This window comes from Pontibacter sp. LHS2, assembly GCF_058932845.1.
Genome location: NZ_JBZYWG010000004.1, coordinates 115,344 through 173,014 on the forward strand (window position 1 = coordinate 115,344; position 57,671 = coordinate 173,014).

Consider the following 57,671-nt stretch of genomic DNA (forward strand, 5'->3'; position numbering starts at 1 on the left):
CCTGATCGGCCCTAAAGGCAAGAACCAGATCACGATGGCTGACCTGAAACCAGAGCAGGTGAAGGACTATGCCTGCGAAGACGCCGATATTACGCTCCGCCTGAAACGCTACTTCGAACCATTGCTGCAAGAGCAGGGACTCATGAAGTTGTTCAATGATGTGGAGAATCCGCTGGTGCAGGTGCTGGCAGGTATAGAGAAAGAAGGTATCTCCATCGATGCCAATGCACTGGCTGACATTTCACTCCTGCTCGAGCAGGAGATCAAAGGTATAGAGACCCGCATTTTTGAACTGGCTGACACAGATTTTAACATTGGGTCGCCTAAGCAACTTGGGGAAGTACTCTTTGATAAGATGGGGTTACATGGCAAAGCCAAAATCAAAAAGACGAAGACCGGTCAGTATGCTACCGGGGAGGAAATTCTCTCTAAACTCGCAGGTGAGCACGAGATCGTCCGCCTGATACTGGACCACCGGGAGCTCTCCAAGCTAAAGTCTACTTACGTGGATGCGCTGCCTCAGCTGGTTTGCGAACTAGACGGCCGCGTGCATACCTCCTTCAACCAGGCAGTAACAGCTACAGGTCGCTTGAGCTCTACCAACCCGAACCTGCAGAACATCCCGATCCGAACGGAGCGCGGACGGGAGATCCGTAAGGCTTTTGTACCGCGCGATAGCAAGCACCTGATCATCTCGGCTGACTACTCTCAGATCGAACTGCGCATCATGGCTGACTTCAGCGGCGACCCAACCATGAAAGAGGCTTTCCGAAACGGGCTCGACATTCATGCCTCTACAGCCAGCAAAGTGTTTCACGTGCCACTTGACCAGGTAGACAGCGAAATGCGCCGCAAAGCCAAAACGATCAACTTCGGCATCATCTACGGTATATCAGCCTTCGGCCTTTCGGAGCGCTTAGGTATACCGCGCCGCGAAGCCGTTGATATCATTGAAGCATACTTTGCAGAGTTTCCGGCTGTGAAAGAGTACATGGACAGCGCCATTGAGAAAGGTCGTGAGCAGGAGTATGTGGAAACCCTATTGGGCCGCCGCCGCTATCTCCGTGATATCAACTCCCGCAATGCCACAGTGCGCGGCTTTGCCGAGCGTAACGCTGTAAATGCTCCTATTCAGGGCACCGCGGCCGACATCATCAAGATCGCGATGATCAACATACACGATTACCTCCGTCACGAGAACCTGAACACCCGCATGATTCTACAGGTCCACGATGAACTCCTGTTCGACGCTCCAAAAGAGGAAGTGGACATTGTGACGCCAAAGATCGTGGAGCTCATGACCAATGCCCTGCCACTGAGCGTGCCAATGGAAGTAGGCTTAGGCGTAGGACAGAATTGGCTGGAGGCGCATTAAGGTATAGCGCTATACCTGCTGATATTTAGAATTACCTTATAAAACAAGAAAGGCGCCTTCCCTGATGGAAGGCGCCTTTCTTGTTTTATAAGGTGCTATACCTGTTACTTTGGAAACTGTACTGTGCGGTACTGTGTTTCGTCGGTCTTAGGTATACGCGCGTTGAACTTCTTGTTGATATCATCAATAATCTTGTTCGCTACAATAGCATAGCCGCGTGGAGTTAAGTGCACACCGTCAAGCGAGAACAGGTTGCCCGTGATGAAAGCAGGTGAGTAAGCCACTGCGTTGATGTTTAACTGAGGTCTGCCATCACGCATCTGAACAGAATTGAAGAAAGCGTTCATGTCTACAAGGCCGATGTTGGCATTTGCCTTGGAAGCGATCGCCTGGTTGAAACGTCGGGTTGCATCTTTCACCAGTGCCACTTCATCTTTATCAAGCACTTCGTTGTTACGTAGCGGATTAAACTGGCTGAAACCGTGAGGAATAGTCATAGCTCCCACCTGCTCTGGTGTACCTACTGTAGAGGTTAGTAACACGTAGTCCTCAACAGTTGCTACACGCACAGTACCGTTGCCTTGTGTAATGTAAAGGCTTGTATTTGCTGCAGTAGCCATTTGCATCAGCATTGGCGTAGCTTTAGTTGTAAAGAAAGGTATACCTGTAACATCAGGAATGTTGATGACCATACCTTTTACACCATCTTTAGCCAAAGCTGTCATCATGGCGTTCAGGTTCGTCTCAAATGTATTCTGAGCTGTAATAGTACCCAAACCACCTGACGTAGCAAAACCTAACACGTCGTTGTTACCTAACCACATAGTGAAGAAAGTAGGGTTTGATGCCGCTACAAAATCAACGTAAGGAGTAAGCGAGCCACTTCTTGGTGGTACAGGATCATTCGCCAACAGGCGCTCATAGAATGGGTTAAAGCCCAGTGGGTTGTTCCAGCCATAACCAGGAGTGGTTACATCAGACATTCTGATGCCTGGTATACCTAGGTTCTGAACTGGTTCTGTATACTTGGTTAGCAGATTAGTTGAGTTGTCCATACCTCTACCGCGTACAGCTACATCTGTAGTTACTTGCGATAATATAGGTGACCCTGACGCATCGAAGCCAGTCAAACGTAGGTAACCTGAGCCATTGCGTTGAGCTTCTGTAAAGAGTGGCTGTGTGAATGTGCCACCGCCCACTTGCTGAAACTGCTCCGCCATGATAGCAGGATAGGAGTTAAGTTGTCCCTCGCGGTACAAGCCACCGTCAGCAAATCCAGCTGTGAGCGAGTTACCTACAGCTACATACTTGGTTAGGTTTAACTCACCTGCACTTGGATTTCCTCCATCAATCTCCGGGTCGCAGCTTGTTAAGAACATACCAGCCATCAAGGCCAGTACACTCGATTTATAGAAAAACTTTTTCATATACTTAAGAAAAGGAAATTAGAATTTAAAGTTAAGACCGATGCCAGGGATGTAGGCTACTGCCTTGAATGTACCAGGTATACCACCAGACAGGTTAGCGGCGTCTGTTCTTTCTTTTCTATTGATATAAAGGAAAGATGCATCGATACTGATACTTTCAGAAACATTGTAACCAATACCTGCAGAAAGACCACGAGAGTCAGAGTCCGGGGTTTCTGGTGTCAGGTAACCGTCTTGCACTGGAGTCTTGTCCAGGTAAGCACCAGCACGTAAGGCCAGTGCATCGTTTACCATGTACTCACCACCTATACGGTAAATGAAGGTGTTCTCATAATTTCGGGCAGCTTCAGATGAAGGGCTTCCGGCTACGGGTTGGCTAAAGTCGAAGCGGAGTCTCTCGTAAGCACTCCAACCTACATGGCTCACGTCAGCAGCCAATGTCAGTCTCTCGTTTGGCTTAAAGCCTATACCTACTGATAGGGTGGAAGGCATCGGAAGTTCTGCGTTGAAAGTAGTACCATCCGGGAAGTTGCCACGAGCAGCGGCTGGAATGTTGCTGAACATCACATCACCACCTTCTACACTTATGTCCACTTTAGAGCGGTAGTTTACACCGATAGAAAACTTCTCAGTTGGCTGGAAGAAGATACCTGCGTTGAAGCCGAATGCCGACTCTGCGTTGCCATCCAGTTCGATGCCACCTTCTGTTCCGTCCTGGTTCTGCACAGGTACGCTACGCTGAAGGTTTACACTGCCTGCCACGTATGTAAGGCCAACCCCTATACCAAGTTTATCAGTGATAGCGTAGCTTACGGTAGGCTGCACGTAAATAGCCTGCAGTTTCAGCTGGTTCAAGCCAAATCGGCCGTTCCACTCATCACCCCAGTTCACCGTGCTACCGAAAGGCGTGTATACACCAAGACCGGCAGAAAATTTCTCGTTTATGTTGTAAACTCCATATACCTGAAAAGGAGTACCCAATGGGTTGTCAGTACGGGCTGTAACGCCGGCAGACTCAGGAGCTGAGTAGGCAATCTTGGAGACAAGCGCACTACCGCCTATCGTTACGCCACTGTAGCCTAAATGGCTCATGGCACCAGGGTTGAAGAAAATGCTGGACGTACCTGTTACCAGACCTGTGCCCGTATGGCCCATGCCGATCTGGCGCTGGCTTGCCAGGTTCACCTGGTATCCTCCGGCCATGGCTGTACCCGAAATAAGGGCGCTACCTAATAAGGCTAAGATTTTGCTTTTCATAAAATGCGACTTGTTTAAATGTAGGGTGTTAATAAGGTAAAACAAATATATAAAACATTCATGCTTCCAAAAGCACATACACTACCTTTTTTCAAATAAAATCAATTTTTAGTCGAAAAAATATTAGCCCCCTCAAAACTACATTGAACAAAGGATGGGGAAAGCAGTTTTTTTGCTGTGAAAGCTATCTCAAAAAGGGATTCTGCGTTTATAGAGTCTCAACTCAAAACCCCAATGAAAGAACAATACGACGTGATTATAATAGGCGGAGGCCCTGCCGGGCTGAACGCCGCCATGATATTAGGGCGCTCGCGCCGCAAAGTGCTTTTATTTGACAGCGGCAAGCCCCGAAATCGCTGGGCAACAAGCATGAATGGATTTTTGTCAAGCGACGGAGTGAACCCGCGCGACTTTATTAAGAAAGGGCGCGAAGAGCTTAAAAAGTATGATGTGCACATACTTGACCGTGCTGTAGTAACTGCCACTTACAGCAAAGGCCAATACATAGTAGACGATGAAGACGGGAAAGTATACCATTCCCGCAAAATGCTGTTGGCGACCGGCCTTAAGGACGCACTGCCTGAAGTGGAAGGTATAGAGGAACTTTACGGTAAAAGTGTGCACCACTGCCCCTATTGCGATGGCTGGGAAAGCCGTGATAAAGCCATTGCCGTTTATGGAAAAGACCGCAACGGTATAGGCCAGGCCCTCGCCATGAAAAACTGGAGCGACGATGTGACCCTTTATACAGACGGCACTCAGAAACTGAATAACAAAGATATGGAGCTGCTGAAGCTGAACGGCGTGAAGGTATGCACAGAGGCCATCTCCCGTGTAGAGGGAGAGGATGGCATGCTACAGCAGATCGTATTAAAAAACGGACAGTCAAAACCGCAGGAAGCGCTGTTCTTTTCCGGCGAAACCAGTCAGCAGTCAGATATAGGCCGGCAGCTTGGCTGTGAGTTCACCGGCAAGGGCGTGATTAAGACACGGCGCCTCCAGCAAGCCAACATCCCAGGCCTTTATGTAGCCGGGGACGCGGCCCGTGACATGCAACTCGTTATAGTAGCTGCGGCTGAGGGCGCGAAGGCCGGGGTGGCCATCAACATGGAGTTGCAGCAGGAAGACAGGGTGAAAGCCTAAACCATGCTGGCAGTAGCATCGCTAGCCTCTTCAGCAGGGCTAGGCAGATGCTGCTCCACTGGTTGGAAGAGATGCTCCTGTAAACAGTAGCGGTAACCTTCAACCAGCATGTGCATGATCAGGTGCTCCACAGCTATAGGCTCGTTTTCAGACACACGCCTTGTGTTCGTGAACCGGATCTTACTGGCATCTATAATCGTGACCACGCCTGTTCCGAACACTTCAATCTTATTCCCCTCTTTTATAATGATCCCGGTCTCTTCGCTCAACCCGACACCAACATACGCCGGGTCATGCGCCACAGCATGTGCCAGCCGCCCAAAACGGCCGCGCTCTACAAAGTGCGTGTCGATGTATACGTTGCTGATCAAACCAAACCCGATCGTAGTTTTCATCTCCCCTTTGATTAGGGAGTAGTGTCCGTAACCATCATAGATCATGCGGTCAGACATGACAGCTGCACCTGCACTGGTTCCTGCTATGATGATAGGCTCCTGGTGGTAGCGACGGCGCATGATCTCAAGCAGTTGCGTGCCGTTCAAGAACTCTGTTAAACGAACCTGGTCTCCGCCCGTAAAAAAGATAACGTCAGCCTGCTGGATGCGGCTGATATATGCTGGCTGGTCGGCAGCGTGGTTTTCATCTATGAGCATGAACTGCACACAGCCACAGCCTAACTCCTCAAAGGCTTCCTTGTATGCCTTCCCAGATTCCTCTGGGTCACTGGTAGCAGTTGCTATTACTTCTATACGAGACTGAATCGGGCATATCTCAGACCTGATCAACTTAATCAAATCATCATCATACCCTCCTCCGAGCGCTATTAAAGTGCCTTTATACATAAGTGCTCTAGTTTGTTTGATTATCCACGTTCACTTTACCATAAACGCTTACATACTTCCTATTTAAGTATTCGAGAAAGTCTAAAAGCAGCTGGGCTGCACAGTACCTTCTGTTACTTGTGTTCATTTCCGAACTAACAACTGTACGCTATTGGACGGTTTTAGTAAACGAACAAATAGTTTAAATTCACAACAAGCTGAAAAACAATAAGTTACAGGAGTGGCACATAAAATGTAATATGCTCATCATAAATAAAAAATATTTTAGAAACGCCAAGCAACCTTTTACCTAACTCTACTATCTATTAAGTACTTAGAAAATGAAACGAAAAACCTTATAAATCTTACAGTCATGAAAATTGTCATCTTATTATTCGCCATAGTACTCGGTTTCGGAGCCACCTGCAAAAAGACTGCAGACGACATAAAAGTAACAGCCGACAAGTACAAACTGCAGCAAGAGCAGAAAGAGCTGCGCAGCTATCCTAACCTGTTGCCAGAAGTGCTGATCGTAGCGCCAAAGGCCTAACATTCTGATTGATCATAACCCTGTCATACACCATCTTAATTTAAAGCACTATGAAAATCCTAATTCTTTTGTTTGGACTTACAGCCGCCCTGGGCACTGCAGGCAAGAAAACCGCCAGCGATATAGAAGAGATAAAGCATCGCCAGGAACTGAAGGAGCTAAAGCGTTACCCAAACCTACTTCCGGAGGTAGTGATTACTATTTCGCGTGACTCTCTTATAGAGTAGCATACCTGATTAAGCCGTTTTCTTAACCCCGCCATTAGTACCAAATAAAACCATGAAAATCATCATTCTTTTGCTTGCTTTGGTAGCCGCATTTGGCTTCGCCATGAAGAAAACTATTGACGAGCGTACATTGCTGGCTGATCGCCTGCAACAGGAACGCCTTACTTTGCTCTACAGCCCCGAAGCACCTGCTTCCCAGCCTGTGGCCCTACTGTAGCACTGCCCCCTTTACCGGGCCGACGCCTTGCTGCATAACAGGACTTATACCTTGGCCCAGCACAACTCCAGGTTCTTCTTTAAGCTGACCTAAAGCGCTCACCCAAACTGAGCGAACAAAAAGATATTGCCCTTAAAACAGTAATCGCCCGACTCGTATGGGGTCGGGCGACTGCTACTAATTTTCCTTCTTCTTGAATATCTTGTTCAGGTCGATGCGCTTCTCAGGCTCAGGTTCGGGAGCAGGTTCTTCTTTTTTCCCGAATGGCCATACTTTCTTTTTAGGTGGTTCGGGCTCTTTCTTTTTGCCAAACGGCCAGCCGGACTTCTCTTCTTCCTGCTGCTTACCAAAAGGCCAGATTTTCTTTTTCTCCTTCTTCTCCGGCACGATCACATAGCGGATCGAGATGCCTGTGGCCAGGTTTACCCAGTCCTCGTGGTTGAAGTGCAGTGCCGGTTTCACGTCAGCCGATAGCAAAATGGGCAGTCCGTTTATCTTGTACTCTACCCCCACGATGGCATCCACACCCGTAAATACGCCATAGTCTTTCAGGTTTCCAATGTGGCCGCCGCCGCCCAGGTAGTAATTGAAACGCTTGCCCAGCATAGGCCAGTGACGCTGGTAAAGCAGTGTACCGCTAAATTCACGCGAGCCGACCAAGGCTATACCTTCCAGAGTGGTTTTCTCTGCGATTCGCTGCTGCACGGTAGCTCCAAACTCGTTGCCACCAAGTCGTATACCAGCTGCTGTTCTGTACTTCTGCGCCTGGCTAGCCGTAGCTGCTCCCGCCACCAATAGTATTGTAATGAAAATCTTCTTCATGTGTTGTTTTGGAGTCTGACTCCTGCCGCTGCAAATATCTTACCTATTCTGCACAAAATGCGATGCGTACTTGTCAGCTTACCGATGTTTTTTTGAAAATGCCCTTGGTTACAGTAGCGTGGTACTAAAAGAGCGGGGCAATGGAAACGCCCACAGTGGCAAAACCGGTATATCTAAAAGAAAAATTGTAGCTGGCTATACCTTAAAAGTCACCCTTAAAACCTCCACGACTGGCTTTCTTGTCGGATTGGCGCCGCTTACCTTCGAGGCGTTTTCGCACGGATGCACGTGAGGGCTTGGTGGCTTTACGCTTTTTCTGACGGGTAAGCGCCTGCCGGAGCAATTCGTAGAAGCGCTCGATGCACTGCTCTTTGTTTTGCAGCTGACTACGCTCTGCCTGGCATACCAGCTGTAGCACCCCCTCGTTGTTGATGCGGCTTCCCAACTTTTCCTGCACCAGCGTCTTTTCTTCGTCCGTCAGCAACTCTGAGTTCCCTACATGGAAGCGCAGCTCCACTTTAGAGGCCACTTTGTTTACATTTTGCCCACCTGCGCCTCCACTCCGCGAAGCCTGAAAGCTCAGCTCCCGTTCAAAGTCACGTTCTCTTATATCTGCCATACCTATGCTATACCTCTCAAATCAATCTTGTAGCCAGTTCTTTGTACCTGTTCACCAATAATATGCAGCAAATATGCGTCTTTTCATCTTTTTGAGCGTCTTTTGTGAAATTTTTGATCACCTAATTCAGCTTTTATGATAAAGTTACGCTTTGTTTGCCTGCTACTCACACTCCTGGTGCTGCCACAACTCACGCAGGCAGTCAGCAAGTCATTTTACTTCACCACCTCTGACGGTGTGCAGCTATACGTGCGCATGGCAGGTGAAGGCAAGCCCTGCCTTTTCATACATGGCGGCCCCGGCTCCTGGACCAAGTACTTTTATGCCTTGGGCGGAGATGTGGTGGAGCAGGACATGACCATGATCTACGTAGATCAGCGCGGCTGCGGCCGCTCCTCCAGTTCCGAAACCAAAGACTATTCACTGGCCCGCGTGGTGCAGGACTTTGAAGAGCTGCGCGAGCACCTGGGCTATAAAAAATGGATGATCATGCCGCACTCTTTTGGTGGTACCATTGCGACAGAATATGCTTACCAACACCCGAAGCGTGTCAGTGCTGCCATTTTTGTAAATTCCACGCTATACCTGAACGATGCCCTGGAAAGTTACATCAAAAACGGCGCTCGCCTGTTGGGCAAGCCTGAGTCTGACTTCCGCAAAACGGACGGCTCAATCGGTGAAGCCCTGAATGGAGTAGCCTACCAACTGAACCAACAGGATGTGATGTACAAAATGATGTATCCTGAAAAGGAGATGTTTGACCAGATGAACGCCGTGATGGATACTACGCTCAATTGGGACTTTGGCAGTAAGGTATGGGACTTCCCGGAATACGCGCAGGACTTCACCATTAAGAGCGCATCGCTTAAAATGCCAGTGCTTGTAATTTCAGGCAACAATGACTTATCAGTAGGACCTGAACATTATAAGCTGTTCAAGTTTAGGAAAGCCACTTACCGGCCGATGGCAACGGGCCATTGCCCTTACCAGGAACAGACGGCACTATTCCACGAGCATGTGAAATCCTTCCTGGCGAAGGTAAAATAACCCGGACTATCTACCTAGGAAAAAGAGGGGCAGGCCATATCGGTTTGCTCCTTTTTTTGTGTCTTCAGCTTGCCACGAAACCAAAGCGCAAAGCATCGCCGTATGCCATAGAATAAATTCGTGGCTATACCTATGAACCAAAACAATCATACACTCCGAATCGGCTATCATGCCTCGCACGAACAGTTTAAGCCAAGCGAGCTACTCCGGTATGTGCAACAGGCCGAGCAGGCGGGCTTTAATGCTTCGATGTCATCTGACCACTATGCACCCTGGAGCCTCGACCAAGGGGAAAGCGGCTTTGCCTGGTCCTGGCTTGGAGCGGCTATGCAGGCCACACAATTGCCTTTTGGGATCGTCAATGCGCCAGGTCAGCGTTACCATCCGGCCATTATCGCGCAGGCAGCTGCCACCCTCGCTGAGATGTTTCCGGAGCGCTTTTGGGTAGCCATGGGCAGCGGACAGTACATCAATGAGCAGATTACAGGCGAGCACTGGCCCGTCAAACAAGACCGCAACAACCGACTGAAGGAGTGTGTCGACATTATTCGTGCGCTTTGGGACGGTGAGACTGTCACACATCACGGCTTGGTGAAAGTGGAACAGGCCAAACTCTATACCCGTGCGAAGATAGCCCCTAAGATCATCGGGGCGGCCATCACTGAAGAGACAGCAGAGTGGGTAGGCAGTTGGGCAGACGGCCTGATCACGGTATCAAAGCCGCCAAAGGAGCTTAAAAAAATGGTGGATGCTTTCCACAGAGGCGGAGGCGAAGGCAAGCCCATGTACCTGAAAGTGCAGCTCTCCTACGCTAAAGATGAGAAAGAGGCCTTACAGGGAGCGCATGATCAGTGGCGATCCAACATCTTCCCGAGTGCTGTACTCTCCGACATGCGCACAGCCAAGCAACTGGAGCAGGCGGCCATGTTTGTGCGTGAAGAAGACCTGCGTGAGCACGTGCGCATCTCCTCCGAACCAAACCAGCACATGGAATGGCTGCAACAGGATATCGATTTGGGCTTCAGTCAGCTGATTCTGCATAATGTGAACCTGGAGCAGGAGCGCTTTATTGATGTGTTCGGCGACAAGGTCGTGCCGCAGCTTTTGGGTAAGGTATAGCGTTGCAACTAAGCCAGTTCAGCGATTCAACTTATCGCTTATAAGCACGTTACAGGTATAACACGTCACGTATCGACACCCTATGAAATGGTCCCTTAACCTTGGCAGAATAGCAGGCATCAAGATTCTGGTGCACTGGACATTCCTGATCCTGATCGGTTGGATCGTGTTCTCGGAAATGCAGCGCGGTTCCGACCTGACTGCTACACTCCTATCGGTGGCTTTTGTGATGACCATTTTTGTGTGCGTGGTGCTGCACGAGCTTGGGCACGCCCTCACAGCTAGGCGCTATGGGGTCAGCACCAAAATGATTACGCTACTACCCATAGGCGGTGTGGCCAGCCTGGAGCGTATACCTGAAAACCCGAAACAGGAACTCATGATCGCCATTGCCGGTCCTGCCGTGAACGTGGTGATCGCCTTTGTGCTGTGGTTGATTCTTCCTTCTTTGAGCGAATTACCCGGCGAAGAGTTTTTTAGCCGCATCACACCGGCTAACTTCCTGTACCTGTTATTCTTTGTAAACCTGATGCTTGTCATCTTCAATGCTATACCTGCGTTTCCGATGGATGGCGGGCGTGTACTGCGGGCCTTGCTGGCTTTTAAGCTAGGCCGGGTGCGGGCAACCCAGATAGCGGCTAACCTTGGGCAGATGCTGGCCATCTTTTTTGTGTTTATCGGTTTCTTCTACAATCCTTTCCTGATCCTGATCGGCATATTCGTTTTCTTTGGTGCCTGGTCTGAGAACATGATCGTGCAGCATCTTGACTTTCTGCGCGGCCATCTAGTGCGCGAAGGTATGATGACCAATTTTGTGACCCTGGCGCCCACCGAAACCGTACGCGACGCTCTTGCCAAACTTCTCAAAGGCTCGGAGCATGACTTTGTGGTGGAACAGGACGGGCAGGTGGTTGGCACGCTCACTCGTATGCAGCTGATACAAGCTGTAAAGGAGGAGCAGGTGGAGAGTCCGGTTTCGGACATCATGACGCAGGAAGTAAAGGCCTTCAACGTGCAGGACAAATTAGCAGAGGCGTATACGGAACTCCAGAAGACCAAAGCGCCACTCTATCCGGTGCTTGAAAACGGACGTCTGGCTGGCGTGATCAACACTGATAACATCAATGAATTTATCCTGATAAAATCTGCTATGGCGCATTAGTACTTAAAGCCACTACTGCTACATTATAGCTATATACCTGATTTAACGCTTAGGATACACAATTTTATTTATATTTGGCAATGAACTGCGCATACCTCAGCACATTTTTTTGCGTAATAGAACGTTATGGCCGCTTAGGAACGCGACACAATCATTTATCGACAGCAAAACTGACAATCCGCACCAGTCTATGACCACCATACACCTAACACCTGACCGCATGTGGTCACGAAGCGCTGCCATGTTGTTGGCACTCCTTCTTTCGGTGATTTCATTTTCCGCCATCGCTTCCGAAGACTTGCACATGGTCCCTATTCCATTGGAGGAGCGCATAAAAGCAGCCGACATTATAGTGGAAGGCGAGGTTGTGGCCCAACGGTCGTTCTGGGATGCCAGGCAGGAATTTATCTATACAGCGCATTCTGTCCGCTTATTTAAAATATTTAAAGGAGAGTTAAAGGAACGTCAGATAGAGGTAATCACGGAAGGTGGTACAGTAGGCTTGGCCATGCACACCGTATCATCCGCGCTTCAGTTGCAGAAAGGACAGCAGGGTATGTTCTTCCTGACAAGAGGTGCTCCTACAGGTATGGTAGCCACCGCAGCCACTATTATCGCCAGGCCATATGCCAGCCGTCAGGGTTTTGTACGATACGACATAGCACGAGGCATCGCCACTGATCCGTTTAACCAGTATAAATCGGTGCAAGAGGTATACAAAGCTGTGACATCCCGTATGGGGCAACAGTACAGAACGGTTATCGCCAATGATAGATTAGAGTCAGGCCTGAAGGCGCAGCTCCAACAGGAGAGCACGCAGGCAGCGCAGGCTGTGGTTGTGACTGGCTTTAGCCCTGCTCGTACCAGTGCAGGCACGGGGGCCATCCTGACCATCAGCGGTGTAGGCTTCGGCAATTCACGCGGCAACGGCTTTGTGGAGTTTCCCAATGCCGACGATGGAGGTACTACGTTAGTACGCCCTTATGCTTCTGACTACATATCCTGGACCAACACGCAGATCAGAGTAAGAGTACCTTCTTATACCCAGACAGGCGGCACAGCCGGAACAGGCCAGGTTAAAGTAACGGCCAATGACGGGACATCAGGTTTGAGTGTCGGTACGCTCATCATCGAGTTCGCTTATTCGAATGTGGTAGCCGAAGGTGGCAACACCCCTGTTCAACCGGTTCTGATTGATGCCAACCGAAGCGGTGGCTACACAATACAGTTTGCCCCCAGCCTGCAGAACAGAGCAGCTGCTCAGGAAGGCTTCAGACGCGCTGTAAACAATTGGGTGTGTACTACAAACGTAAACTGGGTAATCGGAGCCACTACCACCACAGAAAGCTCAGCCGATGATGGCCGCAGTGTCATTCGCTTTGCCTCTTCTGCTGTAACAGGCCAGGGTGTACTGGCCCGTACGATAAGCAAGTACAGAGGCTGCGTAGCCATCAGCGGCACCCGTCGCGATACGGTTTTCTGGCTCACCGAGTTTGACATGGAAATCAACAGCAACATCACCTGGCAGTACGGACCAGGTGCCCCTGCTGCTAACCAATTCGATTTCGAAACGGTGATCCTGCACGAATTAGGTCATGCACACCAACTTGGCCACGTTATCTTACCGAATACCCTGATGCACTATAATATAGGCCGCAGGACCCAGATCCGTGACCTGACACCTCCAGATATTGCAGGCGCCAACCTGGTTCTAAACCGAAGCCTGGCCCCTCCAGCCTGTGGCGGACGCTCTCCTATGACACCGAAGCTGGACGGTGAGTGTAACCTGGCCTCCGAGATCTTTACTTTTGACGCTGCCTTTACAAATGCTGGTGCCGTGGACGTGATCTGGACAACAAGTACGGAGCAAGGGGTAAGGCGTTTTGTAATACAGCGCAGCCCGGATGGTCAACAGTGGGAAGACGTAGGCGAAATTCCTGCTTCCGGGCAGGCTCGTGACTATACCTTCACAGATAGCAGCCCATTGCCTCGCCGCAGCTATTACCGTCTGCGTGTCATTTACACTGATAACACGGAAGCGTTCTCAGGCCGTGTGCAGGTGCTCAACCCTAGTGACCTACGTACATTCAGAGTATACCCTAACCCGATCGGGTTAACCACAAATACAGATGGCACACCTAGCGAAACACTGCGGGTGGAGTACCTAGTACGAAGCACCTCCGACCTTCGCATGCAGCTATACGACATGCAAGGCAGGCTGGTGCGTGACCTGGAGGCTACTGTTACCGACGGTACTGACATTATTGAGATCAACGTGTCTGATCTGGCATCGGGCACATATGTGCTTCGCTGGAGCGAGGGTAACAACAGCGGCGTCACGAAAGTGGTCAAAGTGCAATAAACAGGAAAAGGGAGGCCGAAAGCCTCCCTTTTCCTGTTTAGCTCAGCACCTTACTCAATGCTTACACGCTTACGGTTACTGTTGCTTGTTTGCTCTTGCTTTGGTACCGTTATCTTAAGTACACCTTCTTCGTAGCGAGCTTTTATTTCATCTGCCTTTACAGCATCAGGCAGTTTGAACGACCTACTAAATGAGCTGTAGTTATACTCCCGACGGGTATAGCTCTCTTCTTCTGTCGTAGTATCTTGTTCTTTCTGGCTACTGATGGTCAGCATACCTTCGTCTATATCCACCTCAAAATCCTCTTTGGTCATACCTGGGGCAGCTAGCTCAATCATATACTCCCTGTCATTCTCACGGATATTGGTGGCAGGCATATTCCGCATTATCTGACGCCCAATTTGTGCTGGCATTCGTAGCAGATCATTTTCAAAAAAACGATCCACGTCACTGAAAAAATCTGTGAAGAACGATTTAGGGGTAAGGCTTTCACCTCCCGTACGTTCTTTTCTCATTGGCTTCATAGTTACACCTCCTTTTTTGCTTTGGTTAAACATCTTATCTGGTCATTATCACTACGTTAGCATAACCTTCATTAATTTTTACGCCTTGATTTTTTTATAGTTCAACCAAGAATAAAAATAAAAAAAGCGGCCAGAAACAAATTTATGTTTCTGGCCGCTTTTCAGGGTAATGTTTGTTTTCAGATGTCAAGGCATACGCTCCAGGAGCGTAAGCGCATACCCGACGCGGGGTTTAGTCAGTAGCTCGCACTTTGTTTCATAGCTTGGAAAGGGACAGTCTGTTTTGCATTGCTCGGAATAGGCTCGAGTAACTATACAAATGTTGTAAAACATCAGTTGTACACAAAGGAGAGTTTACCCTAAAAGGTAACTTTGATAATAGCTGTATAAATCTTAATTTTCAGTTTATAAAGTCACCCAATAGCCTAGGACCGCATGCAATTGATTTGAAAAAATTACAAAAAGTAACATTTCAAAATACCTATACATTGTTATAACAACGGATTATTATACCTACCTAAAGCCCTTAGAATGAAAGCTATGGTAGTTTTATTATAGTGAGTATGCTATATTTGATTTTCAAGTAAGTTGCTTGACGCGTACCTATGGCCAAGAAAAGACGAAAATTTGTACAATGCCCCAATTGCGGCTATACCTTTGAAGAGGTTAACAATTACTGCCCTAACTGCGGACAGGAAAACCACGACCTGAATGTTCCTGTTAAGCACCTGGTAGAAGAGTTTTTTGAGAGCACCCTGCACTACGACACAAAATTCTGGCGCACGCTTAAATACCTGATTACCCGCCCCGGCTATCTGACTGAGAAGTTCAACCTGGGCAAGAGAGTATCCTATGTACCGCCTTTCAGGCTTTATGTATTTGTCAGTATCTTCTTCTTCACTACCATTGCCTTATTTGCCTCAGATGGTATTGTGGTGAATGATGCAGATAGCGCAACAGAACAACTGAACAACACCAATCCTGAAGCAGCCGCCCAGATCATGAGAGCAGACTCAGTGGCCAGACCATGGGTTGGACTAAGCCCCAACGATACAGCAGCCGTCATACTCAATGAAGAGGTGGATAACAAGTTCAGAAACTTTGTCAAGAATCAGGAACAGGCACGCCAGAAGCTTTTAAAGAACATCTCCTTTATGATGTTTGTACTTATGCCCTTCTTTGGCTTTATTCTATACCTGTTTTATCGGTCTCAGCGCCGTAATTACGTGGAGCATCTGATGTTCTCTGTTCATTTCCATACCTTTGTTTTCCTGCTGATCATATTTGCTGTACTCGTAGAGGTCGTCTTCAGTAAGTTTGACACCAATGGCTGGGTATTCCTGATCAGCATGGCCTATTTGTTTTTTGCGTTGCGCTATGTTTATAAAGAAACCTTACTGCGCACAGCGGTCAAACTGATTCCGATCGGCTTAACATATCTGATCTCATTGGCTATATTATTTGTAGCTACTGTTGGCATAAGCGTGCTCTTCAGTTAATCTATACCTTATTATTACATGACTACTACCTCCTGGAAACGCTTAATTTCTAAAAAACGCTTCGAGACGACCGATAGCAAATACAATTCGGATGAATCGGTGCGTGGTGAGTTTCAACGGGACTACGACCGCATTGTCTTCTCTTCGGCTTTCCGCCGCCTTCAGAACAAGACGCAGGTCATGCCAATGCCAGAAAGCGACTTTGTGCATACCCGTCTCACACATAGTTTGGAGGCGTCAGTTGTGGGACGCTCACTTGGTCGTATCGTTGGCAAAAGCATACTGGAGCGCTATCCTGAGCTGACAGGAGATAAGAATATACAGGAAGCTGACTTTGGCGATATCGTAGCTGCTGCCTGTTTAGCCCACGACATAGGCAACCCGCCTTTTGGTCATTCCGGGGAAGACGCCATTTCAGCTTACTTCCTAAGTGAAGAGGCCCACCCTTTTTTAACAAACCTGACAGATGCGCAGAAAGCCGACTTGCAGCGTTTTGAGGGCAATGCGGCTGGTTTCAGAGTACTCACCTATACCTACCCGGCACACTGCAAGCTACCCGATGGCGTCAGTCACAGTGGTCTAGCACTGACCTTTACGACGCTGGCAACATTCACAAAGTACCCTAAGGAGTCGCTGCCAGAGATGAAAGGCACGAAAAGTACAAGTGAAAAGAAGTATGGCTTTTTCCAGACCGAGAAAGCTTGGTTCGACACCATTGCACAGGAATTAGGCCTTTTGGGGAAAGGAATTGACGACCAGGTATTTTATCATCGTCACCCGCTGGCATTTCTGGTGGAAGCTGCAGACGACATTTGCTATCGCATTATCGATTTTGAAGATGGGCTACGGCTTGGCCTGGTACCGCACCAGCAAGGTATAGCCCTGCTGCGCCAAATTCTCAACGATGACCCTAATCGTGTTTCCAGCCTCACTTTTTATGACTGGCGTGAGGAGATTGGTTACCTGCGTGCCCGTATCATCGGAAATCTCATTCAGGAAACCAGCCAGATCTTTCTGCAACATGAAGACGCTATACTAGCGGGCACGTATGACAAGCCGCTGATCAACGAACTCACTTGCAAGCCCGTGCTTGACGAAATTCAAAGTTTGTCTATCGCCTTGATTTACCGGAACAAACCGGTACTGGAGATCGAGGCAGCAGGTTTCGAAGTGCTGGGCGGCTTGCTGGATGCCTGTATGAAAGCCGCATTTCGCCAGGAATCTAAGCACCACCGCAAAATAGCTGACCTCATACCACAGCACTACCTCAAGCTACCTGAAGGCGCCTCCGACTACGAGCGCATCATCCATATCACGGATTACGTGACCAGCCTCACCGACCAGGCTGCACTAGGACTGTATCGAAAGATAAAGGGGATTGAATTGCCGAGGATGTATTAGGGGTGAAGAATGTTGATTAGTCGTTTCTTTAAGGCAGATCTATATTTATTGCTGCTTTACCTGCTTACTGCTGCAATTATTCTTTTTAGAGTGAATGTTGAAGGCACAGGATATACCACACCTGATTCATTAGCATACCTGGATGCTGCCCAAAATTTTAAAGATGGGCATGGCTTCTACGAAACGGACGCTTCAGGCAATAAAGATAAACTTTTTACAAAGTGGCCTATTGGTTACCCAATACTGATTTTTCTGACATCAGCGATAAGTGGCCTAGATGTCTTCTGGGCTTCAAAATTGCTCAATCTGCTTTTGTTGGCTGGTATCTTTTTGTTTCTCCGGAGCATTTGCATTAACTATTCTTTTGTGCTCGCTTCCATATGCTCAAGCTACACTTTACTGGAAATTTATAGTTCTACCTGGTCAGAAGCACCGTTTCTACTCATACTACTTCTCATTGCTAAACTGACCTTACATACCTATAATGGTTTTTCAATTCCACGTAATGCATTGCTCATCTTCTTGGCTTGCATTGGTTTGTTTATGTTACGGTATGCTGGTATTTTTTCATTGAGCATACCCGCCATATTATGTCTATATTTTTACTTTATCGGAAACTCTAAGGGCGCATTCGCTTTCTTTTCTTTTTCAGTATTAACGGCACTTTCATTCTCCAGCTACCTTCTTATTAATTACCAACTCAGCGGATATGCGACTGGCCTTGACAGACTGGAGACTGAAACTGAAACGTTCTCAACTTTCCTCTTCATGTCCCTCAGAGGCCTCCTCAACGAATTCCTTATCATCCGCGAATACAGACCACAGAACCAACCCGACTACTTACTTTACATCACAGCGATCATCCAATTGGTCGTACTTACCTTTATCACGATTAAGATAAAAAGACATTATAACTTCTGGAAGGAGCTTAAACAAAACAGCTTCTCGATGATATGCATCGGTATAGCGCTCCTATACCTGTTTGCTATTTTAGCACTTCGCTTTGTATCTCACTTTGATGCACTCGACTATAGGCTACTTGCTCCTTTTAGCTTTCCACTATTCGTTGGGCTAGTTTATACCTTAGTCTCGCTTCCTGATAAACACCGAGATATTATTCAGGCGAAGTATGCCCTCTTTGCTTTTTTCCTGTTATCGCTCTTTCTTAACCTACCTAAAAAATTCATCTTACAGCAATTGGAGCAGCTTTTATAAATTAAGCTTTATGTTAGCCAAGAAGAGCTTTGACAGGACGAAACACTTCCAATCCCTGTAATTCAACTCCAGGTAAGAGCCCCGATGTCAACACTAATAAATTAAGGTTTAAATTACTCTTCGCACGCCTCTTCATCCCACAAATTCTCCTATTCATCTGCCTCTCCTCCCTATTTGTAGAGCAATCCTGCGGGTTCAGCTATTTGTGGAAAACCCCTCTAAGTTTTAGATTAATTTTATAGTTTCTATAACACATGTTGTGTATAGAGCTTTACTATTCCTAAACAATCATTTTATGAAACGTAAGCTTCTCCTTTGCCTTATGTGGTGCGCTACAGGCTTTGCTGCCTTCGCCCAGACTAAGAGCAATAAGATCGAATTCACGGAGTATACGCTCCCGAACGGGCTGCATGTCATCTTGCACAAGGACAACTCTACCCCTAATGTGGCGGTGTCGGTGCTGTATCATGTGGGTTCTAAAAACGAGGTGAAAGGCCGTACAGGCTTTGCGCACTTTTTCGAGCACCTGATGTTCGAAGGCACTGAGAACATTGAACGTGGCCAATACATGAACATGGTGCAGGCTGCCGGTGGCTCACTTAACGCCAACACATCGTTTGACCGTACTTATTACTATGAGTTGTTGCCTTCTAACCAACTGGCGCTTGGTCTTTGGATGGAAGCGGAGCGTATGGTAGGTGCCAAAGTGGACGAAGTAGGCGTAGAGACGCAGCGTAAAGTAGTACAGGAAGAGAAGCGTATGCGCGTGGACAACCAGCCTTACGGTACTATCCTGGAAAACACGTTCGGCCTTGCTTACACAGAGCATCCGTACAAAATCACGCCAATCGGTACTTTCGAAGACTTGAACAACGCGAAAATCGAGGAATTCCGCGATTTTTATAAGACCTTCTATGTACCGAATAACGCTACGCTTTCTATCGCCGGCGATATCAACATCGACGAGACCAAGAAGCTGATTGAGCAGTATTTCGCGAAAATTCCGAAAGGCACGCAGGAGATTCCAAGACCAAAGGTTGTAGAGCCAGCCCAGACAGAAGAGCGTCGTAAGATCGTGTATGACAACATCCAGTTGCCAGCCGTTATTCAGGCGTACCACATTCCGGCACAAGGCACTGAAGATCACTATGCCCTTTCTATGCTGACTACGCTGCTTTCTGGTGGCAAGAGTGCCCGTATGCCGAAGGCTATCGTGGACAAGCAGCAGAAAGCGGTTGCAGCCCTTTCTATCCCTTTCCCGACAGAAGACCCAGGCTTGTTCCTGACCTATGCGATTGCTAACATGGGAGTGGATGTGAAAGATCTTGAAGCCGCTGTGGATGCAGAGATTGAGCTAGTAAAAAAGGAGTTGATCAGCGAGCGTGAGTTCCAGAAACTGCGCAACCAAATGGAAAGTCAGTTTGTGCAGCAGAACAGCACCGTAGCTGGCCGTGCCGAAAATCTGGCTAACTACCATGTATATTATGGTGACGCTAATCTGATCAACAACGAGATTGACCGCTACATGAAAGTGACGAAAGAAGACATTCAGCGTGTAGCCAACAAGTACCTCACCAAAAACAACCGCGTGGTGTTGCACTATCTGCCAAAGTCAGCTCAACAAAGCAATTAATTTAGATGATCATGAAGAGAATATATAACATACTTCTTTTGATGCTGGCGCTTACCACGGTAGTCACAGCTCAAACAAAACAAACGCCTCCTCCTGCTGGTCCAGCTCCTAAAATTGAGTTGGGCAAGTATGAGCACTTCACCCTGAAAAACGGCTTGAAGGTATATGTGGTGGAAAATCACAAACTGCCAGTAGTAAGCATGTCATTGGTACTGGACCGTGACCCGATCCTGGAAGGCGACAAGGCCGGTTACGTAAGCATGGCGGGCCAGATGATGCGTACAGGCACTAAAAATCGCAGCAAAGACCAGTTCGACGAGCAGGTAGACTTTATCGGGGCGAACCTTTCGTTCAGTTCTACTGGCTTCAGTGCTTCTTCCCTTAAGAAGAACCTGCCTACGTTACTTGACCTGACTGCTGATGCTTTGCTAAACCCGAACTTCACGCAAGAAGAACTGGACAAGGTGAAAAAGCAGATGGCCGCTAACCTGGCTTCTGAGAAAGATAACCCAGACGCTATCGCGGGTAAAATCCGTAACACGTTGCTATTTGGCAAGAACCACCCGAACGGTGAACTGACTACTGAGAAATCTGTAGAGAACGTAACACTGGCCGATGTGCAGAACTACTACAACACCTACTACCGCCCGAACATTGGTTACCTGGCTGTGGTTGGTGATGTGACGCCAAAGGAGATGAAGAAACTGCTGGAGAAGTCATTTGGTAAGTGGAAAAAAGGCACTGTGCCAACGCACAACTACGACCTTCCAAAGCACAATAGCAAGACACAGGTAGTGATCGTTGATCGTCCAAGTGCTGTTCAGAGTGTGCTTTCATTCACAAACCCAGCTGAACTGAAGCCAGGTGCTGAAGACGCTATTCCTGCTGCGGTAATGAACACAATTCTGGGTGGTGGTAGCACAGCCCGACTGTTCATGAACCTGCGTGAGAAGAACGGCTATACCTATGGTGCTTACTCAACTGTTTCAACTGACAAGATCCTGGGTCGCTTCAACGCTTCTGCCAGCGTTCGTAACGCCGTAACTGACAGCGCCGCTGCCGAGTTCATGAAGGAATTCACTGACATCAGAACAAAGCAGGTAACTGACAAAGAGCTGGCTTACGCAAAGGCTTATATCACTGGTAACTTTGCACGTGGCTTAGAGAATCCAAACACGGTGGCGATGTATGCTATCGCGACTGCCCGTTACAAACTGCCAGCTGACTACTATGCCAACTATCTGAAGAAAGTTGACGCTGTGACTGCAGCTGATGTGCAGCGTGTAGCACAGAAGTACGTACGTCCTGACCAGTTATATATACTGGCCGTAGGTAACGCCACTGACATCGCTGACAAGCTGGTGGCATTCGATAAAGACGACAACTCTATTACTTACTTTGATGCCACTGGCGAAAAAGTGGACAGAGCAGCTGCTAAAGCGGTACCAACCGACGTGACTGCGGATCAACTTATCGCTAAATACATTCAGGCGATTGGTGGTAAAGCGAACATCGAGAAAGTAAAAGATGTGACCGTGACTATGAATGCCAGCGTGCAGGGCATGCCACTTACTTTCAAGCAGCAGCAGAAAGGCGCTGACAAAATGCTGATCCAGATCCTGATGAACAACAACCCGATGCAGCGTGTGATCATCAACGGCGACAAAGGCAAAATGGAAGCACCAATGCAAGGCGTGAACAAAGACATGACTGCTGAGGAGCTTGCTTCTTCTAAAGCTGAGTCTGATATGTTCTCTATGACACGTTTCGAAAAATTCGGTATCAAGACGGCTGTATCTGGTCAGGAAAAAGTGGATGGCGCCGATGCTTACATCGTAGAAGCGACAGCCTCAAACGGTCAGAAGACACTTCATTACTTCGATAAGGCAACAGGCTTGCTTTTGAAAGATGTGAAGAGCATGCAGACACCGCAGGGCGCTATCACACAGACCAAGAGCTACAAGAACTACAAAGAAGTAAACGGCGTGAAATACCCGCATGTGATCGAAACTGTAGTTGGTCCTCAGGTGATCAAAGCTGAGGTGCAGAGCGTGGAAGTAAACAAGGGCATCAGCGACGATACCTTCAAAATTTAATACCCTTTACCCAATAACCCAAAGCAAAGCGGCGTGTCCAGAAGGACACGCCGCTTTTGTGTTTTTATCAATACCCGTAAATATTATTTGCCCCTATATCCCAAAGCAGGTGTAAACTTATGCGACCCAAGAATAGAAATGTTTAGTTTCTTGAAATCTCAGGTATAGCGGGTATAAATTCTAAAATCTCAGGTATAGCTGTATTCAAGCGCAGGCAAAACGGCTCAATCATTTAATCTGAATGCAACTATCTAAGACAAGAAAGCCCCTTTCTGAAGTTATCCTTCCTATCAGCTTATAGACTGTATCTAGCTGAATTTTAAGCTATAAGCCTCTAAATAGACAACTTATTGCGAGCAAGCTATCTATTATCTATAGTTCTACCTAAAAAAGCTCCCCCTGCACCGCCTGCACAAACTTCTTAGGCGGCTTTACATCCAGCCCGCATACTTTGTTTAGCTTCTCGATCAGGTAAGTAGCCAGTTCGGGTGAAGTGATGTTGTCAGGTTCATGCACAAAAAAGTACAGCTCTTGCAAGCCCTCATCGAGCCAGACCTTGATTCTTGTAACCCAATCGTCGATGCGGGTATAGTCGGTGGGGTGCAGACCGTTGCCTACAAAGCGCACCATCGCCATAGGCGTGGTCAGGCGCATGTGCAGCACGTCGCGGCGACCAGCCACATCGGTGAGCACAGTACCTACACGGAACTTCTCCAGCACTTCAAACAACTCCAGCGAAGCCACATTGTCTACGAACCAATCAGGGTGACGGAGCTCTACAGCCAGCGGCACACTTTCAGGTATGTACTGCACGAATTTTTCCAGATCGGGCAGTTGCTTCGGGCCGAAGTAGGGTGGCAGCTGCAGAAAAGAACAGCCCAGCTTGTCTTCCAGCCCGGCGATAGACTCACAGAAAGTAGCGGTAAGGTCAAGCGAACTCACAAGCGGTCCTTCGTGGCTAATGAGTTGCGGAAACTTAGGGCAGAAAGTAAAGCCCTGCGGCACGGTATGCTGCCAACGTTCTATGGTGTCCGGGCCAGGTATGTGGTAGTGCGTGCTGTTAAGCTCGATGGTATTGAACTGCTTGCCATACCACAGCAATGACTCCTTCTCTTTCATGCCAGCCGGATAGTACTCACCTACCCAAGGTTTGTTCACCCACACCGGTAGCCCTATGTATACCTTTGGCTTTTGTGGCAGCTCTTGCTTATACCTGTGGAGCAGGTTCAAAGTATCAGGATGGTCGGGTGGTAACGTGAAGTCTACACGGCTTATATCTGAGAGTTTTCCAAAGTCCATGGTACTATGCTTTTATAAAGTATACGCTTTGGCAGAATTTGCGGCTTAAACAAAATATACACACAAAAGTTCCCGTTTAACCTACAGCTAAGCCAGAAAATGAAAATTTTTTTTAGGCTTCAAGCGACTTGTACATCGCTATAAAAATAGATAAAAAGGCGCCTATATCAGCTCTAAAAAGGGATTTTTGTCATTAAAAGACTTATAGCGATTTTACGAGGCAGCGTGTATCCCCCTACAACCAGGGCCACAATCGCACGTATAAGGCCTCGTTTGAAAATATTTCCGTATCTTTGCGGATTCACCAACTAAAAAACTATATGAAGAACGATAGAAAGTGCTTTATCTTAACAGTAATCATTTTTCTATTTATCGGAGTTAGTCAACCAACTTTCGCACAAAAGAACGACAAAACCCAAATTGGTTCTGCCTCCTGGTATGGCAGTAAATACCACGGCAGAAAAACCAGCAGCGGCGAGCGCTATAACAAGAATGAAATGACCGCCGCGCACAAAACCCTGCCATTTGGCACAAAGGTCAAGGTGACCAATCCAGCCAACAACCAATCTGTAGTCCTACGCATCAACGACCGCGGCCCATTTGTGGGCAATCGCATTATTGATGTTTCAGAGGCAGCCGCACGTAAGCTCGACATACACGACGAAGGCGTGGCACAGGTAAAAGTCGAGGTACTAGAAGCACCGGGCACTGCCACAGCATCTAATGCCAATGGCTATACCATTCAAACAGCTGCCTACACTGACTACCAGCAGGCGGTTGCACTTAGCCAGAAACTGAAAGCCTTTGACAAGCACCTTCCGCTAGAGTTAGCTGAGGAGCAGGTAAATGGCAGAAAAGTGGTACTGGTAAAAGCCGGTAAATTCAACAACAGAAACGAAGCCGAAGCCTTCAACGAGTTACTCGAAGAAGAAGGATTGGCGGGAAAGGTTAGCGAAGCCTAAGAAGACTATCAAATTACTGATAAATGAAAAAGCGGAAGGCCTGTGCAGGTCTTCCGCTTTTTGCTTATTGATGGAAATTTAAGAGACAGCTATACCTAGTCCTTTTTGCGGAGGTAGATGTCGTTGCTGATGCTCTCTAACTTGATCGGTGAACCGCCGCCGCTCACATTGCCTTTCAGCTCATAGCCTACCATAGGCGCTTTTTGTTTACTACCGCCCAGGTCAATGGCCAGATCAGAATAAACTTCGCCTGTGATGGTTTTCAGGGCCACAGCAGCACCTTTATTCGGAGCCCAGTTCATATCCACAAATCCGCTGATGGACTTGGCGCTTACCGGACCAGTTAAGCCTCTTATCTCGATGTTGCCATTAATAGTTTCCACCGTCAGGTCGGCGTTTGCAGGCAGAAAGATTTCGTAATTGATCTTAGCACAGACAAAGTTGCGGTTGCCGTTCTTGCTGACATTGTATTGGCTATAGTTATTGTCTGGGCAATCCCCTGCCTGCCCATTCTTCGTCAGCTCCTTGTCCAGGTCCACATTTACGCGGGCGCTGGCATTGTCGCTCTCAAAACCCAGCTGCAGCGCTTCGTTCAGCTTGCCGCTGTTTATCTCGTAGGTGACTTTGATGTAGGCCTCTTTCTTGTTCCAGGCGCTGATCTTGATGTCTTCACCGAACTTGAGGTTCAACTCCACTTTGTTATTCGCGGGTATGGCCAAAGTTCGCTCTACCGTTTTGCTTTGGGCCCAAACGGTAGTCGTAAAACCAAACCATAGTAGGGCGAGGATAAATGACTTTTTCATAGTCTTAAAAGGTTAAGTTTAATGAGTTACTTGCTTTTGCGGATATACATGTCGCCGCTGATGGTATACAGGTTCATCTCCACGCCACCCCCATTGGTTTTGCCGTCGATGTTATTGCCGCCTGTCACTCGCGGCAGATTGCTTTTGGAGTCACGGGCTATGTTCATATCGAAGTCTGAGTAGATTTCGCCCTGTATGGTTTTCAGCTTGAAGTTCGCTTTAGTGTTGGCTGGCAGGTGAATGTCGACGGTACCTGCCACAGTGGAGATGGCGCTTGGCTTGGACTGGTTCAGGCTGGAGAATTTGATCACCATGTCGCTGCTGGTAGCATTCGCCACGACTGGTCCCGTGATATTGGAGAGGGTCGCATTTCCATTATTTAATTTAAGCTCGATCTCACCTTCTACATCGGCGATGCTCAGGTCACCTCCCATCCAGTTTGTCTCTTCATACACGACAGATGCATTCTTAGGTACCCGGATCGTATACTTGCCATCCTGTCTGGACGCCTTCGTTACAGTCAGCGTGTTTCCTTCTTTTGCCACAGACAACCCCATTCCTGTGTTATCCTCGGCCTGGTTGTACAGTGGTTTCAGTCCGGCAGCACGGGCAGGGGGAGCAGTATGACTAGCAGCTTCTATCACAACCTCGTCTGAGTTATGCCCAATGACTTTTACATCACTGTTGTGCATCATAATGACCACCTTATTGCCTTTGCTGTTCCCCAGCTTGTTTTTGTAGATAAGCGGTTTATCCTGCAAAGTCTCTTCCGGGTCTGTAGTACCGGCTACTGTCGTGGTATGGGCTTCATTTCGTTCATGCGCACTTGCTGGCGCCGCGGAGAGCAGAAGACAGGCAACTGCTACTAGTGTTAATCTTTTCATATGGCTCTAATCGCTCTAGTGGTAAGTAAAATCTATTGTCTTAGCAATGTGTCTTGTTATATCAGTATGCCCAGCCCTTCTGCTGCCTTGCTCTTCACGATAGGAAGCAGGTCTTTCCGGTTTGCCATTTCCTCCAGCTCGCCAACTGCCTCTTTATCTTTAATGTTCACAAGCATGTCAATCAGCGTGAGTTGCATGATCGGGTCTGTCTGCAGTTTCAGAGACTCGGTTAAAGCCTGGCGTACTACTCTTTTGTGGCTAAACTTATAAAGCGCTTCTGAGGCGGCCACCCGCACATTCACGTTCGGGTCTTGGTTCATGGTCGTGATCAGCACCTGTATGATCTCGTCGGGCTGCTCGGTGTCAAATTCCTGGCTAACCAACTGTATGCGCTCACTGGCAGAGGCTCCTGTGCTCATGGCCAGCTTCATCTCCTCTACTTCTTCTCGCAGGGCGGCTATCTCGGCATGTTGTTCTGGCGCTATACCTTGGTTATAGCTTCGACCTAGCCAGAAGGCTCCCAGGATGAAGATGATGCCAGCGGCTACACGCCAGTAAGTGGCATATTCCTGCAGGATCGGAAAGAATACCTGTTTTCCTTTTGGCTCCTGCTGCTTCTCTTCTTCCTGCTCAATCTTATCAAACAACCAGTCATCCGACAGCACTTTGATTGATTGCTGCTGCTGTTGTTTGGCGTAGTACCGAAATGGGGCAGCATGGGCCTTCAGGTGCTCAGGCAAGTCTGCTGTCTCGTTGAAGAATGCATGCAGCTCCTTTTCTTCGGCTACTGTCGTTTCGCCTTCGTAATATTTCCGCAGCAATTCTTCTATGTTATCCAACTTCATAATTCTCTAGTTTTAGAAAGCCATCCCGTACGCTTTTGCGGGCCCTTGACAGGATTACCCGCAGGTTATTCACGGTCAGGCTTGTGATCTGCTCTATTTCTTCAAATGTGTAGCCTTCCACATCTCGCAGGTGCAGCACCAGTTTCTGCTGCTCAGGCAAGGCTTCTAGTAGCTTCTGCACATTGCTTATGCTGTCTGTCAACTCCGAGTGCTGGTAAGGACTGATATCTCCTGAGCTCAGGTCTATGCCTGTTACATCGACCATCTGTTTTCGCTTGCCTGCTTTCAGCTTATCCAGGCACAGGTTTTTGGTGATGCGCATGGCCAATGCCTCTATGCTGTCGTAGGCGTGCAGCTTGTCTTTCTGGGTCCAGAGCTTTAGAAATACATCCTGCAGGATATCCTCTGCTTCATCTTTGTCGTGAAGCAGGAACAGCGCAAGCCGGTAGAGCTTTTGCTTCGCAGGGAGTACCTTTATTTTAAACTCTTGCAGATCCATTCAATTACAAAGACGACCTAGGGTGGGAAACATTACAGCATATTATCAAAATTTTATCTGTTCAAGGTATGGCAGCTGATAATTTCTTATTAATAGCCTGTATACCAGCATATTTCACCCTTTAGATGACCTCTTTTTGATGGTCGCTAACAATTCCTTTGCCTGTTTATTAGCTGGCTGCAACCGAATTGCCTTCTCCAATGTGTCGGTAGCTTTCTGTCGTTCGTTACTCAGCAGGTGTGCCTTTGCCAGCCCAACCAACGGCCAGGCTTCTTCTTTGTGCCGGCTACTGATATGGCTGTACCAGGCAATGGCTTCGGGAGAGTTTTCAGTTTGTAATAAGTATTCACCAAACTTCTCCTCTGCTTGTATGATCTCTTCACCATTAGCGCGGGCATCCTGCACGGCTCGGAAGTAGACCCAGGTAGCCGACCGGAAGCCCGCCAGCTTGTATACCTGCTGCATGGTGCTAGCCACGGTGCCTGTTGTCGGCATGGCCAGCACTGTCTCCAGCACAGGATCTCTGCCTTGCAAGTAGTCAGCTGAGGTATAGCCCACGGGTATATCGGGTGCTGTCCAGGGGCGCTTTTCGTCCCCGTCCCAATCGCGCCAGTAAATGGTGGACACACGTATGGTCAATTTACTGTTGGGCAATTGCATTTTTCTGGAGTCGCCGTAGGCGCTGGGTGACGAACCCGAGGGCTCACCCACAAACAGGGTATTGGTGTAATATTCCAGGTCATTGGCCAGCATCTGCGCCGCCGAGAAAGTCTCTCGCCCGATCAAGGTATAGAGTCTCCCAAACCGGTTGATCTGCTCTGACCGTGCCAAAGCTAGTACAAGGGAGCGATTGAGATGATTATTCCCGCCAGGGTTATACCTAAGGTCGAGCACTAGCTTCTCAACTGGAAATCCGTTGACGATGCGCTCTATCTTCGCGACAAAAGCGGCTAGCGATTCATCGTCTTTGTCGTTGCTTTCATTCAGCTGCACGTACAGCGTCTTTTCTTCCTCCAGCATGTGGAGCCAGAATTTTTCCTTTCTGTTCCATTGGCTCATAGGCGCTGCTATACCTAGCGCCTCGCTTGCCCCTACAAAGTATACCTGTTTAAATTGAGAGATCGGAGAAAGCGCTATAGTTGTCGTTTTTCCATCGCGTGTTTTTACTTTAAGCAGTACCTCCTGCGCATCATTGGCTATACCTAGCGCTGCCAGAAATTCAGGCACTACCAGAAAGGTGGGAGCCAGCTGCTTAAATCCTGACTCATTGTCGTAATGCACTACGGGTCTTACTTTTTCCAGTGCCTCATTGGTAGCAGTACTTCCAATCTGCAATACCTCGGCACCAATCAGGTCCATCAGCTCAGGTGTTGCTTCCCGGATGAACAGACCATCATCAAACAAGGCAAGCTTCACAGGCAGGTGGTTCAGGAATAAGGCGGAATCAGCAGGCGGGGGTGTAGAGGAGTGCGCCCGACTGTAGGCCACTGCCATATCCTGCGGCAGCGTCAGGCGGGTATGGCCATCTCCGATCATAGTAACCAGGCGTGTGAGACCCACCACTATTTCATGATCCTGCAGCTTAGGAACCTGTGCGTGCAGTACTGCCACGGCACTGTCAAACTCCTGCTGCGACACCTTATTATAAGGAGATCGGTGCATTTTTGGCATTTGCTCAGCCAGGGCTTTGACATCCTCTTGCCATTTGGCTACGCTTAGCACGGTGGGCTGGGCCTGAACCAAGCTATGCACAAACAGCATCAACAGAAGATAGCAACCTGTTAAAAATCGATTTTCCATAGCAACGAGGTCAGGTATAAACAAAAGGCACAGGAACCGCAGCTGCCCCTCCAATAACAGAGACGACACAGGCCTGGAAACATTACACATTCGGTTGCCATACCTGTCAAATTCTTTCCCTGCTGACTATGCATAGCGTAGCACGATTAAACCTTCTCCACTATTATCCTTCTAAGAACCTACTAAAGCTTTCATAGAGATATACACCCGCTTTATCGATTAAAATGCCAGCTCAAGCTTATAACTCTTGTCTGCACTTTGATTTAAGCCTGCAAATGCCTAAACTTAGTTACCTAAAACTATACTTCTCTAAACCTTAACCTTAAAGAACTTGAAAAGACGTCATTTTATCGAGTTATCGGCGCTCGGGTTTGGTGGGCTCATGCTGCCTTCCATACCTGTTTTCGGCGATATCATCTCACCCGAGAGAGCGCTGGAACAGGTAGACCCAGCCCTGAAAAAGCGTCTGGCTGATGTAGCCCTGAACGCAGCCAAGTCAAGCGGCGCTTCCTATGCCGACGTACGTATAGGCCGCTACCTGCAGCAATATGTTTTCACCCGCGAGCAACAAGTACAGAACATCGTAAACGCCGAGTCTTACGGTGTAGGTGTGCGAGTACTGGCCAACGGCACCTGGGGCTTCTCAGCCACCTCCGACGTAACTGACAAAGGTATAGCCAAAGCGGCCCAGGAGGCGGTAGCCATCGCCAAAGCCAACTCGAAACTGCAGAAAGAACCCGTGAGGCTGGCTCCTGTGAAGAGCTACGGCGAAGTAAGCTGGAAAACGCCGATCGAGAAAAACGCTTTTGAAGTACCTGTAAGTGAAAAAGCAGACTTGCTGCTTGCAGCCAATGCCAAGGCCATGGAGAACGGTGCCAGCTTCGTGAACTCTGCCCTTTTCCAGGTAAACGAGCAGAAGTATTTCGCTTCGACTGAAGGCTCTTATATCGACCAGGACATCCATCGTATCTGGCCTAACTTCACAGTAACAGCCGTAGACAAAGCCTCCGGCAAGTTCAGAACCCGTGAGGCCCTGAGTGCGCCAATGGGTATGGGCTGGGAGTACATGGTGCCGAAAGCTGGCGAAAAGATCAAAGGACCGGAAGGTACTGGCCTGGTAGGTTATCGCTACGCTTACGACATGCTCGAAGACGCCACCCTGGCCGCCAAGCAAGCCAAGGAAAAACTGACAGCCAAGTCCGTGGCAGCTGGTAAGTATGACCTCATACTGGACCCGAACCACCTTGGCCTGACCATACACGAATCAGTGGGTCACCCGCTGGAACTGGACCGCGTGCTGGGCTACGAAGCCAATTACGCCGGCACTTCCTTCGCTACCCTCGACAAGTGGAAATCCAAGAACTTCAAATACGGTTCTGATAAGGTACACATCTTCGCTGACAAGACCCAGAAGGGCTCGCTTGGCCTGGTAGGCTGGGACGACGAAGGCGTGAAAACCAAACAGTGGGACCTGATCAAAGACGGCATACTGGTGAATTACCAGGCTATCCGTGACCAGGCGCACATCATCAACGAGCCGGAGTCGCATGGTTGCTGCTACGCCGACAACTGGAGCTCGGTGCAGTTCCAGCGCATGCCGAACGTATCACTGGCACCAGGTAAGCAGAAGATGAACGTGGACCAGCTGATCAGCGGCGTTGACAAAGGCATTTACATTGCCGGACGCGGTTCTTACTCAATTGACCAGCAGCGCTACAACTTCCAGTTTGGCGGCACGGCGTTCTATGAGATCAGCAAAGGCAAGATCGTGGGTATGCTGGAGGATGTGGCTTACCAGAGCAACACGCAAGAGTTCTGGAACTCATGCGCAGGTTCTTGTGACGAGAGCGACTACCGCCTGTTCGGTTCGTTCTTCGACGGCAAAGGCCAGCCTAGCCAGGTAAGCGCTGTATCGCATGGCTCAGCCCACACCCGCTTCAACGGGGTGAATGTGATCAACACAGCTCGTAAAATCTAACGATTTTAAGTTAAGAGTTAAAAGTTATGAGTTAAGCGTCTGTCACTTGGACTCTTGCTCAGGATAAGCCTGAATGACAGGTATAGCTTATACCTGACCAGCATATCAACTTTTAACTCTCGGCTCATAAACTTAACTAAAAGATAAGATGGCAATATATACAAGAGAACAAGCAGAGGCTTTGCTGAAAAAAGCGCTGGCTTACTCAAAAGCCGATGAGTGTGAGGTCACACTGAGCGGCTACAATGGCGGTAATATCCGCTACGCCCGTAACGAAGTGTCTACCAGCGGAGCCGAAGAGAACGTGGCTATGTCGGTGGAGTCGCGCTTTGGCAAACGATCCGGTGTGGCAACGATCAATGAATTTGACGATGCTTCTCTGGAGAAAGTAATACGTCGTGCCGAGGAGATCGCACGCATTGCACCGGAGAGCCCGGAGTATATGCCCATGCTGGGTCCTCAAAAGTATGTCACGACCAAAGCGCACTTTGACTCTACTGCTAAGATAAACCCTGCTTACCGTGCCGACGCAGCCGCTAAGAGTATTAAGGCAGCCGCCGACAAAGGCTTAACCGCAGCAGGCTTCCTGGAGCACTCGACCAGCTTTATGGCGCGACTCAACTCCAAAGGCCTGTTCGCTTACCATCCTTCTACTTCAGTGGATTTTTCGGTGACCATGCGTACAGAAGATGGCACAGGTTCCGGTTACGTGACGCAGGACTTCAGCGACGTGAGCAAACTCGACACGGCCAGCGCCTCACAGATTGCAGCCAGCAAAGCCGTAAATTCGCGTAACGCCAAAGCCTTAGAGCCGGGCAAATACACTGTAATATTAGAACCGGCTGCTTCCATTGACCTTTTGCGCAACATGTTCGGCAACATGGATCAGCGTAACGCCGAAGAAGGCCGTAGCTTCCTGAGCAAGCCTGGTGGCAAAACCAAACTAGGCGAGAAACTGGTGGACGAGCGCATCACCGTTTATTCTGATCCGGTACACCCTGAAATTCCGTCTGCTCCGTTTGCCGGCGATGGCCGTCCTCGTGAGAAAACAACCTGGATCGAAAAAGGGGTGATCAAGAACCTGTACAACTCCCGTTTCTGGGCTGAAAAAACTGGTGCCAAGTCGGTGCCGAATCCGGGCGGCGTAGTGATGGAAGGCGGCAACCAGACGCTGGAAGACATGATCAAGAGTACCAAACGCGGCATTTTGGTGACGCGCCTATGGTACATCCGCTCTGTTGACCCACAGACACTGCTCTACACCGGCCTTACCCGTGACGGTACCTTCTATATCGAGAACGGCAAGATCCAGTACCCGGTGAAGAACTTCCGCTTCAACGAAAGTCCGATCATCATGCTCAATAACCTGGAGGCCTTGGGACGTCCGCAGCGCATCAATGGCAACCTGGTGCCGCCGATGAAAATCCGTGATTTCACCTTCACCAGCTTGTCTGACGCGGTATAATCACCTGATATTGTAAATACTTATTTCCTGTCATCTCGACGATAGGAGAGATCTGAAAACTTTATTTGCTACAGATCCCTCACGTCGTTGAGATGACAGTTAGTTTAAAACCTACTCTTTTTCTCTGTGCAACCTTTCACCTTCGTCCGACTGCAATACCGCTCCGGCAACTGGGATACCGACCCACGTATGCCGAGCAATCTGTTGCATTCGCTCATCGAGTATACCACGGTCAAGGTGAACGAGCAGGAGAAAATTATTCCCTTAGACAGTGCCGAGCTCTTCAACTATCCCTTCAGCTACCTAAGCGGCCACCGGCTGGTGCAGTTCAACCAGAAGGAACGGCAGAATTTCGAGACCTATGTGCGTAACGGCGGTTTTGTGTTTGTGGACGACTGCAACCACGACATTGACGGGCTTTTCGCACGGTCTTTTGAGGAGCAGATGAAGCAGATCTTCGGGCAGAGTGCGCTGAAGAAGATACCGAATAATCACAAGATCTACCGCAGTTTCTTCACCTTTGAGGATGGTCCGCCGACGACTTCATTTGAGCTCAATGGCTGGGGCGACGACCTGGTGCATGACTACCTGAAAGCAGTTGAAGTAAATGGCAGAATAGGTGTGCTCTATAGCAACAAAGATTACGGCTGCGAGTGGGACTACGATTTCAGAAACAAGCGCTGGCTGGCAGAGGACAATACCAAGTTTGGCGTGAATATAATAATGTACGCCTTGACGAGTTAGTATATTAGTAAAACCTAATATATACTAAACAAAATAAAACTCTATGAAACAAAAAGCGCTTTTCTTCCTCCTACTGGTATTTGCTTTCGGTCAGGCCTATGGTCAGCAGGACAGGAAAATTGAAAATGCTGCGGCCTTCACCCAACTGTATGGCTACGTTCGCTACTTCCACCCAAGCGATGAAGCCGCTGCTATTGATTGGGACCGCTTTGCCATCTACGGTAGCAAGCAGGTAGAGAGCTGCAAAAACCCGGAGGAGCTGAAAGCGACACTCACCGCCCTGTTCCAACCCATCGCCCCAACAGTCAAGGTATACCTGGAGAATGAGGAAGTGAAATTCGACGTGGCTGCTATTACCCCATCTAAACTGAAGAAGTATAAAACAATTGCCTGGCAGCATCAAGGTATGGGGCAGGGTGATAAAAACAGCCCATACAAAAGTGTCCGACTGAATAGACCTGAGGTATACAAAGCTTCTTCCGCCCAGCACGGGCCGATCATGAAACCGATAGCGGCTTCTGAGTACCAGGGCAAGGAGTTCCTATTTACAGGAAAAGTGAAACGGGTTTCTGGCGCTGGAACGGGCCACTTATGGGTACGGGTAGATAAGACAAACAAGTCTACAGGTTTTTTTGAAAATATGGGAAGCCGCCCCATAAAATCGGACCAGTGGGCCACCTATGAAATAAAAGGCAAAGTAGATGCTGGTGCTGACAAAATAGTAGTTGGTGCCTACTTAGTAGGCGAGGGAGAGGTATGGGTCGATGATATCAGTCTCAAGATAAATGAGAATGGCACCTGGAAAGAGGTGTACAACGAGCAGTTTACAGGCGAAAAGCCTGGTATAGCTGACAAATCGCTCAGCAGCGGCTTAAGCTGGAAGCCCGGCAATGGTTATCTCTTTACAATTCAGCAAAACAACCAGGATGACAAATGGCTGTCCATTAAAAGCGAAGAGGCCTCTGTTTTGAAAGAGAAAAAGCCTACGCAACTCTTTACAGCATATCCCAAGCCAGGCGAGCACACAGCTCAGAGTCTGGGCGGTGGTCTAAAGGCATTGGTCCCGCTGGCTCTTTATGGCACCAATACCCAGACATACCCAGCTGCTGACAAAGAGGCGCTAGCGAAACTTCAGAACGAACTGGCTGCTATACCTGCCATTGATTTGAACGGTGAGAACCGCTATACCCGACTGGGAAATATTGCCATCACCTGGAATGTATTTCAGCACTTCTACCCATACTTTGACATCGCGAAAACTGACTGGAAACAGGACCTGCGCGAAGCACTTGCAAGTGCCTACTCTGACCAGACAGCAGCTGAGTTCCAGAAAACACTGCAATTACTCACCGCCAAACTGAAGGATGGTCATATATGGGTAACTTCCCCTGAGAGCAAAGCCACGCATCTATTGCCGATCGCCTGGGAATGGGTAGAGAATAAGCTTGTTATAACGCAAGTATACGATCCTTCCTTACCGCTTGCCAAAGGTGACATTGTAACTAATATTGATGGTGACACACCTGAAGCTTACTTCGAGCAGATACACCAGCACATTTCGGCTGCCACCAAAGGCTGGCTCGACCACAGGGCGAGATCAGAATCACTGCTGGGCGAGCATGAATCTGTCATGAACATAAGCGTATTGAAAGCGGACAACTCTACAGCTGACTTGCAACTCAAAAGAACTTTCTCCTACAGTCAGGTACGTGCCGCTATACCTACGGCAGAGAGTATCAGGTCAATAGGAAACGGCGTGACATATGTAAACATTGGCAAGGCTTCCATGAAAGAGATTCAGGCTGTGATGCCGACACTGCAGCAAAGCAAAACCATTATCTGCGACTTGAGGGGTTACCCAAACAGCAACCACGACTTTATAAACTACCTACTGCCAGTCAAAGACACCTCGTCGCAGTGGATGCAAACCCCGCACATCATCTACCCTAACCAGGAAAATATAGCAGGGTATAGAAAATCGAGCTGGGGATTACGACCAAAGACACCACGTCTGACAGCCAAAGTTATTTTCCTGATCGATGGGCAGGCCATTAGCTATGCAGAAAGCTACATGAGTTTTATTGAGCACTACAAACTAGCTACCATCGTGGGTCAACCAACGGCAGGCACCAACGGGAATGTTAACCCTTTTTCCCTGCCAGGAGGCTATAGAATATCATGGACAGGTATGAAAGTACAGAAACACGACGGTTCACAACTGCATGGCGTCGGCATTCTGCCAAATGTGTATGTGGAGAAGACTATAAAAGGTGTGCGTGAGGGTCGCGACGAGTTTCTGGAGAAAGCCCTGGAGCTCGCAGGTGAAACACTATAAACGATAATGACTGAACAAGATATAAACCAACTCCTCAGCAAGCTGCCGCAGCTCAAACAGGAGATACAGAAAGTGATCGTGGGCCAGGAGGAAGTGCTCGACGAGGTGCTGATTACGCTTTTGGCCGGTGGCCATGGCTTGCTGGAGGGCGTGCCGGGTCTGGCGAAGACTTTGCTGGTACGCACCTTATCCAACGCCATGGATCTGAGCTTTCGCCGTATTCAGTTTACCCCGGACCTGATGCCGACTGACATACTCGGTACCGAGGTGCTGGAAGAGGACCATGCCACGGGCAAGCGCTTCTTCAAGTTCAATGAAGGGCCGATCTTCGCTAACATTGTGCTGGCAGATGAGATCAACCGCACACCACCCAAAACGCAGGCGGCACTGCTGGAGGCCATGCAAGAGTATGAGGTAACCTACGCGGGCACGACCTATACCTTACCCAAGCCCTTTTTCCTGCTCGCCACCCAAAACCCAATCGAACAGGCCGGTACTTACCCGCTGCCTGAGGCGCAGCTAGACCGCTTCCTGCTCTACATCAAAATAAAATACCCGACGGAGCTGGAGGAGCTGAACATACTTACCAGTACTACCGGCACGCGGCAGGCACAGGTACACCCGGCCATTTCGGGCGAGGAGGTACTGCAACTGCGCCAACTGGTACGTGAAGTGAGCATCAGCGACGATTTGCTGACTTATGTCAATCAACTGGTACGGGCTACACGCCCAGACACAACGTCGAGTGACCATATTAAAAGCTACGTGCGCTGGGGAGCAGGTCCACGGGCAGGACAGGCACTTATTCTCACCTCCAAGGCCAGGGCCTTGCTGCAGGGTCGCTTCGCCGTAACGGCCGCTGACGTGCAGACGATGGCTTTTCCGGTGCTGCGTCACCGTATACTGGTCAACTTTACGGCCGAGGCGGAGCGCATCACACCGGACAGGGTGGTAGAAGAATTATTGCAGCATATCAAGCTACCCCAAACGGTACTGGTATAGGTTGCTCTACGAGTGAAGTCGCTCGTAGCAAATTAGCAGGTGCACTGCAGATCGACATGGCAAACAGAAACTGAAAACAGATGGAAGAAATAGAGAACATAAAGCTGACGGACGCGGGTACGCAACTCCTGAAAAGGATTGTAGGGGAGAGAATCTGTTATTTCTTTACTGATAACATAAAAGTACAGGCTACAGGCGGCAAAGTCACCTACTGGGCGCCTGAGTTTGCCATTGGTCTGACCAAAAACAAGCAGGACCAGCGCTTTATCAACGTCAGTGCCGACTATAAGCTGACATCGCGCTCTTCTACCACGTTCTATGAATTTGAGATAGGGGAAAGCAGAACGCCACTACGCTGTGAGAAACTCCTGCAGTCGGGTCAGCACTCCGAGATACGGATATTATCAACCCCCGTGCTGATGATCGAGGTATACCAGGACTGGAATCAGGAGTTTGATGAGCACATTTACTATGATGCGGCCATCGTCCTGTACACTGATACCCAGAAATACATGCTGAAAGTGCGTGAAGAGTTGGTTGGTGGCCTGGATATCATACTGGATGAAGCTACGATCGAGGCAGAACTGGTTGATCTGAAACTACGCCAGAGTTTGGTTTAAAGTATTACGGCATGTCACAAACAGGGCATAAGTTCATCGATCCGAAAGTGCTGGCCACAATCAAAGATCTGCCGCTACTGGCTAAAACGGTAGTGGAAGGATTTCTGAGCGGCCAGAACCAGAGCATCAGGCGAGGAGCCGGACTGGAGTTCAGCCAGTACCGCAGCTACCAGCCTGGCGACGACCTGCGCCAGCTCGACTGGAAGATGTTTGCCCGCTCCGACCGCTACTACATCCGGGAAGCCGAAGTAGATACCAACATCACCGTTCGCTTTATAGTAGATGGCAGCGCTTCGATGGCACACGAGGACGAGAATGGCTTGACCAAGATGGACTATGCCCGTTTTTTGGTGGCATCTCTCGCTTACTTGGCGACTACACAAGGTGATGCCGTGGGGCTGTATGTACTACATGAGCAGCAGCTGATCAACCTGACACCCCGCAGCGACAACATGCACCTGCAGCGCTTCTGGCACCAGCTAGCTGAGATCAAACCCACCGGACGGTTCCCTGATGCCGAAACAGCCGCCAACCTGTTTTCGGACCGCCGCCAGAAAGAACTGACCGTGTTTGTGACCGACCTCTACGAGCACGAGCATGAAATAACAGACTTGCTTTACAAACTGGGCGCACAGCGGCACGAGTTGCTTTTGTGCCATCTGATGAGCAGCAACGAACTGGATTTTAAGTTTGAGGGCACACTTACGTTCGAGGACCTGGAAACAGGCCAGACCATGCAGGTAGGCACGGCCGAGCAACGTAAAACATACCTGGCTAAGCTGCAGGACTGGCTTCAGCAAACCGAAAAATCCATGCGCAACCGCCAGATTGCCTATGACCGCTTCGTCACCGACGAGCCACTGGACAAAGCCTTGCGGGCATTTTTGAAAAACAGGCTGGTGTTGAGTTAGCGGGAGATTGAGCGAATGAGTGATTTAGTCAATGTTAAAAAGGATGAAAGATAACTTTTCCGGACACGCCGCTGACTACGCCAGGTTTAGGCCCACCTATCCGCGTGAGCTAATTGCCCAACTAGCAGGTATGGCGCCAGCGCAGCAACTGGCCTGGGACTGTGCGACTGGCAACGGCCAGGTAGCCGGTATGCTTGCCTCGCTTTTTGACCAGGTGGTTGCGACTGACATCAGCGAGAACCAGTTGAAGAATGCCGTGCAGCTGCCCAACATCCGCTACAGAGTAGAGCAGGCCGAGCAGGCGTCACTCCCAGATCATGCCGTGGATCTGGTTGTGGTGGCACAGGCTGTGCACTGGTTTGATTTCAATCGTTTTTATCAGGAAGTAAAACGGGTACTCAAGCCCAACGGCCTGATCGCTGTGATCGGATATGGCCTGCTTAACACGCATCCACAACTGGACAAAGTAATTCGATACTTCTATAGCGAAGTGCTCGACGGCTACTGGGACCCGGAGCGCAATTACCTCGACGAAGGCTACCGCACCATACCGTTTCCTTTTCAAGAGCTTGAAATGCCCAACTACAGCAGCAGCTATACCTGGACACCCGACGACCTGATCGGTTACCTGAACACTTGGTCGGCTGTGAAACACTACGAAAAGCAGCAAGGCCACAACCCGGTGCAGTTGGTCGAAAAGCAAATCCGGGAGGCTTTCGAAGGAGAAACCACCACAGTTACCTTCAACATCTTAACCAGAGCAGGTATAGTGCATCATTCCTAAACTCTTAAATTCCTAAACTCTTAAACTCACTTGACTTTCCTCTCCCCATATTGGCTTTTTGCAGCGTCGGCGATACTGGTCCCGATTGCGATCCACCTGTGGAACAGGCGGCAGGGGAAGACTGTGAAGATAGGAAGTCTGCGCTGGCTTGAGCCGTCGGCGAGCAGGCGCTGGAGTAGTATTAAGTTGAGCGATGTGTGGCTATTAGTGCTGCGTTGCTTTATACTGATACTACTGGCTGCAGCCTTGGCCAAACCAGTTTGGGAAGGTGCCCCCACGGCGCAGCCTGCCAGAAAGGCTGTGTTCATCAGCCCTGAACTGTTGTATAGTACCGCCCTCCGTAACATCAAACCAACCGTAGACGCCCTGTTGCAGCGTGGCTATACCCTGCATAGGTATAACTCTGCCTTTGAGGCTATACCTATCGAGGAATGGCAAACGCTGAGCAGCAACCCGACTGACTCTGTTGTGAGCAGCGGCAACCACTGGGGTTTGCTGCCCGCGCTGGCTCAACAATATGACCAAGCGCAGGATAGCGTCTGGCTCTTCACCTCCGACCAGCAAAGGCATTTTACAGGTGCGCCAGCCCCTTTGCAGGAGAACATCCGTTGGGTGCCCGTAGCAGTGGAAAGCACGATAAACTGGGTACAGGCCGCTTATACCTTGAGTCCAGACAGTCTCTTGCTTATCACAGGCCAAAGCAGCCGCGACGGCACCAAGTATAGTCAAGCACGTGTAGCAGGTAGAAATCAAACGGCACGTTTGAATGGCAGTCAGATGCAGCTTACCGTGCAAGGTGATAGTCTGGTTGTAAAGCGCAATGACGATATTTCACAGAAAGTCCTGATTCATCAAGGCCCACTTCAGGTAGGTATAGCCCATGATGAGGCTCAGCAATCAGAGGTGCGGTATCTGCAGGCGGCCGTGCAGGCGATTAGTCGCTACACAGGCATACCTATTGAGACTCGTCAGGCACCTGCAAGTGCTCAACCCGACACTTCTGCCACGTGGCTTTTTTGGCTGAGCGCTGATGAAGTGCCGAATACTTGGCTGGAACAGGTACAGAAAAACGGTGCCAATCTGTGGGTGCAGTCAGGCTCGGAACCAACAGCCACCTCCGTGCACTTGGCTTCAGCAGGTATAGAGAAGATCAAAGTTCACCAGCTGTCGGCAGGTATAGCGAACAGCGTGCACTTACCGGAAACAACAGGTATAGCTTCCAGCGAAGCACGCGCAGTGTGGCAGACAACAGCTGGGGAGCCTTTGCTTTTTGTACAGCGGCTAGGCATGGGCAAGTTATATCATTTCAGAAGTGGGTTTGGACCGGCTTGGAGCCAGTTGGGTCAGAGCGCCCAGTTGCCGGAGATCTTACTGCCTTTGCTTCTGCCACAGCCAGCTGCCAGCCACTATGACGCCCGTGCTTTGGATGAAACGCAACTCAAGCCAGCCGTGGTGCAGACTGTCAGCAGCCAAGGCAAAGAGGAAAAACAACAGTATAGCCTGATTCCTTGGCTGGTACTGTTCGCATTTCTGTTATTTTTAGCAGAGCGATTGATTACCAGTAAACGAAAAACCGCCTAATGTCAGCGCAGGAAAGTCTACATACCTTACAGCATATCCGCCGGGATTATATCCGGGCGAAGGTCTGGCTGTATACCTTGCAGGCACTGGCGGCGGCCTTAGTGGGAGCGGCTATCCTGTGTAAGTGGCAATGGGAAGTCCCTTTGCTGGCAGGTATGGCCCTTTTGTTGATACTGGGTGCTGGGTTCTACTTGTTCTGGGCGTGGCGCGACGTACAACAAACCGACCTGCAGCAAGTAGCCCGCCATCTCAACCGCACCTATTCGCGACTCGAAGAGAGTACCGGGCTCTTGCTACGTCCTTCGTCTGAGCTCAACTTGCTGGAACGACTGCAGCAGCAGCGGGTAGCGAGTCAGTTGCAAAGCGCTATACCTGAAAAGCAGTCGGTATTCCATCTTCATAAAAAGCCAACGTACTTAGCCCTAGGTATAGCCGTGCTCGTGGCAGCAGGTATAGCCGCGCTGCCAACCGCTTCTATTGCCGACGCCACTACGGCCGCTCCCTTGCAGCTCGAGTTTCCCGACACGCCCGCAGCAGTCGCCGACACGGCCGTTTCTATCCAGAAAATCGATATCACGGTTACACCGCCTGCCTATACGGGGCGCAAAGCCTACCAAGCGGAACAACCTAACCTACGGGTGGAGCAAGGGGCTACCGTGCGTTGGCGCATTACGACCAACCGCCCAGCCCGCTCTTTGCAACTAGTGCTCAACGAAGGAAAGCCCATCCCGCTCAACTCCCAAAACGGAAGCTATACCTTGTCGCAGGCGTTTACGGAGCCTGCGCTTTACCACATTACCCTCAACGGACAAAAGTCGGCCTACTATACCTTGGAAATCATACCGGACGAAGCACCTGTTATCCAAATCGCAAAGCCAGAACAGTACACCGAGATTCTGTTCGGCGACCCGCAGCGCGTGACCATTCGGGCAGAGCTATCCGACGACTATGGCCTGCGCGACGCCAATATGATTGCCACCGTGGCCAAAGGCTCCGGCGAGGCTGTGAAATTCAGGGAAGAGAAAATAAGCTTGGGCTTTAGCGGGCAGCGCCGCAACTTCAGCGTAAACAAGACCATAGACCTGCAAAAGCTGGGTATGAGCTACGGCGACGAGCTTTACTTCTATGTGCAGGCTTGGGACAATCACCGCGGCTATACCCGCTCCGAGACGTACTTTGTGCAGATTGAGGACACGACCATCGTGGAGAGCATGGATGACCTGACCATGGGTGTGAATCCCGTGCCCGAGTATTTCCGAAGCCAGCGCCAAATTATCATCGATACCGAAAAGTTGATCAAAGAGCAAAAGTCGCTGAGCAGGGCTGTGTTTGAAGAGCGTGGCAATAACCTGGGCGTGGACCAGAAGCTTTTGCGACTCCGCTATGGCAAATTTCTGGGCGAGGAGTTTGAGTCAGGCATAGGGCCGGGCGGCGGTATACCTGAAGGTGAAGAAGGCCACGAAGAAGAACATTTCGCAGGCGACGGCCACGATCACCCCGAGTTCGAAGACCAGACCAGCGTAGAAGCCTTACTTGATCCTTACCTCCACAAGCATGACCAGGAGGAAGCGGCCACCTTTTTTGAGCCAGCAGTAAAAGCCAAGTTGAAAGGCGCACTGGCCCAGATGTGGGAAGCCGAGCTGCGGCTGCGTACCCATCGCCCGAAAGAGGCATTGCCTTACGAATACAAAGCGCTGCGCATGCTCAAGGAAGTGCAGCAAAGCACCCGCGCCTATGCTGCCAAAACCGGCTTTGATCCGCCCCCGCTCAAGGAGCCTGAGAAGCGCCTGACAGGAGACCTGAGCAAAATTAAAGCCCCGACAGAGCGTCGCACCATAGAAACCGAGACCAAGCTACCGCATACCCGTGAGGCATTGCAGTGGCTCGAACGGCAAAAACAGAGTGGCAGGTATAGACAGTCTGATGTAGCGCTGTTGGAGCGGGCTGGGCAGGAATTAGCGCAGGAAGCACTGTCCAAGCCCGGTCGCTACCTCCGCGCCATGCAGGACCTCCGCACCCTTATTGCTGACATAAACGCCAATCGGTCGCTGTGTAGCAATTGCCTGATGACGGTTGAACGAGCATGGTACGAGTTGTTGCCGCCCGTCGCCCCTTCGCCACAGAAGCAGGGTACAACGCGGAGTAAGTTAGCAAAGAGGTATTTAGAGAGTTTGGGAGATTAAGAGTTTGGGAGTTGAAGAGTTGTGGAGTTTAGAATTAGAAAGTTATGACTGTAGTATTTGATTTGCTCTTTCTGAGGTATATAGACCTTAGGTCCTATCCCAAGCCCTCGCTCGCGTCCCGCGAGTGTGAGCTATTGGGGACTCTGGCCGCTTTTGTTTTGTGCCCCTCGACACATGTGGCGGGACGCCACCAGATAACTCACACTCGCGGGACGTGAGCGAGGGTAGTTACAAACAACCAGCAATCAACAATTATAACTCATCAATCAACCCCCAACATTATCAATCCTGCAAATCTTTAAATCCTGTAAATCCTGATTCAGACAAATGCTCACCGCACCTCCATACCTGCCATACCTCTTCGCTACTATAGCCGTGCTCTTACTCGGCTGGCTGGCGTGGCGCAAGCTCGACCCCAGGCGGCTGGTATGGCGACTGTTGGCCAGTGCAGTGGCAGGTATAAGTTTGGTGTTGTTACTTTTCCCACCAACCTACCAGCGGGCACTCGACCCAGGTACGGCAATCCTACTGACCGAGGGTTACGAGCCTGACTCTCTCAATGCGCTGTTACAGAAACTGGAGCCAATGCCACTGGTCTATACCTATAAAACGGAGGCGCCAAAATCAGTTATTATATCTGACCTGTATACCTTCCGGCAAGAGCAATTACAGGTACAGACGGTGCATGTGCTGGGCTATGGCTTAGCAGAACAAGAGCTGCAAGCACTGCAAAACACAACCCTCATACCGCACCTATTCGGCATACCTGCAGGTATAGCTTCCATCACGTGGCCAGAAAGCCTTTCGCTGGGAGAACCATTGACAGTAGCCGGACAATATACTTTGCCATCCGCGGAGCAAACCACCCTCTACCTGCAGGCCGCCGGACAAACACAGGACTCTATTGCTTTGAAGGAGTCCGGAAGCCATACCTTCCAATTGCGCTATACCCCGAAGCAGGAAGGCCGCTATACCTATACCTTGATTACCCGATCAGGCAACACTGCTGACACGCTGGGCCAGGTGCCAGTGCAGGTAAACCCTGCCAGTAAGCCGGCTGTATTGTTGGTTTCATCATTTCCGCTGTTCGAGTTCAAGTTCCTGAAAAACCACCTTGGGCAGCTGCAACACAAAGTTGCCCTTCGCAGCACGGTCAGCAAAGGAATGCACCAAAGCGAATGGCTGAACATGCCGCAGACCGACCTGAGTCGCATTACACCTAAATTGCTCCAGCAGTTTGATGTCGTCATCACTGAACCGCAGGCCTTGCAGGAGCTTAGCAGCACGGAGCGTGCTGCCCTGCAACGAGCCGTAACTGAAGACGGGTTGGGCGTGCTAACCATCGCGGGCGAACAGCTGGGCAATCGCAATACGGCCTTCTTCACCAATTTCCAAAGCAAACGACTATCGCAACAAGATACCCGCACGGCTCGGGCCAACTGGATAACCAACTCAACAGCCGCCGCTATACCTGCACTGCCTTATACTTTGGTAAACAGCGAGGCCGTGTCAGGGCTGATAGAAGAGCAAAGCAACAATCTGTTGGCAGCTGGCAGAAAAGCAGGTTGGGGAACCGTAGCCATGACCGTGGTGCCGCAAACTTTCAGTTGGCAGCTCGAAGGCAAACAAAACACCTACGCCAGCTACTGGGCGCATTTGCTTTCGTCGGTAGCCAAACGGGAGGTGCAGGAGAAGTTCTGGCAACTGGCAAAACCGCAGATTCCACAGCTGCACCAGCCTGTCACCTTGAAGCTCACCGATTATACCTTAGACAATCCTAGTGACGTTCCTAAAGCCACTGTGCGGAGCATAGCTGACACGACGCTAACAGGTATAGCGATGCAACAAGGCGTTCACCAGCCAGAGGTATACGAAGGCACTTTCTGGCCGCAGCGTACTGGCTGGCATGTGGTAGAGTCGCAGGGGGTGGAGCCGTTTTATTTTCTGGTGCAGGACAGTGCCGCATGGACACATCAGGGCATACAAGCGAAACGAGAGGCCACACTACAGTTTGCCACACAGCAGCAGCGAAAGCAAACAGCAAGCTCGACGGCCTATGCAGAAGAGCAGGCTCCAGTGATCTGGTTTTTCTTACTATTTGTACTGAGCAGCGGGTTTTTGTGGCTGGAGGAGAAGTTATAACCTCTCTTCTGGACGATGGGTCTTGTATGATGTATGTTGCTACAGGCCGTATTGGCTATTTATTTCTCGACCGGTAAAGCCTTCGCCGCAAAAGTATCGAGCAGCTGAATCAGGTCAGGTATACACTCGAGGTTGAGTGTATGGCCCACGTTAGGGAGAATCTCCAACTCGGCGTTCGGCAAGGACTGATACATAGCGCGGCCCATCTCCGAGGTGCAGAGCATGTCTTCCTGACCATGTACCACCAGTACCGGCAGCTGCACTTTCTTTAATTCTTCGAGGTAGTTGCCGCTCTCTTCCGTGGCGCGCACCAGTTTGAGCAGTCGCTCCGGAGTCGGGCTTTGGCTTGTTTTGCTGTTCTTGAGATTCTCTATGGTGATGATCGGGTTGAGGAAATAGCTACGACCCAGCACAAAAGGCAACATCACGTCGAGCATGAGCGGGTAACCACCTGCCAACAAAGCCTGCTTCCAGCTGGCCCCGATCGAGTCGAAATAAGCGTCCTTGTAAGGGAAAGTAGAAAGCAGCACCCCCCGCTGCACCAGCTCCGGATGATTGACCAAGAAACGTTGCGCCACCGCACCGCCGTAAGATATGCCAACCAATATTGTCTCGCTGGGCAGCTCTAAAGCCTTGAGTAAATCAGCCAGGTCAGCGGCATGGTCCTCAAAACTGCGGTGCTCCGGCGCTTCATCCGACTGCCCCTGAAACACTAAATCCACCAGCACCAACTGGTATTTTTTGCCCAAATTATGTACCAGCCCAGCCCAAGCTGCGGTTGACTGCGAGAGTCCGTTCAGAAATACCATCGCTTGCGAAGCGTCAGCGTTTCCGTGCAGTTCATAGTGCATTTCCAATCCGTCGGGTAGGCGATGTCTCATGGCGTAGTCTGTTTAGGTTGAAGGAATGATGCCTAAATCTAAAGGAAAATTCTGAAAGGCAGGAGGTGAGGTATGGTCAAACAGGACGGGCTCCAGGTGTAAGCGCAGATTTTCGTGGTGAACTGCTTATGACAAACCGACTGTCTATACCCATGCTCATTATAGCACCTGTGTAACTTGTCCGCTTTTGCAATACTAGCTTGTAAGCGCCTCCTACCTTAAGCTACCTGATGTTTCTATTAACAACATGAGCCTCTATGCTTAAACAGACGATAGGTATAAATTTTGGCAGCCATAGCCCCTCAAGCCATATTTTAACGGCATGCAAACGTCGGTTTCAGTTATAGACGTGTTCAGCAAATCTCGCCTTCCAGTTGCAGTTGTTTATCGGTAAACTGTTCAGGTATAACCAGTGGTACAGTAAAATAGAACCGACTGCCCTGCCCCAGCTCGGTTTCTACCTGAATCTTACCACCATGTCGCTCCACAAAATCGCGGCAAAGCAGCAGGCCCAGGCCGGTGCCCTTCTCATTCACGGTGCCTTTGGTCGCCATAGCAGGAGTCTCCTGTTTAAAGAGCGTGGCCAGTACGTCGGGGCTTATACCTGTCCCTTGATCGGTCACAGCGATAGTTGCCATATTGCCGGAGCTTTCCACAGCGGATACCTGAATAAGACCACCCGGATACGAGAATTTAATGGCGTTGTGCAGCAGATTTCGAATCACAAAGTCGAGCATGTGGGCATCCGCACGAACCTGCAACAAAGCTGGGACCTTAACCTGCCAACTGATCTGTTTGGTGTCGGCGGTGTCTTTGAGCAGGGTCACATTTCGGTTAATCAATTCACCTACCGCCAGCACTTCCGGCTCAAAGCGCACATGGTGCCCCGAGGCCGTTTGGGCCGTCGACCACTGCAGCAGGTTCTCAAGCAGGGCCTGCAGGTTGCGCACCGACACCTGCGTATGCGTAGCCAGCTTCTGCATCTGGTCGGGCTTCATCTTATCCGAGAAGTTGACCAATATGTTCAGAAAAGACTCTAGCGTAGCCAATGGCGTGCGGATGTCGTGCGAGATAATGGAGAAGAAGCGATCCTTGAAATAATTGAGCCGACGCAGTTTGTGCTCCGACGCCTTGAGTTTGCGCACCGTGTCCTTCAGCTCTTGCGTACGATGGCGGAGCGCCGCGGTACGGTTGGCAACCATTGCCTCGAGTTCGTTTTTCTGTTGCTCGATCAGCAGTTTGCGCTCTGTTTCTTTCTCGCGCTCCAGTCGCTCCTTCTCGAGCACTTTGGCATTGAGTTCACTCGTCACAGTGTTCAGCCTATAGGCCAAACCGAGCGAGAACAGCACCACCTGCGCTACCATACCTACTTGCGCCGCATATACGGTTACGATGGTATCAGGCACTAAATGATTCTCTTTGAGGATAAACAGCAGAGCGCCTACCACAAAGAATATATTGGCGATCAGGAAGTAGAGTGCCGGTCTGTACCCTTGGCGCAGCGACTGTATACTTGTGAGCACCATCGCCACCAGCACCAGTCCGCCGATCATACCGATCAGGCTCACGCAGGCCTGCAGCAGGTCCAGCGATGTGAAGTAAGACAGCAGTCCCATCCCTACCGGCAGAATGTAAAGCAGGGCCAGTAGCGTAAGTGCCTTGTCCCAAAGCGGCATGGTGCGCTGGGTGTTGAGGTAGTGCCGCGTGAAGAGCACCCGGAACAGGCCGTTGAAGGTGACGATGAACGGGAAGCTGTGCGCATTCCAGAGTGGGGCGTTCGGCCAGAGCAGCTCGATGGCGAAGCCGTGGTAGAACATGAAGTACAGTCCCGTGCCGAGCAGCGCTAATACATAATATAAGTAACTGCGGTCGCGCACCGAGGCGAAGAGCACCAAATTATAGAGCGTCATCACGAGGATGATGCCAATGAAAATACCCTGCACAAAAAGCCTGCTGCGATTGGCGGCTTCCACTTTGTCCGTGGTCAGTAATTGCAGCCGCAGCGCCTGTGGCTTATAAAGGTTGATGTCGCCCTGCAGACGCAGGTATAGGGTCGTGGTACTGTTGGGAAGCAACTCCAGCCGGATATAAGGTTTGTAAGAGGGAACATCACGCGCTTCGATGGGCAGGAGCTGGCCGGTGCGCTTCAAGGTATAGCCTGTGTCGGTTTTCTGATAGAGCTCCAGGTGACTCCAGTCGCCGGCGTAAAGCAGGCGTGTTAGCTCACGGCTGGTCGGGTTTCGCAACACCACCCGCACCCAATGCACCGTTTTACCCGGTTCTAGCACAGCATCGGGATTGTTTGTCACAAAAGACCGATCCTCCAGTTGATCCACTTTCAGTTTGGCGCTCGGGTCATGGTATACCTGCAGCACTTCAGCCACCAGTTGTTCTGAACTCGCCACATCCACTGTATCGGGAGCCTGAGCATTAGACTGCACCGTTGCCACCAGGAAAAGTAGCAGGATAACCACCCTAAACAGGTGCGGCAAACAATAGGTATAGCGGAGCAGGTGCATACGTCAATTTACAAAATAATCTCGATTACACTATACTTCCGGAAGTGGAGCATTTTGCCTATAGAATCATTTTGCTATATTTAGCTGACGTACCTGACCTAATTCACTTATACCCTACCTATGGCTCGCCTGAAGTTAATGATTGCAGAAGATGATGTGGTGATTGCCCAGAACTTGTCGCTCTCACTCGAGTCGATGGGATATGAAGTGTGTCAGGCAGTAAGTTCAGGTGAAGAATTGCTCTTGCAGGTGCACCAGCATCAGCCAGACTTAATCATTCTTGATATCACACTCGACGGTAAGCTCGATGGCATCGAAACAGCTGCTATGCTAGCCAAGGCTACAAAAGTGCCTTTCATTTTCATGACGGCTTTCTCGGATAAGGAAACCATCGACCGCGCCAAGCAAACGAATCCGCATGCCTATTTGGTAAAACCTTTCGATGCCCGCACCTTGCAAAGCAGCATCGAACTGGCCATACATAATGCCGGAACCCGCCAGTTGCAACCGGACCAAGCATCGGCTATACCTGCCCAGCCTACCGATACAGTGGAAGCCGATAATTTCTTAGTGCACGACGCCCTGTTTGTGAAGGTGCGCAACCGACTAGAGAAGGTCATGCTCGAAGACATCGTCTGGGCTGAAGCGCAGGACATCTACTGCAACATCAAGACCCGCATGCACCTGCATTTAGTGAGCCAGAGTCTCAAAAACCTGGAGCAACGTCTGCCTGCCAATCAGTTTATGCGTGTGCACCGCTCCTATATTGTGCAGCTCACCGCCATCGAGGCCATCGAAGACAACAACATCCTGATCGGCGGCAAGCAAATCCCCATCGGCAACACCCACCGCGAGGCCTTGCTGAACCGGCTGCAAATTTTGTGAGTTAGAAAAGTAAAAAGTTGGGTGGTAGAGGATTTGTAGGGACAGGTCGCGACCTGTCCGAATCGTGCACAAACAACTTGACAGTGATCAGTCACTCAATAAACCATCAACAACCAGCAATCGGCAATTTAATAATTCACTCATCCACAAACTCACTCATTCGCCAACCCACTCAATCACTCAATTAAAACCCACCTTGCCCCTTACCGATTTCACCTCAAATTATTCCCGTTTGGCAAGTATAGGCTTCTGTTAATGTTTATTATTAGCTAAATTATTCAAGAATTCTTTAGCAATAATACCATTCGCACATGAATAGTCTGGCATCATCGGAGCTTGTGACAGCTGGTTGGGTACTTGTACTCGCCTACGCAGGCATTATCCTGTTTTTTGTGATACGGGGTGCGTTGCGCATACGCTCCATCTCTGATTATGCCCTCGGCAATGTGGCCTTCTCGCCGGTTGCGGTCGGTTTGGCACTTGCTGCCTCGATGACGAGTGCCGCTACTTTCATCATCAACCCGGGCTTTGTGGCGCTCTACGGTATAAGCGGCGTTATCTCCATGGCTATCGCTTTACCTTTGGCGGCACTGGCGTCGCTGGTAGTCCTTACCAAGGGTTTTCGCAAAATGGGTTCGGCCGTAAAGGCACAGACCATGGCCCAGTGGATGGGACTGGTTTACAAAAGTCGCGGCTATGCCATGTTCTTCGCTTTCCTGTCGCTCTTACTGATCACCTTTATTGTGTTGATCTGCGTGGGCCTCACTAAAGTATTGGCCAGCGTGCTTAACCTCAATGAACTGCATGTATGCGTGGGTATTGTGGTGTTTGTGTTTGGTTATATGATGTTCGGAGGCGCCAACTCCATGGTCTACACCAACATGATTCAGGCGACACTTATGTTGATTGTGGCCTTTATACTTTTAGGCTCCGGCTATCAGCATTTCAGCGACGGTGTGCACGGCTTTCTGGATAAGCTGGCAGCCATTGACCCATTGTTGGCTTCTCCAACCAACCCACAAAGTTTCCTTTTCCGCGATAATTTCGAAATCATTTTCTGCCAGATGATCATCGGTGTGGCCATCGTTTGCCAACCGCACATCATCACCAAGTCCCTACTGCTCAAGAACGAAAAAGACGTGAACCTATACCTGCTGACAGGCGTGTTGGCCGAAGCACTCTTCTTTCTGGTTGTATTCGCTGGCCTCTACGCCCGTCTTTCCTTCCCGGACCTGACGGTAAACGGACAGCCGCTGCCCGTGGATGGCATCATGTCGGCTTATGTGGTGCGTGAGTTTCCAGTGTACGTGGGGCTGTTGCTGGTGCTCGGTCTGATCTCAGCAGGGCTCTCTACTTTAGAGGGTCTTATCCAATCACTCTCTATCACCATTACTTCTGATATCCTCACGCCAATCTTTGGAGAAAGGGTATCAGCAAAAGGAGTTAGTATCAACCGACTTGTCATAGTAGTATTAGCGGCCGTTACCATCTGGCTGACTTTTGACCAACTGCTGAACCCGAATCTGAGCGTGGGCATCTTCGCACAGAACGGGGTATACGCTTACTTCTCAGCAGCTTTTGTGCCCGTGTTGTTTGGTATGTTCCTGAAGCGTGTCCCGCTCATTGCACCAGTGGCGGCTTCTCTTACGTCAGTCATTGTGCACTTTGGAGTCTACTACGGAGGACTCACTACCTACATGCAGGCGCCCGTGCGCAACCCAGGTATAGCCGCCGCACTGGCCATACTGGCATCCGTGGCGGTGGGCCTTATCTTTTACTATGTGTTCCGAAAGCCTGCCTTAGAACCAGTAACTGAAGAACCTTCACTTCTAACAGCACCTACTTATGAAAGTGAACTCAAAAACTAAGCTTGCACTAGCCGCGCTTGGCTTGCTATACCTGCATACCGCCTGCCAGTCAGCACAGCCAGCAGCAGCCTCAACAGGTATAGACAACACCGATGGCATGGCAACAGCCAGCACACAAGCGACTGCCAGCACCTCAGCGGCTGCGGTAGCTCCAGCGGCCGACCCTGTGTTCGAAGGGCTTAGCTACAGGTATGCAGTTAAAAAAGTGACGCTGCCCAATAGCACCCGAATCGCTTATACCGATGAAGGTAAAGGCCCTGAGACGCTTATCTTCATTCACGGATTAGGCAGCTACCTGCCAGCCTGGGACAAGAACGTAGCCGAGCTCAGCCAGCACTACCGTTGCATTGCCATCGACCTGCCCGGCTATGGTAAGTCCGACAAAACAGGTATAACAGCAGGCATGGCAACTTATGCCGATGATATATTAGCCTTGATGGACGCGCTTCAACTAAATCAAGCCACGCTGGTCGGCCACTCCATGGGCGGACAGATTGCCATCACCGCTGCCCTGAAACAACCGCAGCGCATCAAGCACCTGGTGCTGGCCGCGCCTGCAGGTATAGAGACTTTCACGGAGCAACAGAAACAGCTCTTCAAGATGACCGTGACACCGGAGAGTGTGCAGAAAACCACACCGGAGCAAGTAATGGCCAACTTCAAAGTGAACTTTCACCAGATGCCTGCTGATGTGCAGTACATGATCAACGACCGCCTCAAAATGGCAGAGTCAGCTGAGTTCGGCGCTTACAGCACAGCTGTGGCGGGCAGTGTGGCCGCAATGGTGGACGAGCCAGTGTACGAGCAGTTACCACAGGTACAGGTGCCCACGCTGATCATCTTCGGGGCGCAGGACGCCCTTATACCTAACCGCTACCTCAACCCAAACCTGACCACCCGGTCCGTAGCCGAAACCGGCCGCGACCGCATTCCCAACAGCCAGTTAGTGATGCTGCAAGAGGCAGGCCATTTCCTGCAATACGAGCAAGCCAATGCATTTAACAAAGCGATCCGGGATTTTCTGAAACAGCACTAAAACGATAACCTTAAACATCTAACTTACATTGCCATGAAAAAAATTTACACACTCCTGTTCGCACTCCTTGCAGTGACACAGGTGGCACTGGCCCAAAGCGGCAGTGTCAAGGGCCGCGTGCTCGGAGCCGATACCGGGGAACCCCTGATGGGCGCCACCATCCTGCTCGAAGGCACGACGAAGGGCGCCTCTACGAATGCTGCCGGTGAGTTCAGTATTATGGATGTGCCTGCTGGCTCCTATAACCTGCGCATATCTTATGTAGGCTATTCCTTACCGCAACAGTCAGTAACAGTTACCTCCGGAGGCACCGCAGACATTGGTACTGTGAGGATGACCACAACGAACATGATCGGTGAGGAGATTGTGGTAACAGCATCACGCCGTCCGGAAAAACTTACGGAGGCACCTGCCACTATCAGCCTTATTTCATCGCGCGAAATCGCAGAACTGCCATCTTTTAACGTGGGTGAGTTGCTTGCCCGTCAGAAAGGGGTAGAGTTTATCCGCACGGGTGTGCTCGGCACTGGTATCAACGTGCGAGGTCTCAATAGCGCTTTTAATCCGAAGAACCTTCAGATGAACGATGCACGCCTGTCGACACTTATTGCCACCGGACTGCCGCTCGGACCGCTGGGTACTGTTGTCAAAGAAGACATTGAGCGCATAGAGGTAGTGCTTGGACCGGCAGCTGCCCTTTACGGCCCTAACGCCCACAACGGTTTAGTGAATACCATTACCAAAGACCCCCGCCGCTCCGAAGGAACCACCCTGGCACTCGGAGCCGGTAACCAAGAAGTGTTTTCAGGTCGCTTCAGACACGCACAGATAGTAAGCCCTAAGGTAGCGTTTAAGGTAACTGGCGAGTATACCAGAGGCCTTGACTTTGCCTATGATGACACCGTTTACTTCGGCGCCACGCAACGGGCAACAGAAATTGATCTGGACAGGAGATTTAATACAATGCGTGGTGAAGCTGCCATGTATTACAGCGTAAACAATGCCTCAGATATTATTGTATCGTATGGTGGCAGCAACTCTAATAACCTGGCTCAAACCAATGCCGGCCGCAATCAGATCAAAGACTGGCAGGTACACTATCTCCACACCCGCTATGTGTCGCCTCGTGTTTTTGCTCAGGTATATCACACCTGGAGTAATACAGACGAAACCTATGCCATTAACCAACGCACTCAGAACTACCTGAGCTTTAAAAATGCGGGTTTTGGCGAAGAAGAGGCTCGTAGCAGATCGTATACCGAGCAGTGGTTTGGCACATCGCCACAAGCCGGAGTGGCATTGCCTCGTGGTGCTGTGTTCAAAGACGCTTCACGTCGTTGGAATGGAGAACTGCAATATAACAACAGCTACGGTGGCTTTGATTTTATAGTAGGCAGCCAGTACCAGCGCGATATCGCCAACAGCCGCAACACCTATCTTTTTGATCGTGATGGTGCCATCGTAGTCGATCAGCTTGGTTTCTATGGACAAATAGAAAGACAGCTTGGGGGAGGCTTTAAGGCACTTGTTGCAGGCCGCGCCGATAACCATGAGTTTTACGGCTTCAACTTTATCCCAAAAGCTGCACTGGTTTGGTCACAGAATGACCATGCCATTCGCCTCACCTATGGCAAGGGCATTGCAGCACCAACTATTCTTAACCTGGAAGGGTACCTGTTCGGAGGCTTGCTGATCGGTAACGGCCAAGGCTATACCTTGAGCGACGGAACTAAGATAGACAAACTGGTGGTAGAGTCTATCAACACACTGGAAACTGGTTACAAGGGTAAGCTCTCTGATATGTTCTTCCTTGATGTAAACGCTTATTACAACCGCTCCAAGAACTTCCTGAGCCCAGCTATCAACATTGCTACACAGGGCCGCACGGTTGCGCAACGTGGTGATGTTCCTATGTCGGAGGTAGTGCCAGGCACACCGGAAGCTGGTGCCGCCTTCTTACTGACCTATGTTAACTTCGGTGAGGTTGACACTTACGGAGCAGATTTCGGATTGACGTTCGCTCCTACGCAGGCCCTTAACTTTGTTGCCAACTACTCATACTTTGGTTACAAAATCGACAAAGACGATTTGAAAAACGATGGCAATAGAGATGGGAAAGTAAACCAGTTGGACCTGTCCATCAATGCACCGGCTAATCGCTTCAGCCTGGCCGCTAATTACAGCAAAGACAAGTTCTTTGGCTCCATCTTTACGCGCTGGGTACAGGAGTTTGATTTCTTCTCAGGTATAAACGTTGCCGCCAGCGCAGACGAAGCCCTTGGCCTTAAAGAAAATGCCCGCTTCGGCAGGACATGGAATTACGGCCCATTAGGTGGCTTTACAAACGTCGATGTAAGTGCAGGCTACAGGTTCAATAGCTACCTGACAGCCTCAGCTCAAGTTACGAATGTGTTTGATGCACAAGTCAGAGAATTTGTTGCATCTCCATTTATTGGCAGACTCTACTCTGTAGAGTTAAAGGTCAACCTTCCTGGCCTGTCTAAAAAGTCGAATGATGTTAGGTAGATAGATTAAGGTGAGAACAGGGCGCCCCTAAAGGGCGCTCTGTTTTTTTACAGGCAATATTCCATTTCAAGAATTACCCATGAAAAATGCAATCATCACAGGCGGCACCAGCGGCATTGGCTTAGGTATAGCACGCCTGTTCGCTGCGCAAGGCTACAACCTGCTGCTAAACGGACTGGAAAAGAATGGCCAGGATATAGCGAACGACCTGGCTCAGAAGCACGATGTGAAAGTAGTTTTCTCCTCCGCTAACATGCAGCACCCTAACCAAATCCGTGAGATGGTGCAGCAGGCGGAACAGCAACTGGGGCATGTTGATGTGCTGATCAATAATGCAGGTATACAGTATGTGGCTCCAGTAGATGAATTCCCAGAGGACCGCTGGGATGCCATCATCGCCATCAATATGTCGGCTACTTTTCATGCCTCCAAGGCTGTTTGGCCTGGCATGAAATCCCGTGGATTTGGACGTATCATCAACATCGCCTCGGCGCATGCTTTGCGGGCTTCAGAATATAAAGTAGCCTATGTGGCAGCCAAGCATGGGGTGGCAGGTATAACCAAAGTACTGGCACTGGAAGGTGCGCCGCACGGTATTACCTGCAATGCCATCTGCCCCGGCTACGTACGCACTCCCTTGGTCGAAGCACAAATAGCAGATCAGGCTGTAGCGCATGGAATGTCTGAATCGGATGTGATAGAGAAGGTGATGCTGAAGAAACAGCCCATCAAGCAGTTTGTAGAGGTAGAAGCGCTGGGCAATCTGGCGCTATACCTTGCCTCTAACGCGGCAGCGCAGCTAACGGGTGCCATGCTGCCTGTAGATGGCGGTTGGTCAGCTCAATAGTTTATTGACTATTAGGTGTAGCTATACCTGCCCTCGGTTTATAGCTATTTAAAAAAAGCCCCGGCACTCGTTAGAATGCCGGGGCTTTTACATTAACCTTAATTTATTACTTACTAATGATCTTGAATTCAGTGCGTCGGTTAACCTGATGATCTTCCTCCGAACATTCTACAAAGTCCGCGCACTTGTTACGCAGCCTGGTTTCTCCGTAGCCTTTCGCAACCAATCGACGACGCTCTATACCTTTTGACACAATGTAGTCCACTGCGGCCTGTGCTCTTCGCTCTGACAAATCCTGGTTGTACTTGCGGGTCTGGCGGCTATCGGTATGTGAGCTCAACTCGATACGGATAGTCGGGTTAGCCTTCAGTATACGCACCAGCTTATCTAGTTCTATAGCAGCATCCGGACGGATATCATGCTTGTCGAGGTCGTAGAAAATGTTCTCCAGCACGATCGGTACGTTCGGTGTGTCACGGTACATGATCATCTCTACCAACAACGAGTCTATGCTGAAGCGGCAATCCGGTGTAAAGAGGATCGTTTGGGTCAGGTAACCTTTCTTACTGCCGCGGATGGTATACTGCATACCCGCCTCTACTTTGTAGTTAAAGTTACCTGTCGAATCAGAGTGCGTTTCCACCATGGTACCCATGTTTTCTTCAAACAACTGAAGCAGTACATTGTCTACCATCACGCGTTTCTTAATGTGTGTACCTGGTTGATCTACTGTTTCGTAGGTTTGGCCGACCAACGTACATTCTACGTTCACTTCCTGGAATTTGTAAATGTTGTCGTAGCCGGTTTCGCTTGTTCTACCTGATGACAACCAGCCTTTGGTTCCAGTGCTGTCTACAACTATACCTAAGTCATCGCGTGATGTGTTAAGCGGGTACATTAGGTTTTGCACACGAGTCCACTTGCCGTGCTCTCCCTCTGCTTTGAATATGTCAAGACCACCCAGGCCTACATGTCCGTCAGAGGAGAAATAAAGTTTGCCATCAGCACCAATACTTGGGAAGCTTTCGCGGCCACTTGTATTAATTACTTCGCCTGCGTTTACGGGTTCACCCCAACTGCCATCCGGCTGGCGCTCACTGTAGTAAATATCTGTTTCGCCAACTCCTCCTGGCATATCCGACACAAAATAAAGGACCTGTCCGTCTGGCGTGATGGCCGGATGACCAACTGAGTACTCCTGTGGCTTGTTATACTTGAAAGGTTTTATGTCCATCCACTCATCGCCGTTGCGACGCGCCATAAATATCTCGTGCCGATTAATGTTGCCGGTGCCTTTCCCATCTCCTCGGTTCACCCAACTGGTTGGGTCGGTATTTACCTTGGCATGGCTACGCTTCACACTGTTGGTACGCGTGAAGTAAAGGGTGTTTTCCTTTGGCAGGAAAGACGCTGGGCCATTGTGAAAATCCGTATTGATCTCCTTGCTGAGTGGGCTTGGCTCGCTCCAGCTTGAGTCTTTCTTCATGCTGGCATAGTAAAGTTGCACGAAGCCATTCCCTGTCCAGTTGAAGCGTTCTTTTTTCTTCCCTTCCTCTGCCTGCAACCTGTCCGATGCGAATACCATATCTCCGTTTGGCAGCAGTATAGGGCTGAAGTCAACACCGGCAGAACTCAGACTCTGTTCAGTTGCAATTTCGTAAGAGAGCGGTCTGTTTGTCCAGAAGATAGCAGTATCACAGGATGCGGCTAGCTTCATGGCCATACCTGCCTGCTCCGGCACACGACGGGCATAGGT

General features: G+C 49.9%; 46 protein-coding genes (2 of these 46 cut by a window edge). 31 read left to right on the forward strand and 15 right to left on the reverse strand.

Annotated elements, in window-relative coordinates:
• A protein-coding gene (gene polA, locus AC5FX6_RS18435) for a DNA polymerase I (RefSeq protein WP_493598435.1) crosses the window boundary here: on the forward strand, window positions 1-1,375 show its 3' end. The gene continues 1,475 nt to the left of window position 1, outside the view; only the last 1,375 of its 2,850 coding nucleotides appear in the window; its start codon lies off the left edge, out of view; it ends in the stop codon at window positions 1,373-1,375.
• Between the two features lie 104 nt (window positions 1,376-1,479).
• On the opposite strand, the gene AC5FX6_RS18440 is transcribed toward polA, so the two are convergent.
• Complete coding sequence (locus AC5FX6_RS18440; protein WP_493598436.1) at window positions 1,480-2,802, reverse strand: SGNH/GDSL hydrolase family protein; 1,323 nt, start codon at window positions 2,800-2,802, stop codon at window positions 1,480-1,482.
• An 18-nt stretch (window positions 2,803-2,820) separates the two neighbouring features.
• Entirely contained in the window at window positions 2,821-4,059 is a 1,239-nt protein-coding gene (locus AC5FX6_RS18445) for an OmpP1/FadL family transporter (RefSeq protein ID WP_493598437.1), read from the reverse strand.
• A 234-nt stretch (window positions 4,060-4,293) separates the two neighbouring features.
• Here AC5FX6_RS18445 and AC5FX6_RS18450 point away from each other — a divergent pair, with 234 nt between their 5' ends.
• Window positions 4,294-5,202, forward strand: coding sequence for an NAD(P)/FAD-dependent oxidoreductase (locus AC5FX6_RS18450; protein ID WP_493598438.1), 909 nt, complete (start codon window positions 4,294-4,296; stop codon window positions 5,200-5,202).
• On the opposite strand, the gene AC5FX6_RS18455 is transcribed toward AC5FX6_RS18450, so the two are convergent.
• A complete protein-coding gene (locus tag AC5FX6_RS18455) occupies window positions 5,199-6,044 on the reverse strand; it encodes a cyanophycinase (RefSeq protein ID WP_493598439.1) in 846 nt (281 codons plus the stop codon). The two genes, AC5FX6_RS18450 and AC5FX6_RS18455, sit on opposite strands and share 4 nt — an antisense overlap.
• A gap of 352 nt (window positions 6,045-6,396) precedes the next feature.
• On the opposite strand from AC5FX6_RS18455, the gene AC5FX6_RS18460 reads away from it, so the two are divergent.
• Genes AC5FX6_RS18460 through AC5FX6_RS18470 form a run of 3 tightly spaced genes read left to right on the forward strand, consistent with a single transcriptional unit; the run spans window position 6,397 to window position 7,017 of the window.
• Complete coding sequence (locus tag AC5FX6_RS18460) at window positions 6,397-6,573, forward strand: hypothetical protein (protein WP_493598440.1); 177 nt, start codon at window positions 6,397-6,399, stop codon at window positions 6,571-6,573.
• A 50-nt stretch (window positions 6,574-6,623) separates the two neighbouring features.
• Window positions 6,624-6,800 carry a hypothetical protein gene (locus tag AC5FX6_RS18465; RefSeq protein WP_493598441.1) on the forward strand — a complete coding sequence of 59 codons (177 nt, stop codon included), beginning with the start codon at window positions 6,624-6,626 and terminating at the stop codon, window positions 6,798-6,800.
• 52 nt (window positions 6,801-6,852) lie between these two features.
• Entirely contained in the window at window positions 6,853-7,017 is a 165-nt protein-coding gene (locus AC5FX6_RS18470; protein WP_493598442.1) for a hypothetical protein, read from the forward strand.
• A 177-nt stretch (window positions 7,018-7,194) separates the two neighbouring features.
• Here the strand turns inward: AC5FX6_RS18470 and AC5FX6_RS18475 are convergent, their stop codons facing one another.
• Together AC5FX6_RS18475 and arfB are read right to left on the reverse strand one after the other, a co-directional pair.
• A complete protein-coding gene (locus AC5FX6_RS18475; protein ID WP_493598443.1) occupies window positions 7,195-7,839 on the reverse strand; it encodes a hypothetical protein in 645 nt (214 codons plus the stop codon).
• 202 nt (window positions 7,840-8,041) lie between these two features.
• On the reverse strand, window positions 8,042-8,458 hold the full coding sequence (arfB, locus tag AC5FX6_RS18480; RefSeq protein ID WP_493598444.1) for an alternative ribosome rescue aminoacyl-tRNA hydrolase ArfB: 417 nt from the start codon (window positions 8,456-8,458) through the stop codon (window positions 8,042-8,044).
• A 135-nt stretch (window positions 8,459-8,593) separates the two neighbouring features.
• On the opposite strand from arfB, the gene AC5FX6_RS18485 reads away from it, so the two are divergent.
• From AC5FX6_RS18485 to AC5FX6_RS18500, 4 genes are all read left to right on the forward strand, one after another.
• Window positions 8,594-9,505, forward strand: coding sequence for an alpha/beta fold hydrolase (locus AC5FX6_RS18485; protein WP_493598445.1), 912 nt, complete (start codon window positions 8,594-8,596; stop codon window positions 9,503-9,505).
• A gap of 132 nt (window positions 9,506-9,637) precedes the next feature.
• On the forward strand, window positions 9,638-10,624 hold the full coding sequence (locus tag AC5FX6_RS18490) for a TIGR03885 family FMN-dependent LLM class oxidoreductase (protein ID WP_493598446.1): 987 nt from the start codon (window positions 9,638-9,640) through the stop codon (window positions 10,622-10,624).
• An 82-nt stretch (window positions 10,625-10,706) separates the two neighbouring features.
• Complete coding sequence (locus AC5FX6_RS18495) at window positions 10,707-11,786, forward strand: site-2 protease family protein (RefSeq protein WP_493598447.1); 1,080 nt, start codon at window positions 10,707-10,709, stop codon at window positions 11,784-11,786.
• 190 nt (window positions 11,787-11,976) lie between these two features.
• Complete coding sequence (locus tag AC5FX6_RS18500) at window positions 11,977-14,148, forward strand: T9SS type A sorting domain-containing protein (protein WP_493598448.1); 2,172 nt, start codon at window positions 11,977-11,979, stop codon at window positions 14,146-14,148.
• Between the two features lie 50 nt (window positions 14,149-14,198).
• Here AC5FX6_RS18500 and AC5FX6_RS18505 read toward each other — a convergent pair whose 3' ends face one another.
• Window positions 14,199-14,672: an Hsp20/alpha crystallin family protein gene (locus AC5FX6_RS18505; RefSeq protein ID WP_493598449.1), complete on the reverse strand. Its 474-nt coding sequence runs from the start codon at window positions 14,670-14,672 to the stop codon at window positions 14,199-14,201.
• Between the two features lie 605 nt (window positions 14,673-15,277).
• On the opposite strand from AC5FX6_RS18505, the gene AC5FX6_RS18510 reads away from it, so the two are divergent.
• The 5 genes from AC5FX6_RS18510 to AC5FX6_RS18530 all read left to right on the forward strand — a co-directional run bounded on the left by AC5FX6_RS18510 (window position 15,278) and on the right by AC5FX6_RS18530 (window position 22,516).
• Window positions 15,278-16,171 carry a DUF3667 domain-containing protein gene (locus AC5FX6_RS18510; protein WP_493598450.1) on the forward strand — a complete coding sequence of 298 codons (894 nt, stop codon included), beginning with the start codon at window positions 15,278-15,280 and terminating at the stop codon, window positions 16,169-16,171.
• An 18-nt stretch (window positions 16,172-16,189) separates the two neighbouring features.
• Entirely contained in the window at window positions 16,190-17,572 is a 1,383-nt protein-coding gene (dgt, locus tag AC5FX6_RS18515) for a dGTP triphosphohydrolase (RefSeq protein WP_493598451.1), read from the forward strand.
• Between the two features lie 9 nt (window positions 17,573-17,581).
• Window positions 17,582-18,787, forward strand: coding sequence for a hypothetical protein (locus AC5FX6_RS18520; protein WP_493598452.1), 1,206 nt, complete (start codon window positions 17,582-17,584; stop codon window positions 18,785-18,787).
• A gap of 295 nt (window positions 18,788-19,082) precedes the next feature.
• Window positions 19,083-20,420: a M16 family metallopeptidase gene (locus AC5FX6_RS18525; protein WP_493598453.1), complete on the forward strand. Its 1,338-nt coding sequence runs from the start codon at window positions 19,083-19,085 to the stop codon at window positions 20,418-20,420.
• Between the two features lie 11 nt (window positions 20,421-20,431).
• A complete protein-coding gene (locus tag AC5FX6_RS18530; protein ID WP_493598454.1) occupies window positions 20,432-22,516 on the forward strand; it encodes an insulinase family protein in 2,085 nt (694 codons plus the stop codon).
• A 384-nt stretch (window positions 22,517-22,900) separates the two neighbouring features.
• Here the strand turns inward: AC5FX6_RS18530 and AC5FX6_RS18535 are convergent, their stop codons facing one another.
• Entirely contained in the window at window positions 22,901-23,815 is a 915-nt protein-coding gene (locus AC5FX6_RS18535) for a DUF72 domain-containing protein (RefSeq protein WP_493598455.1), read from the reverse strand.
• Between the two features lie 320 nt (window positions 23,816-24,135).
• Here AC5FX6_RS18535 and AC5FX6_RS18540 point away from each other — a divergent pair, with 320 nt between their 5' ends.
• Complete coding sequence (locus AC5FX6_RS18540; RefSeq protein WP_493598456.1) at window positions 24,136-24,777, forward strand: septal ring lytic transglycosylase RlpA family protein; 642 nt, start codon at window positions 24,136-24,138, stop codon at window positions 24,775-24,777.
• 95 nt (window positions 24,778-24,872) lie between these two features.
• On the opposite strand, the gene AC5FX6_RS18545 is transcribed toward AC5FX6_RS18540, so the two are convergent.
• The 5 genes from AC5FX6_RS18545 to AC5FX6_RS18565 form a co-directional block, all read right to left on the reverse strand.
• A complete protein-coding gene (locus tag AC5FX6_RS18545; protein WP_493598457.1) occupies window positions 24,873-25,580 on the reverse strand; it encodes a DUF4097 family beta strand repeat-containing protein in 708 nt (235 codons plus the stop codon).
• Window positions 25,581-25,606: 26 nt separating this feature from the next.
• Entirely contained in the window at window positions 25,607-26,464 is an 858-nt protein-coding gene (locus tag AC5FX6_RS18550; RefSeq protein ID WP_493598458.1) for a DUF4097 family beta strand repeat-containing protein, read from the reverse strand.
• A 56-nt stretch (window positions 26,465-26,520) separates the two neighbouring features.
• Window positions 26,521-27,309, reverse strand: coding sequence for a HEAT repeat domain-containing protein (locus AC5FX6_RS18555; RefSeq protein WP_493598459.1), 789 nt, complete (start codon window positions 27,307-27,309; stop codon window positions 26,521-26,523).
• Window positions 27,296-27,808, reverse strand: a complete 513-nt coding sequence (locus tag AC5FX6_RS18560; RefSeq protein WP_493598460.1) for a GFO_1088 family ECF-type sigma factor — start codon at window positions 27,806-27,808, stop codon at window positions 27,296-27,298. The genes AC5FX6_RS18555 and AC5FX6_RS18560 overlap by 14 nt, the downstream gene beginning before the upstream one ends.
• Before the next feature lie 114 nt (window positions 27,809-27,922).
• A complete protein-coding gene (locus AC5FX6_RS18565; protein WP_493598461.1) occupies window positions 27,923-29,608 on the reverse strand; it encodes a S41 family peptidase in 1,686 nt (561 codons plus the stop codon).
• Window positions 29,609-29,939: 331 nt separating this feature from the next.
• On the opposite strand from AC5FX6_RS18565, the gene AC5FX6_RS18570 reads away from it, so the two are divergent.
• The 11 genes from AC5FX6_RS18570 (at window position 29,940) to AC5FX6_RS18620 (ending at window position 45,353) form a co-directional block, all read left to right on the forward strand.
• A complete protein-coding gene (locus AC5FX6_RS18570) occupies window positions 29,940-31,586 on the forward strand; it encodes a TldD/PmbA family protein (RefSeq protein WP_493598462.1) in 1,647 nt (548 codons plus the stop codon).
• Window positions 31,587-31,734: 148 nt separating this feature from the next.
• A complete protein-coding gene (locus tag AC5FX6_RS18575; RefSeq protein ID WP_493598463.1) occupies window positions 31,735-33,051 on the forward strand; it encodes a TldD/PmbA family protein in 1,317 nt (438 codons plus the stop codon).
• 126 nt (window positions 33,052-33,177) lie between these two features.
• Complete coding sequence (locus tag AC5FX6_RS18580; protein WP_493598464.1) at window positions 33,178-33,795, forward strand: DUF4159 domain-containing protein; 618 nt, start codon at window positions 33,178-33,180, stop codon at window positions 33,793-33,795.
• A 43-nt stretch (window positions 33,796-33,838) separates the two neighbouring features.
• Window positions 33,839-36,130, forward strand: a complete 2,292-nt coding sequence (locus tag AC5FX6_RS18585) for a S41 family peptidase (protein WP_493598465.1) — start codon at window positions 33,839-33,841, stop codon at window positions 36,128-36,130.
• A 6-nt stretch (window positions 36,131-36,136) separates the two neighbouring features.
• Window positions 36,137-37,132, forward strand: coding sequence for an AAA family ATPase (locus AC5FX6_RS18590; RefSeq protein WP_493598466.1), 996 nt, complete (start codon window positions 36,137-36,139; stop codon window positions 37,130-37,132).
• An 80-nt stretch (window positions 37,133-37,212) separates the two neighbouring features.
• Window positions 37,213-37,752 (forward strand): hypothetical protein, encoded by a 540-nt coding sequence (locus AC5FX6_RS18595; protein WP_493598467.1) that lies wholly within the window; start codon window positions 37,213-37,215, stop codon window positions 37,750-37,752.
• Between the two features lie 11 nt (window positions 37,753-37,763).
• Window positions 37,764-38,663, forward strand: coding sequence for a DUF58 domain-containing protein (locus AC5FX6_RS18600; RefSeq protein ID WP_493598468.1), 900 nt, complete (start codon window positions 37,764-37,766; stop codon window positions 38,661-38,663).
• Window positions 38,664-38,706: 43 nt separating this feature from the next.
• Window positions 38,707-39,447, forward strand: coding sequence for a class I SAM-dependent methyltransferase (locus AC5FX6_RS18605; RefSeq protein WP_493598469.1), 741 nt, complete (start codon window positions 38,707-38,709; stop codon window positions 39,445-39,447).
• A 30-nt stretch (window positions 39,448-39,477) separates the two neighbouring features.
• On the forward strand, window positions 39,478-41,028 hold the full coding sequence (locus AC5FX6_RS18610) for a BatA domain-containing protein (protein ID WP_493598470.1): 1,551 nt from the start codon (window positions 39,478-39,480) through the stop codon (window positions 41,026-41,028).
• Window positions 41,028-43,211, forward strand: coding sequence for a hypothetical protein (locus tag AC5FX6_RS18615; RefSeq protein ID WP_493598471.1), 2,184 nt, complete (start codon window positions 41,028-41,030; stop codon window positions 43,209-43,211). The genes AC5FX6_RS18610 and AC5FX6_RS18615 overlap by 1 nt, the downstream gene beginning before the upstream one ends.
• A gap of 327 nt (window positions 43,212-43,538) precedes the next feature.
• Window positions 43,539-45,353 carry a hypothetical protein gene (locus AC5FX6_RS18620; protein WP_493598472.1) on the forward strand — a complete coding sequence of 605 codons (1,815 nt, stop codon included), beginning with the start codon at window positions 43,539-43,541 and terminating at the stop codon, window positions 45,351-45,353.
• Between the two features lie 59 nt (window positions 45,354-45,412).
• Here the strand turns inward: AC5FX6_RS18620 and AC5FX6_RS18625 are convergent, their stop codons facing one another.
• The gene (locus AC5FX6_RS18625; RefSeq protein ID WP_493598473.1) at window positions 45,413-46,234 is read right to left on the reverse strand and encodes an alpha/beta fold hydrolase; all 822 of its coding nucleotides are present in this window, start codon (window positions 46,232-46,234) and stop codon (window positions 45,413-45,415) included.
• Between the two features lie 353 nt (window positions 46,235-46,587).
• Window positions 46,588-48,753, reverse strand: a complete 2,166-nt coding sequence (locus AC5FX6_RS18630; RefSeq protein WP_493598474.1) for a sensor histidine kinase — start codon at window positions 48,751-48,753, stop codon at window positions 46,588-46,590.
• A 120-nt stretch (window positions 48,754-48,873) separates the two neighbouring features.
• On the opposite strand from AC5FX6_RS18630, the gene AC5FX6_RS18635 reads away from it, so the two are divergent.
• The 5 genes from AC5FX6_RS18635 (at window position 48,874) to AC5FX6_RS18655 (ending at window position 55,915) form a co-directional block, all read left to right on the forward strand.
• Window positions 48,874-49,638 carry a LytR/AlgR family response regulator transcription factor gene (locus AC5FX6_RS18635; protein ID WP_493598475.1) on the forward strand — a complete coding sequence of 255 codons (765 nt, stop codon included), beginning with the start codon at window positions 48,874-48,876 and terminating at the stop codon, window positions 49,636-49,638.
• Window positions 49,639-49,949: 311 nt separating this feature from the next.
• Window positions 49,950-51,506, forward strand: a complete 1,557-nt coding sequence (locus AC5FX6_RS18640) for a sodium:solute symporter family transporter (protein ID WP_493598476.1) — start codon at window positions 49,950-49,952, stop codon at window positions 51,504-51,506.
• On the forward strand, window positions 51,484-52,542 hold the full coding sequence (locus tag AC5FX6_RS18645) for an alpha/beta fold hydrolase (protein WP_493598477.1): 1,059 nt from the start codon (window positions 51,484-51,486) through the stop codon (window positions 52,540-52,542). The genes AC5FX6_RS18640 and AC5FX6_RS18645 overlap by 23 nt, the downstream gene beginning before the upstream one ends.
• 33 nt (window positions 52,543-52,575) lie before the next feature.
• Window positions 52,576-55,068 carry a TonB-dependent receptor gene (locus AC5FX6_RS18650; RefSeq protein WP_493598478.1) on the forward strand — a complete coding sequence of 831 codons (2,493 nt, stop codon included), beginning with the start codon at window positions 52,576-52,578 and terminating at the stop codon, window positions 55,066-55,068.
• 79 nt (window positions 55,069-55,147) lie between these two features.
• Window positions 55,148-55,915, forward strand: coding sequence for a 3-hydroxybutyrate dehydrogenase (locus AC5FX6_RS18655; protein ID WP_493598479.1), 768 nt, complete (start codon window positions 55,148-55,150; stop codon window positions 55,913-55,915).
• A 106-nt stretch (window positions 55,916-56,021) separates the two neighbouring features.
• On the opposite strand, the gene AC5FX6_RS18660 is transcribed toward AC5FX6_RS18655, so the two are convergent.
• A protein-coding gene (locus AC5FX6_RS18660; protein WP_493598480.1) for an OmpA family protein crosses the window boundary here: on the reverse strand, window positions 56,022-57,671 show its 3' portion. Its footprint extends 345 nt past the window's final position; only the last 1,650 of its 1,995 coding nucleotides appear in the window; its start codon lies off the right edge, out of view — the gene reads right to left on this strand; the stop codon is at window positions 56,022-56,024.

Bases quoted from the DNA above. Each gene is read 5' to 3' on its own strand.
- AC5FX6_RS18545 (WP_493598457.1), bottom strand. From the start codon at position 25,580: ATGAAAAAGTCATTTATCCTCGCCCTACTATGGTTTGGTTTTACGACT.
- AC5FX6_RS18645 (WP_493598477.1), top strand. From the start codon at position 51,484: ATGAAAGTGAACTCAAAAACTAAGCTTGCACTAGCCGCGCTTGGCTTG.
- AC5FX6_RS18495 (WP_493598447.1), top strand. From the start codon at position 10,707: ATGAAATGGTCCCTTAACCTTGGCAGAATAGCAGGCATCAAGATTCTG.
- AC5FX6_RS18530 (WP_493598454.1), top strand. From the start codon at position 20,432: ATGAAGAGAATATATAACATACTTCTTTTGATGCTGGCGCTTACCACG.
- AC5FX6_RS18465 (WP_493598441.1), top strand. From the start codon at position 6,624: ATGAAAATCCTAATTCTTTTGTTTGGACTTACAGCCGCCCTGGGCACT.
- AC5FX6_RS18655 (WP_493598479.1), top strand. From the start codon at position 55,148: ATGAAAAATGCAATCATCACAGGCGGCACCAGCGGCATTGGCTTAGGT.
- arfB (WP_493598444.1), bottom strand. From the start codon at position 8,458: ATGGCAGATATAAGAGAACGTGACTTTGAACGGGAGCTGAGCTTTCAG.
- AC5FX6_RS18625 (WP_493598473.1), bottom strand. From the start codon at position 46,234: ATGAGACATCGCCTACCCGACGGATTGGAAATGCACTATGAACTGCAC.
- AC5FX6_RS18445 (WP_493598437.1), bottom strand. From the start codon at position 4,059: ATGAAAAGCAAAATCTTAGCCTTATTAGGTAGCGCCCTTATTTCGGGT.
- AC5FX6_RS18505 (WP_493598449.1), bottom strand. From the start codon at position 14,672: ATGAAGCCAATGAGAAAAGAACGTACGGGAGGTGAAAGCCTTACCCCT.
- AC5FX6_RS18525 (WP_493598453.1), top strand. From the start codon at position 19,083: ATGAAACGTAAGCTTCTCCTTTGCCTTATGTGGTGCGCTACAGGCTTT.
- AC5FX6_RS18510 (WP_493598450.1), top strand. From the start codon at position 15,278: ATGGCCAAGAAAAGACGAAAATTTGTACAATGCCCCAATTGCGGCTAT.
- AC5FX6_RS18590 (WP_493598466.1), top strand. From the start codon at position 36,137: ATGACTGAACAAGATATAAACCAACTCCTCAGCAAGCTGCCGCAGCTC.
- AC5FX6_RS18635 (WP_493598475.1), top strand. From the start codon at position 48,874: ATGGCTCGCCTGAAGTTAATGATTGCAGAAGATGATGTGGTGATTGCC.
- AC5FX6_RS18520 (WP_493598452.1), top strand. From the start codon at position 17,582: ATGTTGATTAGTCGTTTCTTTAAGGCAGATCTATATTTATTGCTGCTT.
- AC5FX6_RS18555 (WP_493598459.1), bottom strand. From the start codon at position 27,309: ATGAAGTTGGATAACATAGAAGAATTGCTGCGGAAATATTACGAAGGC.
- dgt (WP_493598451.1), top strand. From the start codon at position 16,190: ATGACTACTACCTCCTGGAAACGCTTAATTTCTAAAAAACGCTTCGAG.
- AC5FX6_RS18485 (WP_493598445.1), top strand. From the start codon at position 8,594: ATGATAAAGTTACGCTTTGTTTGCCTGCTACTCACACTCCTGGTGCTG.
- AC5FX6_RS18450 (WP_493598438.1), top strand. From the start codon at position 4,294: ATGAAAGAACAATACGACGTGATTATAATAGGCGGAGGCCCTGCCGGG.
- AC5FX6_RS18585 (WP_493598465.1), top strand. From the start codon at position 33,839: ATGAAACAAAAAGCGCTTTTCTTCCTCCTACTGGTATTTGCTTTCGGT.
- AC5FX6_RS18490 (WP_493598446.1), top strand. From the start codon at position 9,638: ATGAACCAAAACAATCATACACTCCGAATCGGCTATCATGCCTCGCAC.
- AC5FX6_RS18460 (WP_493598440.1), top strand. From the start codon at position 6,397: ATGAAAATTGTCATCTTATTATTCGCCATAGTACTCGGTTTCGGAGCC.
- AC5FX6_RS18615 (WP_493598471.1), top strand. From the start codon at position 41,028: ATGTCAGCGCAGGAAAGTCTACATACCTTACAGCATATCCGCCGGGAT.
- AC5FX6_RS18605 (WP_493598469.1), top strand. From the start codon at position 38,707: ATGAAAGATAACTTTTCCGGACACGCCGCTGACTACGCCAGGTTTAGG.
- AC5FX6_RS18620 (WP_493598472.1), top strand. From the start codon at position 43,539: ATGCTCACCGCACCTCCATACCTGCCATACCTCTTCGCTACTATAGCC.
- AC5FX6_RS18630 (WP_493598474.1), bottom strand. From the start codon at position 48,753: ATGCACCTGCTCCGCTATACCTATTGTTTGCCGCACCTGTTTAGGGTG.
- AC5FX6_RS18455 (WP_493598439.1), bottom strand. From the start codon at position 6,044: ATGTATAAAGGCACTTTAATAGCGCTCGGAGGAGGGTATGATGATGAT.
- AC5FX6_RS18470 (WP_493598442.1), top strand. From the start codon at position 6,853: ATGAAAATCATCATTCTTTTGCTTGCTTTGGTAGCCGCATTTGGCTTC.
- AC5FX6_RS18550 (WP_493598458.1), bottom strand. From the start codon at position 26,464: ATGAAAAGATTAACACTAGTAGCAGTTGCCTGTCTTCTGCTCTCCGCG.
- AC5FX6_RS18600 (WP_493598468.1), top strand. From the start codon at position 37,764: ATGTCACAAACAGGGCATAAGTTCATCGATCCGAAAGTGCTGGCCACA.
- AC5FX6_RS18565 (WP_493598461.1), bottom strand. From the start codon at position 29,608: ATGGAAAATCGATTTTTAACAGGTTGCTATCTTCTGTTGATGCTGTTT.
- AC5FX6_RS18540 (WP_493598456.1), top strand. From the start codon at position 24,136: ATGAAGAACGATAGAAAGTGCTTTATCTTAACAGTAATCATTTTTCTA.
- AC5FX6_RS18475 (WP_493598443.1), bottom strand. From the start codon at position 7,839: ATGAAGAAGATTTTCATTACAATACTATTGGTGGCGGGAGCAGCTACG.
- AC5FX6_RS18640 (WP_493598476.1), top strand. From the start codon at position 49,950: ATGAATAGTCTGGCATCATCGGAGCTTGTGACAGCTGGTTGGGTACTT.
- AC5FX6_RS18650 (WP_493598478.1), top strand. From the start codon at position 52,576: ATGAAAAAAATTTACACACTCCTGTTCGCACTCCTTGCAGTGACACAG.
- AC5FX6_RS18535 (WP_493598455.1), bottom strand. From the start codon at position 23,815: ATGGACTTTGGAAAACTCTCAGATATAAGCCGTGTAGACTTCACGTTA.
- AC5FX6_RS18560 (WP_493598460.1), bottom strand. From the start codon at position 27,808: ATGGATCTGCAAGAGTTTAAAATAAAGGTACTCCCTGCGAAGCAAAAG.
- AC5FX6_RS18595 (WP_493598467.1), top strand. From the start codon at position 37,213: ATGGAAGAAATAGAGAACATAAAGCTGACGGACGCGGGTACGCAACTC.
- AC5FX6_RS18500 (WP_493598448.1), top strand. From the start codon at position 11,977: ATGACCACCATACACCTAACACCTGACCGCATGTGGTCACGAAGCGCT.
- AC5FX6_RS18575 (WP_493598463.1), top strand. From the start codon at position 31,735: ATGGCAATATATACAAGAGAACAAGCAGAGGCTTTGCTGAAAAAAGCG.
- AC5FX6_RS18440 (WP_493598436.1), bottom strand. From the start codon at position 2,802: ATGAAAAAGTTTTTCTATAAATCGAGTGTACTGGCCTTGATGGCTGGT.